We start from the raw sequence: 49,437 nt of genomic DNA, 5'->3' as shown, positions 1-49,437 counted from the left end.
TGGCAAAGAGGTCACACCCGTTCCCATACCGAACACGGAAGTTAAGCTCTTTAGCGCCGATGGTAGTTGGGGGCTTCCCCCTGTGAGAGTAGGACGTCGCTAGGCGAAAATAAACCGCTGAGTATTCAGCGGTTTTTTTATTTACTTTAAAAATATAATAATCCACGCAGATAAGAAGAAATAAAAACGATCGAACATACTCGAGAAGTGGGAGGACCAAGGAAAACAAGGAATCAAGGAGAACGAAGCGCAGTGTACTTTGTACACGAGCATCGGCTCGGCGCACATGATGCAGTTAGTTGACGTGTATCACCCTTCGGCGATTAGCACCAAATAGTTATTGGGGTAGCCCCTATGAGAGTAGGACGTCGCTAGACAAAAAAACCATTGAGTAATCAGTGGTTTTTTATTTTGGAAATGAATGAACGGTTAATACTTTAAATAGAATACAAATAAATCATTTATTAAGATGAGGAAGTAATAAACATTTTATAGCAATAGATTGCAAAATAGGTGGTGAGTGAAAGAAAGTTTTACAGAAAACACCATTTAAGAAAGGGATGCTAAGGCAGCCCTCTTATTTTGCAAATTACTCTATAAGATAATAGGATTTGTGAAATTAGTCTGTTTCTAATTAAAGTACATATAAGTTGGAAAATGTAATTATTAAAGGAAATTATTATTTAATCCAGTTGAATTCGTTTACATATATTAAACATTTAGATATTTCTAATTCAACTTAAATAAATATCTTTTAGAAGTAAATACTAAATAAAGTTGCTCATCGAAACTATACAGTTATTCATTAAATGAAAAGTTAAGGCGGAGATTTAATAGAATTATTAGAATAATCTTTCTTTTAAAGTGTCCTTGACACTTAGATACCATGTTGTTAATCTTACTATTAATATTCTTTAAGAAAATGGAGGCATTTACGAAATGTGGGAAACGAAATTTGCCAAAGAAGGCTTAACATTTGATGATGTTTTATTAGTACCAGCGCATTCAGAAGTATTACCAAAATCGGTTGACTTATCTTCACAATTAACTCCAAAGATTAAACTGAATATCCCGATTATAAGTGCAGGTATGGATACTGTAACTGAATCCAAAATGGCGATCGCTATGGCTCGTCAAGGTGGTATTGGGGTTATCCATAAAAATATGAGTATTGAAGAACAAGCTGAAGAAGTTGAAAAAGTTAAGCGATCTGAAAATGGTGTCATTACAAATCCATTTTTCTTAACACCAACACATCAAGTATTTGACGCAGAGCATTTAATGGGTAAATATCGCATTTCTGGTGTCCCAATCGTAAATAATGAAGATGATCTAACATTAGTGGGGATTATTACAAACCGCGACTTACGTTTTATTTCAGACTATTCACTAAAAATTGAAGATGTTATGACAAAAGAAGCATTGATTACAGCTCCTGTAGGAACAACTTTAGAGGAAGCTGAAAAAATCCTTCAACAATATAAAATCGAAAAACTCCCAATCGTTGATGAAAACGGTAAGCTAACTGGGTTGATTACAATCAAAGATATCGAAAAAGTAATTGAATTCCCAAATGCTGCAAAAGACGGTCTAGGTCGTTTATTAGTAGGAGCGGCAGTCGGTGTTTCAAGTGATACAATGCAACGTGTATCCAAGCTTGTAGAGGCGCAAGTAGATATCATCGTGATTGATACAGCTCATGGCCATTCACAAGGTGTAATTGAAACAGTAAAACAAATTCGTGAAGCCTTCCCTGAATTGGAAATTATCGCTGGTAATGTTGCAACCGGTGAAGCTACTCGTGCTTTATATGAAGCAGGTGCAGATGTCGTAAAAGTTGGGATTGGTCCAGGATCGATTTGTACAACTCGAGTTGTTGCTGGTGTTGGTGTACCTCAAATCACTGCAGTTTATGATTGTGCAACAGTTGCAAGAGAAATGGGTAAAACAATCATTGCAGATGGTGGTATTAAATATTCTGGAGATATCGTAAAAGCTTTAGCCGCAGGTGGCCATGTTGTCATGCTTGGTTCTTTACTAGCAGGAACTTCAGAATCACCAGGTGAAACAGAAATCTTCCAAGGACGACGTTTTAAAGTTTACCGTGGCATGGGTTCATTAGCTGCAATGGAAAAAGGTTCAAAAGATCGTTACTTCCAAGAAGATGCGAAAAAACTTGTACCGGAAGGTATTGAAGGTCGTTTACCATATAAAGGACCTCTTACAGATACAATTCATCAATTAATTGGTGGTATTCGGTCAGGTATGGGGTATTGTGGAGCACAAAGCTTAGAGAGTTTGCGTGAGAATTCACAATTTATTCGTATGACAGGTGCAGGTCTTCGTGAATCTCATCCACACGATGTTCAAATTACAAAAGAAGCACCTAACTATTCGCTATAATAGTTGGAAACCTCGAGCATACTTCTAACGTCATATTTTGATGTTAGAAGTGTGCTTTTTTCTCTTTTCGAGTAGATAGTCCCTCTATAAATTTAAGAGTTTAATAGGGAAATAGTAGTTTAGTGAATAGTAATTTGTAAATAAAAACTTAATTTTATTAAATTTAACGAGTAACCATGTTTTTCTATTCTAAACGTAATATTTTTCTTGCACGTTCTATGATAAAATGACGAAAGTAAAGTAAATCAAATATTGGAGGTATTTTTTGTGAGAACAGCTAAGAAAGCATCATGGTTTAGCCTTTTGATGATTCCGATCCTGTTAATCAGCACATTTGTAACTGCTACACCAAGTGCAAGTGCGGAAGAAGATTTAGGTATAAACGTTGATGCAGCAATTTTAATTGAAGCAGATACAGGGAAGATTTTATATGAACAGAACGCGGACACTTCATTAGGTATCGCGAGTATGTCAAAAATGATGTCTGAGTATATCCTGCTAGATGCCATTAAAGAAGGAACAATAACTTGGGATCAACAATACCATGTTACCGAGTATACATATAAAATGTCACAAGACCGTGCTTTAAGTAATGTACCATTACGTGAAGATGGCACATATTCCATTCAGGAGTTATATGAAGCAATGGCAATTTATTCAGCAAATGCAGCAACAGTAGGGATTGCCGAAACAATTGCGGGTTCTGAAAAAGAATTCGTGAAACTTATGAATGAAAAAGCTGAAGAGATAGGTCTCGAAGGATATAAATTTGTAAATTCAACGGGTCTAAATAATGCAGATCTTTTTGGTATGCATCCAGAAGGTACAGGTCCTGAAGATGAAAATGTCATGCCGGCAAAATCAGTTGCAAAACTAGCTTATCATCTTTTAAAGGATCATCCGGAAGTTTTAGAGACTTCTAGTATTCCAAAGAAAACTTTCCGTGAAGGAACAGAAGACCAAATTGAAATGGCCAACTGGAACTGGATGTTACCGGGCTTAGTAAGTGAATATCAGGGTGTAGATGGTTTGAAAACAGGTTCAACACTTTTAGCAGGTCAATGTTTTACTGGGACTGTTGAACGTAATGGGACACGCTTAATCGCAGTTGTAATGAATGCAAAAGATTCAAATGGAAATAGTGTACGTACTGCCCGTTTTGATGCAGCTAAAAAACTATTCGATTATGGTTTTGGACAATTTACAAAACAAGAAATTGTACCAAGTAACTTTGTTTTTGAAGGCAATGAAACACTTGCTGTTACAAAAGGAAAAGAAGATAATGTTGAAATTGCAGTAAAAGAGCCGATTTCTCTAGTAGTAAAAACAAGTGAAAAAGATCTATATGCTCCTAAATTGGAACTGGATAAGAAATCCCTCGAAGCAGGAGTTGAAAAAGGGGCAGTTGTTGGTAAAGTCATCATCGAAAAAACAGAAGGTGAAGACTATGGATTTATCGATGGCAAAAGTTTTTCAACAGATGTCGTGACAACAAGTAGTGTTGAACGTGCCGGGTTTGTATCTCTATTCTTCCAAGGAGTAGGTAGCTTCTTCGGAAATGTTTGGGATGGGATTACAGGATTCGTTGGTGGATTATTCTAATTTTAAGCTGTTCTATGACGGAAAATCATAGAACAGTTTTTTGTTTTGCAAGAAAATCGCGTGTACTAGTAGCTATTGAAATGGTCACACACTTTTTTTTCTTGGACAAAACAACCTCGCCCAACTCTTTCATAAGCTAGTAGGTGAAGGAGCGTGATAAAAGTGTGTGGCATTACAGGTTGGGTGGATTATACACAATCTTTAAAGAATCAAGAAGATATTGCTAAAGCTATGACAGCAACTTTGAATAAGAGAGGGCCGGATGATGGCAATGTTTGGTCCAGCACACATGCGCTATTAGGGCATCGCCGATTAGCTGTGATTGATTTAATTGGTGGAAAGCAGCCAATGGGCAAATCACATCAAAACAAATCCTATTGCATGGTGTACAATGGAGAACTTTATAATACAGAAGAAATTCGCCAAGAGCTTTTAAAACGCGGATATAGCTTTTCTACAACATCGGATACGGAAGTGTTGCTAGCTTCATTCATTGAGTGGAGAGAGCAATGCGTCGAGTATTTGAATGGGATTTATGCATTTGCAGTTTGGGATGAACAAGAGGAGACCTTATATGCCTTTCGAGATCGTTTAGGAGTTAAGCCTTTCTTTTACGCATTAAAAGAGGGTTCTCTCTTATTTGGCTCTGAAATTAAAGCCATTCTAGCCAATCCTCAAATGACTCCTCAGATTGACCGCAGTGGGCTTGCAGCATTATTAAGTATTGGACCATCAAGAGTGCCAGGAAACGGTGTTTATAAAGGGATAGAAGAGCTGGAGCCAGGGAATGCAATGAAATTTTCTAAAGAGGGTTTGAAAAAGTGGCGTTACTGGAACGTAAAAAGTGAAAAGCATGAACATTCCTTTGAAGAGACCGTAGAGCAAGTCCGCTATTTGGTAACAGATGCGATTAAACGTCAGCTTGTTTCCGATGTACCTCTATGTACATTTTTGTCAGGGGGTCTAGATTCAAGTATTATTACGGCCATCGCTGCAAATTCATACAATCAAGAAGGACGTACATTGAAAACCTACTCTATAGACTATGAGGGCAATGAAGAATTCTTTGAAAAGAATGATTTCCAGACATCCCAGGATAGCTACTGGATTAACAAAATGACGGAAGAATTCAAAACCAATCATTTTGAAATAATTCTTTCTCAAAAGGATATTGTGGATTATTTAGAAGAAGCCATGCTGGTTCGTGACTTACCCGGTATGGTGGATATCGATAGTTCCCTGCTGGTTGCTTGTCGTGTTATTAAAAAAGGCTATACAGTGGCTTTATCAGGCGAATGTGCAGACGAAGTATTTGGGGGGTATCCATGGTTTCACCGTGATTATGAACTTTTCCCATGGATTCGTTCAGCCGATGAACGCGAAGGCTTCTTAAGAAAAGAATGGCAGTCAAAACTCCAATTAAAGGACTTTATGAGTCATGCATTTGAGGAAGCTGTCAAAGATTCACCTAAGCTAGAAGGGGAAGATCCAAAAGCAGCAAAACAACGAGAGCTCTTTTATCTAAATATGCGCTATTTTATGCAAACATTATTGGAACGGAAAGACCGTATAAGTATGGGAGCTAGCCTGGAAGTTCGAGTGCCATTTGCAGATCACCGAATCGTAGAGTATGCATGGAATATTCCGTGGGAAATGAAGAACGTGGGAAATATGGAGAAGGGGCTTTTACGCAAAGCAGTAGAAGGTCTTTTACCAGAAGAAGTGTTATATCGAAAAAAGAATCCATATCCAAAAACATATCATCCCGCATACACAAATGGTGTGAAAGAATTATTGAGCAATACACTTCGAAGAAAAGAATCGATACTGCATGAGCTATTTGAAAAAGATCAACTAGAGCAACTTGTTTCATCAGGCGGATCATCCTTTAAAGTGCCATGGTTCGGTCAATTGATGGCAGGTCCTCAGCTGCTCGCATACTTAGTACAAATCGATCGCTGGTTTGAGAATTACAATATTCAATTACTTGATCAATAAGGGAAAGGGAGGTCTCATAATTCATGAGGTTTCCCTTTTTTATGGCTTCTTTTAATCCCCCAACAATTCATCAGTTTATGAATAGCTGGCTCAATTTCATCAAGTGCCACACCACCAAAACCAATTAAAAAAGTTGGCTGCTCATATTCAATTGGCTTTAATAAATAATCAGATACCGGATAAACGCCAATACCGTTTTCATTTGCAAGTTTCTTTAAGTCATATTCTGACTTATCCAAGGGCACTGAGATTAAAATGTGCATCCCTGCATGATCACCCGTAATGGATGTAGTCGGATAAAAGCTTGTTATCGTATTGGTTAGCTTATCATGCTTTTTGCGGTAGATTTTCCGCATTCGATTTAGGTGTTTTGAGAAGTGCCCGTCCTTCATAAAGTTCGCCAAGATGTGTTGGTCGAACCTTGGTACTGTCGCGGAATAATAGCTAAAAATCTCCTGATAGGATTGCAAAAGTGAAGGGGGCAAAACAAAATAAGCTACACGCAGTGAAGGCATTAAAGACTTCGTAAAAGTACTTAAATAGATAACCTTTTCATTCTGATCCATCCCTTGTAATGCTGGAATTGGCTTTCCAATATAACGAAATTCACTATCATAATCATCTTCAATGATATACCGATTCGCGGCTTTGGATGCCCAATTCAATAGTTGTGTTCTTCTCGCAGCTGATAGTACAGCTCCTGTTGGGAATTGATGGGAAGGGGTAATATAGACGATATTCGCGTCCGTTTTTTCTAGTTCATCAACGAGTAGTCCGTCTTCATCGACAGCAATGGGAACTGCTTTGTTTGCTAAATGAATTCTAGGGATTGCGGAATAACCGGGATTTTCTAGAGCAATTTTTGAATTTGCCTCGATTAAACGTAAAATCATAGGCAGTAGATGTTCAGTCCCCGACCCAATTACAATCTGCTCCGGGTTACATATAATGCCTCTTGATTGATACAAATAATTAGCAATTTCTAAACGAAGTTCATACTCTCCTTGAGGCTCGCCTACTTGGAGATATTCCTTCGATGGATAATCAAATAAATCCTTTGCATACTTCCTCCAAATAGCAAAAGGAAAGGATTCTGCATCAATTTTTCCGGGATGAAAATTATATTTATATGGATCGATTCCCTTTAAATGGGTTTCAACAGTTATTTTCGCCTGCTTATTTTCAATAAAGGGTAATTCATCAATTTCCTCAACAAAGAAGCCTATACGCGGTTTAGAAGCAATATAGCCCTCTGCAAGTAATTGTCCATATGCAATCTCAACTGTTGTTTGGCTAATATTTAAAAAGTCGGCTAATTTCCTTTTAGAGGGTAATTTTGTTCCGACTTCAATTTGTTTTGTAATAATCGCATCTTTCATTCCGATATAAAGTTGTTCATATAATGGCCTTTTACTATTTTTTTCTAGTTTGAAGATTAGCATATCCATGGGCGTTCCTCCTGGGTGACCATAAGACTTTTTAGAAAATTGACTCTTTTTATATGGTCAACTTTTATTATACTTGATTACATCAAAGTATTGGAGGGGAAAATTACATGAGACAAGTTGGAACAGAGAGAGTAAAACGTGGAATGGCAGAAATGCAAAAAGGTGGCGTCATTATGGACGTGATTAATGCCGAACAAGCTAAAATTGCGGAAGCAGCAGGGGCAGTCGCAGTCATGGCTTTGGAACGTGTACCTTCAGATATTCGAAAAGCTGGCGGCGTGGCACGAATGGCCGACCCTCGCATTGTAGAAGAGGTCATGAATGCTGTATCCATTCCAGTAATGGCAAAGGCTCGAATTGGACATATTGTAGAAGCTCGTGTATTAGAAGCAATGGGTGTTGATTATATTGATGAAAGTGAAGTATTAACACCGGCAGATGAAGAATTTCATTTATTAAAAAGTCACTATACGGTACCTTTTGTATGCGGATGCCGTGATCTTGGGGAAGCTGCTCGGCGTATTGGGGAAGGAGCTTCGATGCTTCGTACAAAAGGTGAGCCAGGCACTGGCAATATCGTTGAAGCTGTACGCCATATACGGAAAGTAAATGCGCAGGTTCGACGTGTGGTTGGCATAAATGAAGATGAACTAATGACTGAAGCTAAAGATTTAGGTGCACCATATGAATTGCTGGTTGAAATTAAACGATTAGGACGTCTTCCAGTGGTCAATTTCGCTGCTGGAGGGGTAGCAACACCTGCTGATGCTGCGTTAATGATGGAATTAGGAGCAGATGGTGTATTTGTTGGTTCTGGTATTTTTAAATCCGAAAATCCTGAAAAATTTGCCCGTGCCATTGTGGAAGCGACAACTCATTACCAGGATTATCAATTAATTGCTGAGGTTTCAAAAGAGTTAGGAAGTCCAATGAAGGGCATTGAAATTGCAACACTCCTGGATAGTGAACGTATGCAGGAACGAGGTTGGTAGGATGAAAATAGGGGTTCTTGCTTTACAAGGAGCAGTGAGGGAGCATATTCATCAGATTCAATCACTCGGGTGTGAAGCTAACGAAGTCAAATCTTTGAATGACCTCTCGGGATTAAATGGACTTGTGTTACCTGGAGGGGAAAGTACAACGATGCGTAGATTATTGGAACGCCATCAATTGCTGAACCCAATCCGTTCCTTAGCTCAGCTGGGAATACCGATGTTTGGAACATGTGCAGGACTTATTTTATTGGCTAAAGAAATTGTCGGAGATGATGAAGCACATCTAAAATTAATGGACGTTGTGATAGAACGCAATTCCTTCGGCAGACAGGCCGACAGTTTTGAAGTGGAAATAGCGGTTGATCAGATTGGCGACGACATTTCAGCGGTATTTATACGGGCACCACATATTGTTTCGGTTGGTCCCAATGTTGAAATTTTAGCAGAATTTGATGGGCGAATAGTTTTAGCAAAAGAAGGGCAATATTTAGGATGTTCGTTTCATCCAGAACTAACTGAAGATACTCGTCTAATGCACTATTTTATTGAAATGGTGAGAGATTTTAATAAGTCTCCTCTTGCAAAATCGAACAGCATATAGTACATTATGGTTAATTTGATTCGCAAATGGCGAAGAACATATTGATAACATCGATGATAGGAAGTAGTAGCAAGCACGTTTTTTTAAGAGAGTCAGCGGGTGGTGGAAGCTGATAAAGGCACTTGTGAATCCGTCCTTGAGTTGCTTAAGCTGAATTCGCAGTAGGCTTTTGCCGGTTGAAAAGCCGTTATGAGATAAGCGGATTAGAAATTTTTCTAATCAATTAGGGTGGCAACGCGGGTAGCTCTCGTCCCTTTATGGGGATGAGGGCTTTTTGTGTTCTCTTTCTCTAATACGGTGAAGTGGAGTAGTAACGTAATCATAAAATATTATAAATGGAGGAATCAACATGTTAGATATTAAACGTGTCCGTGATAATTATACAGAAGTGAAAAAAGTTCTTCTAACTCGTAATGAAGATTTAGGGAATATTGATGAGTTTGAAGTGTTGGATGCAAAACGTCGTGAATTAATTGCAAAAACAGAAGTATTAAAAGCAGAACGCAATAAAGTGTCAGACCAAATTTCAGTGATGAAACGCAACAAAGAGAATGCCGATGAAGTCATTGCCCGCATGCGTGAAGTGGGAGACGAAATTAAGCAATTAGATAACGAGCTTCGTGAAGTGGAAGAAAAGTTCGATTATATGATGATGCGTTTACCAAACATCCCTCATGAATCTGTTCCTGTTGGTGAAACAGAAGACGATAATGTTGAGGTTCTTACATGGGGTGAGCAACCAAACTTTGACTTTGAAGCGAAACCACACTGGGATCTTGCAACAGACTTACAAATTGTTGACTTTGAACGTGCCGGTAAAGTGACGGGTAGCCGTTTTGTATTCTATCGCGGCTTGGGAGCTCGTTTAGAACGTGCTTTAATGAGCTTTATGATGGATTTGCATGCTGAGGAACATGGCTATGAAGAAATGCTGCCACCAGTAATCGTTAACCGTGACAGCTTAACTGGTACAGGTCAATTACCGAAGTTTGAGGAAGATGTCTTCAAATTAGTAGATACAGACTACTTTATGATTCCTACTGCTGAAGTGCCTGTAACAAACTTCTATCGAGATGAAATTATCGACGCTGAAATATTGCCTAAAGGATTTGCTGCCTATAGCTCTTGTTTCCGTTCTGAAGCAGGTTCTGCAGGTCGTGATACGCGCGGTTTAATTCGCCAACATCAATTTAACAAAGTGGAGTTGGTTCGCTTTGTAAAACCAGAAGATTCTTATGATGAATTAGAAAAATTAACAGGCCATGCAGAAAAAGTCCTTCAATTATTAGGTCTACCATACCGTAAATTATTAATGAATACATCTGATCTTGGATTCACGGCAGCGAAAAAGTATGATTTAGAAGTATGGATGCCAACACAAAACATGTACCGTGAAATTTCTTCTTGTTCAAACTTTGAAGACTTCCAAGCGCGCCGTGCAAACATTCGTTTCCGCCGCGAACAAGGGGCAAAACCAGAATACGTACACACTTTAAACGGTTCAGGCCTTGCAATTGGCCGTACGGTGGCCGCACTTTTAGAAAACTATCAGCAAGCCGACGGGTCAGTAGTAATACCTGAAATATTAAGACCATACATGGGCGGTAAGGAAGTTATCGCTCCAAAATAAAACCAAGTCGGCTCTGCACCGAAAGCTTGCGACAGGTGCAAGTAAGTGGAAGCGTAGTAATTCCTGAAGTATTAAGACCATAATGGGTAGTAAGAATGTTATTGCGCCGAAGTAAAATATATATAAAAATAGCCAAGACATGTTCTTGGCTATTTTCTATTTCCATAGGGAATACACATTGGTGTTCCGTAAATTGGGTCATCTATAATTTCGCAATTTAATTGAAAAACATCTTGTACGAGCTTTACTGTGACGATATCTTTTGGTTTTCCTTGTGCATACACTCCCTTATTGACGAGTGCAATAATATTCGTTGCATAGCGGGAAGCCAAATTGAGGTCATGCAGTACCATCACAATTGTTCGATTTTCTTCATGGTTTAACTTGTACAATAAATCTAATACTTCAATTTGATGCGTGACATCTAAATAGGTTGTTGGTTCATCGAGTAAAATAATGTCTGTTTGTTGGGCCAAAGTCATTGCAATCCAAGCACGCTGTCTTTGTCCACCTGAGAGGTTTTCAATTTCGTAATCTTTAAACTCCGTTAGGCCGGTTGCAGCAATTGCTTGTTCAACAATTTGTTGATCCTCATTAGACCATTGTTTGCGCCAATTTTGATAAGGGTAGCGTCCTTGCTTTACTAATTGGAGAACGGTTAAGCCTTCTGGCGCCGTTGGTTGTTGTGGTAGAATAGCTAATCTTTTAGCAGTTTCTTTTGCCGAAAAGCTCGTAATATCTTCTGCATTTAAAAGGATTGCTCCACTTTTTGGCTTTAATAATCGAGCAATTGATCTGAGTAATGTAGATTTCCCGCAACCATTTGCACCGATGAGTACCGTGATTTCTCCTTTAGGCAAAACTAAATCTAAAGGCTCGATAATGATTTTTTCACCATAATTTAATTGTAGCTGCTTTGTTTCAATCATTCCTATCAGCCTACCTTTTTTGCATTTTGATTAACAGATAAATAAAATAAGGTGCTCCTATAGCTGCTGTAAATACCCCTGCTGGAACTTCTAAAGAACCAAACAAGCTACGTCCAATTGTATCGGCAAGAACTACCAATATTCCGCCAATACAAGCTGATACAGGAATAAGAGAACCAAAGGAAGATCCTACTAACCTACGGGCAATATGTGGGGCCATTAATCCAACAAACCCAATTGTACCGGCAAATGCGACTGCGCTTCCCACAAGAGCAGTACATAAAAGCAGCAAGGCCAATCTTGTTTTCTGAACACGTTGTCCTAAGCTGGTTGCTACATCATTACCGAATTGCTGTAAATTTAAATGGCGAGTAACTAGTAAGGTTATGATGAATAAGCAAGCTATTACTGGAATAATAATATTCACTTGTTGCCATGTCGCACTATTTACACTTCCTGTAATCCATACATTTGCTTTACTCGCTTGATAAATTGGACCAACAAGCATTAGCACGGTTGAGGCTGCTTGCATAAAAGCAGCAATCCCTACGCCGATCATTACTAATCGTGTAGCTGTTACACCATTCGTCCAAGATAAAGTGTAGACGACTAGAGCCGTAATCGCGGCACCAACAAATGCAGCAACAGGCATCCATTCCATGCTTACAGTTAACGAATAATTGGCATCACTAAATATTGCTAAGAAGGCAACAACGGCTACGCCTGCACCTGCTGAAATACCAATTACATCTGGTGAAGCCAGGGGATTTCTTATAATGCCTTGTAAAATTGCACCTGATACGGCCAAACCCATCCCAGCAAATAAAGCGACAATAATGCGCGGCATTCGAAATTCTTGAACAATTAAAGTGTCGAATGAAGAACCATTTCCAAGCATAATCGATATAACTTTAAGCGGGGAAATGAAGGAATCACCTACCGACAAACTCATAATAAACGTTAAAGCAACTACTAATATTAATATTCCAAGTCTTTTCATAGCGCTTAAATCTATTAATTGTGAAAAGAACTTAGTTTGTAAGTTCAACAGCTTTTTCATCCTTTTTTAAACCCCTTTCTTGCAATATATACAAAAATAGGAGTACCAATAAAGGCAGTCATTACACCAACTGGGACTTCTTGTGGCATGATAATATAACGTGCCCCTATATCCGCAAACAGCAATAAAATTGCTCCAAGTAGAGCTGCTAAAGGAATATACCATTGATGCTCAGTGCCAATCAATTTGCGTGCAATATGAGGAATAATCAGTCCGATAAAACTAATAGGTCCAGCAATCGCGACTGAGCCTCCAGCTAGTAGAACCACAATGAGTACAATTAAAAATTTAGTCCTTAAAATATTCAATCCTAGCCCCTTTGCAACATCCTCACCTAGAGACAGCAAATTGAGTTGTTTCGTCATGATAGCAGTGATTAACCATCCAACAAATAAAAACGGCAGTACAACCCATAGCAGGTGTAAATCTCTTCCCTGTACAGATCCTGCAAGCCAAAATAACACTTGATCCAGCTGAGCTTCATTAATAGCCAATAAACCCTGTGTTAACGAATAAAACATCGCTCCTAAAGCAGTCCCTGCTAAAGTCAAATTGATAGGCGTCATCCCGCCATCCCCTATAGAGCTAATAGCTAAAATACTAAGTGCAGATACAGTCGCACCTAAAAATGCGACTAATGTAAAGCTAAAGAGACTTGTCATTTGTAAAATACTCATGGCAAGTACAATAAATAAGCCGGCACCGGCATTGATTCCTAAAATTCCTGGTGAAGCTAAAGGATTTCTTGTCATTGTTTGAAGTAACGCACCTGCAACTGCGAGGGATGCTCCAACAAAAGTGGCAATAAGTGCCCGAGGCAATCGATGTTCAAGAATGATAAGATGTTCATTACTTTCATTGTAATGAAAAAATGCCTCCCAAGTGGTATGTAAATTTGTATTAGCATAGCCATATGTAATACTTAGCACTATACCAATTAGCATAGTGATGGAACTTAAAAATAATAGGGTTACTTTTAGAAAATTACTTGTCATCATATAGATATCCTTTTAATAGAATGAAAATTTAACAAATATTGTATTGACATAAGGTGGTTTGAAGAATATGATTTAGCTTGTCAGAGAATGATAATCATTATCAATTATTTTCCCATAATAATACACTACCACACATATTGGAGGAAAAAAAGATGAAAAGTTCATTTAATAAGATCTTAGGTATATTCTTACTACTAACGGTTTGTATCCTAGCAGCTTGTAGCGACTCAAAATCAAATGAAGAATCGAAAAGTGCTGCCCCAGCAGAGGAAAAGTCTAAAGCATACACAGTGGAGCATGCTATGGGTTCTACGGATATTCCTGCAACACCAGAAAAAATTGTCGTGTTAACAAATGAAGGAACAGAGGCATTACTTGCTTTGGGCATAAAACCGGTTGGTGCGGTATCTTCATGGTCAGGTGAACCTTGGTACGAACATATTACTGACCAAATGGATGGCGTAGAAGTTGTAGGACAAGAAACAGCAATCGATTTAGAAGCGATTGCTAAGTTAAAGCCAGATTTAATTATTGGTAACAAAGTTCGTCAAGAAGCTGATTATGAAAACTTAAGTAAAATTGCTCCAACTGTTTTTGCTGAAACTTTAACAGGTCAATGGAAAGATAATTTTTCATTATATGCAAAAGCGGTAAACGCTGCAGATAAAGGAGAAGAGGTATTAGCAAACTATGATGCTAAGGTTGAAGAGGCTAAAGAGACTTTGGGTGATGTAACAAATCAATCTGTATCAGTTGTTCGTTTCCTATCAGGTACTTCTCGAATTTATTACACGGATTCATTCTCAGGCGTTATTTTAGAGGAGTTAGGCTTTAATCGTGTGGAAGAGCAAGCTGAGTTATTCACTGAAGATAATCAAATGGCAGTAGAAGTTGGGAAAGAACTAATTCCACAAATGGATGGGGAATTATTATTCTACTTTACTTACCTGCCAACAGGAGACGATTCAGCATCTGCAACAGAAGTAGAATGGACAACTGATCCATTATGGGAAAATCTATCCGCTGTTAAGAATGGCAAGGCATATAGCGTGAGCGATGCTGTTTGGAATACAGCAGGTGGAGTCTTAGCGGCTCAGAAAATGCTAGAAGAGATTCAAGAATTATTGGCTCCTTAATTTCATAGTTTAAATTTGAACAGGACTTGTAATAAGTGACAAGCCCTGTTCTTTTCAATTTATTAGTTTAAAAGAATAAAAATCCGATACTGATAATTACGCCAGTAAAGAGTAGCACGAATAAACAGAAGCCCATAATATCCTTTGCTTTAAGTCCGGCTATAGCTAAAGCTGGTAATGCCCAAAATGGTTGAATCATATTGGTCCAGGCATCTCCCCATGCAATGGCCATTGCCGTTTTCGCATAGTCTGCCCCTAAAGATTGTGCGGCATCTAACATAATCGGTGCTTGCACTGCCCATTGACCACCACCGGAAGGAACAAAGAAGTTCACTAATCCGGCGGAATAAAAAGTAAATAAATAGAAAGTGAAATCATTAGAAATACTAATAAAGAATTCTGAAAAAACGCCAGCTAATCCAGATACCGTCATCATCCCCATAATCCCTGCATAGAACGGGAATTGGAACACGATACCGGCTGTCGTTTTAATGGCTGCTTGAGCCGCTGCTAAGAAGCGCTGAGGTGTACCGTGCAAAATAATACCAAGAATGATAAAAATCGTATTGACGATATTTAAATCTAGTAAAAATCCTTTCGTCACAAAGTGATGAATTAAATAGGAAAGACCAATAAGTCCAATTAAAATTGTTAATAAAGAACTTCTCTCAGTCCATGAAGCAAATGTCTTTTCAGCAAGAGGAAACTTTTGCTCCTCTTCTACTAATAATGCCGGATCCACCTCGACTACATCTTCGTCTTTTGGCATCATCCAACGGTTAAAGAAAGGCAATGTAAACCCAATCACTATCACGATGAACAAGTTATACGGTGTGAAAATCGTATCGGAAGTTGGGACGACACCCATGATTCCTGCAAATGGATGCCCCTCTGTTGCAACTGAAAGAGGAATGGAACCGGCTAGACCACCATGCCAAATAATAAAACCAGAGTAAGCGCTGGCGATTAATAATCGATAATCAACTTTCTTTACATGACGTGCAATTTCTTTTGCAAATAAAGCACCAATGACTAAGCCAAAGCCCCAGTTAATCCAACAAGCTAATAACGAAATGAATGATACGATTATGATGGCACTCGAAGGCTTCTTAATCTTACTTGCAATGGAAGATAGGAATTTCTTAAAGATAGGGCTGTTAGCTAATACATGTCCGGCTGCTAAGACGATGACCATTTGCATTGTAAAAGAGAGTAGTCCCCAGAACCCATCACCCCAGTAAACAACCATGTCTAGTGGTGAGCTAGGTGTCAGAATAACCCCTAATAGGAAAACAAGTACCGTTAAAATTACAACGAAAATATAGGGATCTGGCAGGTACTTTTCCATAATGGCGTTTGATATTCTTGTTAATGTTTTCATCTAACGTCTTCTCCTTTCATACTAATTTTGAAAAATACGGGAAAAGTATTTTTCGATGCATAATATGTCATCAAGAAGATTATTATTTCGATAATAATAAAAAATATAGCCTGGAAAATAAGTAGAAAAGAAATAAAAGTAGTAGGATTTTATTGTAGTAAAGTGTGAAAATATTTCTTCAAATATTGTAAGATGAAAATAATGATTATTTGAAATGTAAAAAAGCTTACTAGAAGGGGATAAAAGAATGGAACATTTAATTTATAAAAACTTAAAGAAAATAGAGCTCTCTGGGATTCGGAAGTTTACGAACATGCTAGTAGACTATCCTAATGCAATTAACTTAACAATTGGCCAACCGGATTTTCCAACACCAACTCAAATCAAAGAAAAGGCAAAACTAGCGATTGATCAAAACTTTACATCCTATACGCCTAATGCGGGGATTATTGAATTACGTAAAGCTATTGGGGCATTTTATGATACTCATTACGGACTTTCTTATAATCCGCAAGATGAAATTATTGTGACACATGGTGCTTCAGGTGCACTCACAATTGCATTAAGAACCATTTTAGAAGAAGGGTGCGAGGTGATTCTATCAGCTCCTGCTTACCCTGGCTATATCCCACTTATTGAGCTTTGCGGGGCAGTTCCAGTTTGTGTGGATACAGAAGCTACAGACTTTGTCTTAACGGCCGAATTAATTGAAAAACATATTACAGAGAAAACAAGATGCGTTATTCTTCCTTCACCATGTAATCCAGTCGGGACAATTATTGAAGATGCTGAATTGAAAAAAATTGCTTCACTATTAAAAGAGAAAGAGATTTTTATTATTTCTGATGAAATTTATAGTGAGTTAACTTATGAAAAAACACATAAATCGATTGCCTCTTATGAAGGTATGCGTAATAAAACAATCGTTATCAACGGTGTATCAAAGTCTCACTCCATGACAGGCTGGCGAATTGGGTATACGTTAGCGCCGGGCTATTTAACAAAAGAGATGACGAAGCTAAATGGCTATTATATTAGCTGTGCATCAAGCATTAGTCAGCATGCGGCACTCGCAGCTTTAACAGATGGAGTAAATGATCCAATTGAAATGAAGAAAGAATATAAAGTACGTCGCGATTATGTATATGAACGATTAGTTGCGATGGGCTTTGATGTTGTAAAACCAGCAGGAGCATTTTATATCTTCCCGTCCATTAAGAAAACGGGCATGACCTCTTTTGATTTCTGTATAAGTCTACTAAAAGAACAGGAGCTAGCGACGGTTCCAGGCAGTGCATTCTCACAATTTGGTGAGGGCTACATTAGATTGTCTTTCGCACAGCCTCTAGAAGTATTACAAAAGGGTATGGATCGCTTAGAAAAATTTATGACGAAGTTTAACTAGAAGTTATTGGGAAGGGACTGACCTTAGCGGGTTGGTCCTTTTTCATTTGAATCTTCCAATATGTTATAGCTAGGGAGTAATAAGTCAATTTGAATAAAATCCCTCTGTTTTAACCAATAACTAAGGTTAAAACAGAGGGGCTAGTGATTTGACACAATAGAGTGGTTAAATGGACAGAGGAAGAAATCAAGTCCCTGATTTGTAGGATAGAAAGTAGCAACAAGTGTTTTGTGTTTAAAATGAATTTCAACTAGTTTCCCTTTTCAGTCCTTCAACCTCGCAACGAATTTTAAAAAACAGCTCCTCTATGAGATGTTCAACCTTCTGAATTTTTAAAAGACGACGTTTCCCAACTCGGCGGTCAAATAACGCAAAGGCTCGAATCGAGGGGTCTTCCGAAGTCAAAGCTTGTTCAATTGATAGATGAGGATAACTCAATAAAGCAGTATAGAGATGCCAGCTCCCCAATACACCAGCTTCGACTAGCTCTTCTTCGGCTTGATTGGATGCTGCCATTAATGCTTTTCTTTCTGGTGAGTTAAACATTACTTCCCAATCCTTATTATATGGAATGGGATTTAATGCATACTGTTCTTTCAATTCTTGCTCTCGATAATAGTGCTGTACTGAAAATGAAAAATCGGCGGCACTGAAGATTTGCTCTTTATCAAACGTTAGCCATACTCGCGCTTGATCGTCATGAGAATGGCGATATACAGCTGCATGTAATTCAATTCGACCCTTTAAGGAATCACACAAAAATCCTTCCATGGTCTTTTTTAATTTACTAAATTTCATGCTCCTTCACCTTTTGTTCCAAACGTTTTCGCTCTAATTTTTCAGCTTTTTTCCTTTCTCGAATGGCACGGAAAAAACTAGTTAACATATCACCGCACTCGTCTGCTAAAACGCCTTCGGTTACTTCGCATTCATGGTTAAAGCGGGAATCATTAAGCAAGCGGTATAAAGAATCAACACAGCCGGCCTTCATATCTCTAGCCCCGTAGACTACACGGGGTACACGGGATTGAAGAATCGCCCCGGCACACATCGGACAAGGCTCTAAAGTAACATACAAAGTTGTTTCTTCTAATCGCCAACTTCCAATCGCTTCACAGGCTTGTTGAATTGCCATTAACTCGGCATGTGTGACAGCATTTTGTGAGGTTTCTCGTAAATTATGTGCACGTCCAATAATTTGATCTTTATAGACAATCACAGCTCCAATCGGTACCTCACCCAGGGCTTGTGCTTTTTTTGCTTCTTCCATTGCTTCAAGCATAAATTTCCGGTCTCTTTCAAAAAGTTCCACGTTCATCTCTCCTTGCTTGATAGTTTAACATGGCAGTATGGAAAAAAGAACGTATGAAACATTGTCGGTAGTTAGAAGAGATAAAAATAATGGTCTATCTTGACATTGTATAACCTTTATAATAATTCCTTATTTTGTTCATTCACTGTCTCTGTTTTTCGACAAGCTCATATGATAAAATGAATAGCATTGACGAATTTAGACTTGAAGGAGGGACTTCTCATGGCTGTTCCATTTATTACAGTAGAGGGTCCAATTGGTGTGGGGAAAACGTCGTTATCCAAAGCGATTTCTAACGCCTTTGAATACCATCTATTAAAAGAAATCGTGGATGAAAATCCGTTTCTAGGAAAGTTCTATGAAGATATTGATGAGTGGAGCTTTCAAACGGAGATGTTCTTCCTTTGTAATCGATATAAACAACTGAGCGATATTAAAAAACATATTATAGAAACAGGGACACCTGTCGTTGCGGATTATCATATATTCAAAAATCTAATATTTGCTAAACGTACTTTAAAGCCCTCAGAATTTGAAAAGTATGAATCCATCTACAATATATTAACTGCAGATATGCCACGACCGAATATGGTTGTGTATTTACATGCAAGTAACGATACATTAATGAATCGGATTGCGATGCGTGGAAGAGAATTCGAAAAAATGATTACGCGGGATTACATAGAGCAATTAGCGGCGGATTATCATGAATTCATTCAACATTTTGAAGTGATGCATCCTGATATTCCCGTCATTCAATTAAATGGCGACCAAATAGACTTTGTAAAAAATCCTGAAGATCTAGAGCAGGTATTAAAATTAGTAGAAGAAAAGCTACAACAAAGGAGTTCACACATAGAATGAATTTACGAGAAAAATATAATATTCCCTCCAATACGGTGATTACCATTGCTGGAACAGTAGGGGTCGGAAAGTCAACGATGACGAAAGCACTTGCAGAAGCTTTAAACTTCCGTACTTCATTTGAAAAAGTAGATACAAACCCATATTTGGACAAGTTCTATGATGATTTTGAAAAGTGGAGCTTCCATTTGCAAGTTTACTTCCTTGCTGAACGCTTTAAGGAACAGAAACGTATTTTTGAGTACGGTGGCGGCTTTATTCAAGATCGTTCCATTTACGAAGATACAGGCATCTTCGCAAAAATGCATTTTGACAAAGGCACAATGAACCCAACTGATTACGAAACATATACAAATCTATTTGATGCCATGGTGATGACGCCTTATTTCCCGCATCCAAATCTACTTGTCTATCTAGAAGGGCCAATTGACAATATTATTGGACGCATCCAAGAACGTGGTCGCGAAATGGAGCAGCAAACACCTAACGATTATTGGATTGAAATGCATGAACGCTATGAAAACTGGATTAACAGCTTCAATTCTTGTCCAGTATTACGTTTAGACATTAACGATTACGACTTAATGAGAAACCCTGAACAAATCGAAAGCATTGTGGAACGCATTGCATACATGCTGGAACAGACTAGTCATTTACGTAAGTAATAACAAGCATCATAATAAAAGAAAGATTATTTCAAAAGAGCATAACCATAAAACTGCACCGAAAGCCTGCGACAGGTGCAAACTAGCCATTTACGTAAGTAAAATAAAAGGCATTATAATAAAAGAAAGATTATTCAAAAGAGCATAACCTTAAAAACTGCACCGAAAGCTTGCGACAGGTGCAGACTAGTCATTTTTGTAAATAGTGAATGAAGGCATCATAAACAAAAGAAGTATAGTTCAAAAAAGCAGTACCTCCTTATTGAAAGAGGAGGTACTTTTTTTAGTTACCAACATTGAAAAATACAGGTGCTGACTCTATATTTTTTATCCATAGACGTTCCCGGCCGTTTATACGATCTATTACCCAGACGTCGCCTATACCTTGTTTTTCAACTTTTCGCAGCCAAGTAATCGTATCTCCAACTACTTGAGGTGAAGAATCCAATTCATTGTCTTTTGGAAACGTAAGCTGCTTTTGTTCACCAGTTTTAAGGTCTATGGTATATAGAGAGGTATACATTATTGGAATGGGTCCTTCGTTCCAATCCTTATGATCCTTAGAACGAGCCACTATGATTTTATCCGGGGAGAGCCATTCTAAATCCAGATCGACATACCCTTTAGGTGTGTATTCCTTTGGTAAAGCTGCAGATGGAATATCGGTAATAGCTGTGTTTTTATTTTCAACAAAAAATCTACCTTCACCAGAAATAAAGGCTAGTTGATTTTTTGATGGCGCCCATTTAATCCAATCTTCAAAGCCAAGCATCTTGCCTATCACTTGAAAGTTATCACCTGCTGATGAGATGACACACAATGTATTGCTGTCATTTGACCAAGAGGCAGTAGGAACTGCCAAGAAACTAACCCAATTTCCATCTGCACTCCATTTAAAATAAGCGGTATCAATCGCAAATAAGTCCTCTAAATTCGTTTGAATCGTATAAAATGGTTCAATCTTTTTTGTATCTAAGTGGGTGTCCAAGGGGACTTTAAAAAGAGGGACTGGTCCCCATCCAGTTGGCACCAAATCTGTTTGAGAAGAAACGATGAATGCTTCGCCATCTGGGAACCACTCAAAATTGCTAACACCTAGAGCTACATTCTCAAAAGCTTGTGGTCTTCCATTTTTTGTTTGCGTAACGTTTAATATTCCTTCATCTAAATAGGCTAACTGGTTTGTAGTGGGTGACCATTTATAGCTTGCGGTTTCAACATTTTGATAAGGCTGGTAACTTTCATTATTCTTTGAATCATAGATAGTTAAATACTGTTTTTCTCCATCCTTATTTCCAGCCAAATAGGCAATAAAGCGACCATCATAGGACCATTGTGGAGATGAAACATGCTGATTTTCTGTGAGCTGTATTTCATTCTCTCCTTCTTTTAGCCAAAGCTGATGATCTCTTATGAATGTTGCCTTAAGTGGAAATTCAGCAGACACATCTAGTGAAAAGCCTATAAGGAATAGAATGACTAATAAAATGCGGCTTGCCACTATCCATACCACCTCCTTATAATAGGTTGTCCTGATAAATAACAAAAATTCTAACATAATATATACCGAATGCTTTATTACACCAGCATTATAAAGCTCTAATCTCATTAACTTGTTATTGACATTTGATTTAGAAAAGAGAATAATTTTGGTTAATAGTTTAATTGAGAACGGTTCTTATTTAATAGAAGGGATACAGGAGTTGAATTATATAAATGCGAATGAACGTAAGTAATGTCGAAGTTGGTTACGATAAAAAAATAATCGTCAATGACTTAACAATTGGAATACCTGATAGTCAAATCACGACAATCATTGGGTCAAATGGTTGTGGTAAATCAACGTTATTAAAGGCTATGACCAGAATTATCCCGCATCAGAAAGGGCAGATTATGCTGGATGGTGCCGAGATTCAGAAGAAAAATACAAAGGAATTGGCAAAAGAATTAGCCATTTTACCTCAAACACAAGATAGTGCGGTCGGTCTGTTAGTAGAAGAATTGGTCTCTTATGGCCGTTTTCCTTACCAATCAGGCTTTGGGAGTTTAACGAGGGAAGATAGAGAAATTATCGATTGGGCGTTGAAATCGACGAATACTTATGAACTGAAAAATAGCTATGTGGACGAGCTTTCAGGTGGGCAGAAGCAACGTGTTTGGATTGCAATGGCTCTTGCGCAAAATACAGATATCATTTTTTTAGATGAACCCACTACATATTTAGACATGGCCCACCAGCTGGAGGTATTAGAGCTGCTTCAGAATTTGAATGAAAAAGAAAAGCGTACGATTGTGATGGTTTTACATGATTTAAATCATGCAGCAAGATTCTCGGATTATATGATTGCCCTTGAAAAAGGGAATTTAGTTAAAGCAGGGACGCCAGAGGAAGTAATGACATCCGAAGTGTTAAAAAAGGTATTCAATATTGATGCGGTTATTAGTAAGGATCCTCGTTCCAATAAACCAATTTGTATTACGTATGATTTAATCAAAGAAGAAGACCAGTTCTAATGAAAACTCCCATAAAATGAAAAATAGCACTGGTTTTAGCGACAGTGCTATTTTTTCATCTTAAAGCAATTCAAGAACCTCGTGCTTTTTCACAAGTTGTATATTGGCTTGTTTTATTTCTTCTTTATAATCTTCTACATTATCGTTATAATGCATGGCATAAATCTTTCCATGAAGCCGAGCTGGGTAATAATCCAGCACTTCTTTCAGGGTTGCATGGACACCATTAAAGGTGAAACTTACATCCTGGAAAATTCCAACGGTATTTTCATCAATTTGCTCTATCAGTTTTGTAGGCTCTAAGTGTTTAATGTCTCCCGAAAAAACGATGTTTGCTTTCTTCGATGATAATTTAAAGCCTGCACTAATTAAACCGTCTGCATGAAAATTTGTAGTATCAATCACCGAAAAAGTGTAGTTTCCAATGGTTAAGGCTTCGCCATTCTTTAAGAGGATAAAATCACAAAAATCTTCCACAGTACGTTCCTGATTTTCTAGGCTATTTTTTAGATAGTTCTTCAAAAGCGATGCAAGCTTTTCGTGGACGATTATGGTTGTTTTTATAGGTGAGTGCTGTCCATTTTCAAATTGCCAAAAACGAGTCATAACTAATTCTTCTAAACCACCGACATGATCATAATGAAGGTGTGAAATAAAGACAAAATCGATTGCTAAATAATCATATCCAGCCGCTGGCAGACTGTTTCTTAAAGTCGTTCCTGCATCAATCAATAGGAATTTTTCGTCTACTTCAATGATATAGTTATTATGATAGTTGCTTTTTGTGAAAGCACCACCTACACCTAAAGGACAAATTTTCATAGAACGTTCTCCTTTTTAACAAAGTATTAATAATTACGCAGTATACTTGTATTATACCAAATTGATCTATGGGGGAATAAAAATGAACGTTGCGATCTACTGTGGCTCACAAACAGGAAAGAAAGCTGTTTATATAGAAAAGGCAAAAGAGCTAGGTGAGACATTAGCGAAATCTAAAATTGGAATTGTCTATGGTGGTTCGAATATTGGGTTAATGGGCGCAGTTGCTGATGCGGCGTTAGAACACAATGGTAGGGTTATAGGGATTATGCCCGAACATTTACAAAAACGCGAGATTGCCCATTTACACTTAACAGAAATTCATTTTGTTGAATCGATGCACGTTCGAAAAAAGAAAATGGTCGATCTATCGGATGCATATATTGCTTTGCCAGGTGGCTGTGGCACGCTGGATGAGTATTTTGAGGTCTTTACTTGGGCTCAAATTGGCTTACATCATAACCCTGTTATTCTATATAATATCGATGGGTTTTACGATGCCCTTATTCAGCATTTTGATAAGATGATTGAAGAAGGCTTTATTCGCGAAGAGCAACGTGAGATTTTAAAGGTTGCCACAACAGCTGAAGAGATTTTAACTATTTTAATGAGTCATCAAGATGTTTTACTGAAAAAAGGGAGCTAATTGCTGTTCAAATATAATAAAGGGATACAGAAGCTAGTGGTAATGTTACTTATTACTGGCTTTTTTATTTATTCGCTGAGTTTGTTCATATTAGTAATTATAGTATGAAGAGTAAGAAAATTCATAAAACATAGTTGACTTATCGGAAAACTGATATTAAGATTATGTTAGTTTCATATAAAGCTGATTGGAAAACCAAAGGCTGCAATCGTACCTAGTATTTAATTAGGGGCGAGTTGCTGCCTTTTTTATTTAGGAGGAAAAGATGATGACAAAATTTAGTTATATCTCCCATTTAGAATGCCCGAAATGTGGCGAAACATATGAGGAAAATAAAATTCAACAATTATGTAAGTGTGGATCACCATTATTAGTACGCTATGACTTAGAAAAAGTAAAAGCAAATGTATCACGTGAAGAAATCACAAATCGTCCAAATACTTTATGGAAATACCATGAAGTACTACCGGTTCATAATCAAGCTGATGTTATTTCGTTGGGGGAAGGGATGACCCCATTTGAAAAGCTCCCGACTTTGGGTGCTGAATACGGGCTAAATAATCTTTATATAAAAGACGAAGGTGTCATCCCAACGGGTTCCTTTAAAACAAGAGGTGCAAGTGTTGGTATTTCGAAAGCAAAAGAACTAGGCGTTAAGCAATTGGCAATGCCGACAAACGGAAATGCTGGAGCTGCTTGGGCATTATATGCAGCTAAAGCAAATATTAAAGCCACAATTGTTATGCCGCTAGACGCACCTGAAATTACAAGAAAAGAAGTTTATATTTCAGGCGGTGATCTACATTTAATTAATGGTTTAATCAGTGATGCAGGGAAGGTTGTAGCAAACCTAGTCCAAAATCAAGGAGTCTATGATGCTTCTACATTAAAAGAGCCTTATCGTATTGAAGGTAAAAAGACAATGGGATATGAGATTGTTGAGCAATTCGGCTGGAAAGTGCCAGATGTGATTTTATATCCAACTGGCGGTGGCGTAGGCATTATCGGAATTTACAAAGCGATTCTGGAGATGCAGGAATTAGGGTGGATTGAAAATGGAAAGTTCCCACGTTTAGTAGCTGTTCAAGCAGAAGGATGTGCACCTATTGTTGACGCTTGGAAAAAGGGAGAAAAAGAATCTATCTTCTTCGAGAATTCAACTACATGTGCATTTGGTATCAACGTGCCAAAAGCGTTGGGTGATTTCTTGGTATTAGAGGGGATTTATGCAACTGATGGATGTGCTATCGCGATTTCTGAGGAAGCATTATTAGAGGCCCAAAAACAAGTGGCATCATTAGAAGGAAACTTTATTTGCCCAGAAGGTGCAGCAACATTTGCAGCAGCTAAAACATTGCGTGAACAAGGCTGGATTCAAGAGGATGAGCATGTTGTCTGCTTAAATACTGGATTGGGACTGAAATATCCTGAAACTGTTGAAGTTGAAGGTGTCGAAACACTTCAGCCTGGTCAGCAGATTTTAGTAAATAATTAATTGTTAGATGGTGGAAAATTTGACATTCGATTGGCAATATATGGTTGATGTACTCCCTCATTATAAAACAGCACTATGGTTAACGCTAAAACTTGCTTTTATAGGGATAGTTTTTGCAATTATAGTTGGATTGATTTGCAGTATAATTCAGTATTTCAAAATAAAAGCATTAAGCAACATTGTTCAATTCTATCTAGAAATAGCACGAAATACGCCGCTATTAATTCAATTATTCTTTTTGTACTATGGACTGCCAAAGGTAGGAATCACTCTAAGTGGGGAAGTTTGCGGCATTATCGGGTTGACGTTTTTAGGAGGAAGCTATATGGCTGAGGTATTCCGATCAGGGATGGAAGCTGTTACTAAATCCCAAGTCGAAACGGGTAAAGCAATCGGACTTAGTAATCTACAATTAATGCGTTATGTAATTATCCCACAAGCATTTTCCTATAGTGTTCCAGGTTTTAGTGCGAATTGTATTTTTCTTTTAAAGGAAACGTCGGTATTTAGTGGAATTGCCATTTTAGAGCTGACGAACACTACAAAAAATTTGATGGGTATTTTTTATAAAACAAACGAAGCTTTACTCATGTTGGTTATTGGATACTTAATCATTTTACTGCCTTTAACATTGTTCTTAACTTGGCTGGAAAGGAGAGTTCGACATGCTGAATTCGGGAATTAGTGTCCTTTTTGAAGGTATAAATTTGCAACGATTACTTTTGGGACTTCTCGTAACTTTGCGTGTCGCGCTCATAGCGGTTGTGATTTCAATCGCATTAGGAATTATTATAGGCGTAATAAGAACATCCAAAAATAAACTTGTCCAGATTCCGTTCCGAATTTATTTGGAACTGTTTCGAATCATACCGATTCTAGTTTGGTTATTTGTCATTTATTATATTGTTCCTGCCAATTTCGACATAAATCTAAGTTCTGAAGTGGTTGCGCTTATTGTCTTTAGTTTATGGGGGACAGCCGAAATGAGCGATATAGTGCGTGGAGCAATCATTTCACTGCCAAAACATCAGGTTGAATCGAGTAAAGCTCTCGGGCTAAGTCCGGTTCAAATGTATCGTTATGTGCTCATCCCACAAGCAACGAAACGATCGATTCCACCAATGATCAATTTAATTACACGGATGATTAAAACAACTTCTTTATTAACGATGATTGGCGTAATTGAAGTAATCAAAGTAGGACAGCAAATTATAGAAGTAAATAACCTAGAATATCCATCAGCCTCGTTTTGGATATACGGTATTATATTTTTTATGTATTTTTGTATTTGCTTCCCATTATCACGCTTTTCAAGAAAGCTCGAACAAAAATGGGCGGCTTAAGGAGTTGTTAGAATAATGAGTGAACAAGTTCCGATTCTGCAAGTGAAGGGACTTATTAAAGAATATGGTGAAAAGACTGTCCTAAATGGGGTCGATTTACAGGTTGAAAAAGGAAAAGTAATCGCAATTTTAGGGCCTTCGGGATGTGGAAAGAGTACCTTCTTGCGATGTCTTAATGGGTTGGAAGAAGTACAAGGTGGAGATATATTACTAGAAAGCGAGAGCCTGATTGATAAATCCACGAACTGGCGAAATGTACGTCAACGTATTGGCATGGTTTTTCAAAGTTATGATTTATTTCCCAATTTAACCGTTATGGAGAATATTCTATTATCTCCATTGAAAGTACAAAAACGACCGCGCCATGAAGTAGAGACCCAAGCAAAAGAACTTTTGGAGCGTGTTGGCTTAGCAGATAGAGCAAATGATTATCCTAGACAATTATCTGGAGGTCAAAAGCAGCGTATCGCAATTGTTAGAGCCTTATGTATTAATCCAGATATCATGTTATTTGATGAAGTAACCGCATCACTTGATCCAGAGATGGTCCGTGAAGTATTGGATGTAATTGCACAGTTAGCAGAACAAGGAATGACTATGCTGATCGTAACCCATGAGATGAACTTTGCAAGACTCGTTGCAGATGAAGTTATTTTTATGGATAAAGGGAAGATACACGAGCGAGCAGAAGCAGAAAAATTCTTTTCCGATCCACAAACCGAGCGTGCTCAACAATTTCTAAATATATTACAATTTTAGGGGGATAAAGGGATGAAAAATAGATTATTAGTGCTATTATTTGCTGCGTTGACAATGATTATTTTAGCAGCATGCGGAAACAGTGATACAGATTCTGGAACTGCTGATAACGAATCAGGCACTACTGAAGAAACAGCATCGGCGATTGATGAAATTAAGGAACGCGGCACATTGCGTGTTGCCGTGTTTAGTGATAAACCACCATTCGGTTATGTTGATGCAAATGGGGAGAATCAAGGCTATGATGTGGTACTTGCTAAACGTCTTGCAAAGGATTTACTAGGTGATGAATCAAAAGTAGAGTATGTGTTAACAGAAGCACAAGCACGCGTGGATTTATTAAAATCCGACAAAGTAGATGTAGTGTTAGCGAACTTTACAGTAACACCTGAACGTCAAGAACAGGTGGATTTTGCTAACCCATACATGAAAGTAGCGATTGGTGTTGTTTCTCCAAATTCAGCTGCAATTGAGTCTGTAGAGCAATTGGAAGGAAAGAAAGTGATTGTCACAAAAGGAACTACAGCAGAAACGTATTTCATGAAGAATCACCCAGAAATTGAACTTGTAAAATATGATCAAAACACAGAAGCTTTTGAGGCATTAAAAGATGGACGTGGAGATGCTATGGCTCAGGATAATGCATTATTATTTGGCTGGGCAAATGAAAACCCAGACTTTTCTGTAGCACTATCCTCATTAGGAGATTTAGATTATATTGCTCCCGCTGTTCAAAAAGGGAATACTGAACTACTTGAATGGTTAAATACTGAACTGGAAGCTCTTGGAGAAGAGCAATTCTTCCACAAAGCATATGATGAAACATTAAAGCCCGCTTTTGGTGAAAATATTAGTGCGGATGATGTAGTGGTAGAAGGAAAAATAGAAGAATAAATAGAATAACCCCCCTGTAGATGCTGCTTATACAGGGGGTTTTCAGTTATCGCAGTATGATTGCTACTAATAATGGAATTGTCATTAAAAGCAACACACCGAAGCTCCACAAGATTTGTTTTGGAGTTGACATATTTTTAGGCCTAATACTAATCGTATCATATAAATTATTAAGTGCCTGTTGCTCTTTTTTATATAACATGGTTTGAAATTGTCCGTAATCATCGATAAAGGTAAAAGGTGAGTCTACCCCAAACCTGAGGGAACGAATGTCATCTGTGACATCCTGATTATCGTGAAAATATAAAATGGTAGGAGCAAGTCCTCCAGTCGATTTTGCGATGACATCAATTTCAAATGTTGTCATCTTGTAACCTGCTTCGCCGTTATCCCTTTGATATTGTGTTACTAATCGATTCGATTTCATACATGTCACTCCTTATTGTCATTATGTATGTTCAATAAAACTTATAAGAAGAGCATCCTCAATCACATTTTATCCAGTCTGCGCTATTTTAATGGGGCTACCGATATCTAAATTAATTAAAAAATTTTATTTAACTTAATCTAATATTCCTATATTATTTGAATTATTACAATATTTAGCCAATTAGGAGGCGGTAGAATTGGAAACAACTATTATTCAACAAAGGTTATTCGGTTTACCTACGACGGCTATTTCAGATGCAATAGGCGGGTATACAAATGTTGCTAGTAGCATTAAACCGCTTAGTGATCACTTCAAAATAGCTGGACGGGCTCTTACAGTAAGGTTGCCCGATGGAGAGAATGGGGCTGTTTTAGAAGCTATAAGTAAAGCACAAAAGGGCGATGTAATCGTGATTGATGCAAAAGGAAATACAAACCGGGCAGTAGCCGGGGATTTTGTTATGTCATTAGCAAAGGGTGTAGGGGTACAAGGATTCGTTGTAGAGGGGGTTATACGTGATCTTGCAGCAGTTCGGGAATCAAATTTTCCTGTATTCTCTTTAGGTACAACGGTTGCGGCAGGTTTTAAGAATGGGGGAGGTGCTGTAGGTGTACCGGTTGCAATTGGTGGTGTAACCGTCCATCCAGGTGACTATATAGTTGGCGACTTGGATGGTGTTGTAATCGTTCCCAATAAAGAGGTTGAAAGAATAGCAAGTAAAGCAGAAGATAAAATGCGAAAAGATGAACTGCGTGAATCTGTTGCCTTATCTGGTGGTGAGTCATCCATTCGTGCTTACTTAGATAAGGTTTTGTCAAAATAAAAAGTTGAATATGCAAAGAGCTGAACTTAATATTTCGAGTTTGCTTACATTCAAAAGTCGCGAAAGAAAATCGCGGCTTATTTTGTTTTTTCTGTATGATAATACCATATTATCTCCATCTAACGTTATTCTTATTTCTACATAACGATTACAGCTAAAGTGTTACCTGCAACATAACCTGCAATTTACAACCGTATCAAGGAGACAATCAAGAACCGCATGAATACTTGGCCGCTCTTGTTTCTTTTAGATCTGCGTATTAAGATGGAAATAATCTAGTATTTACTTTTAAAGTATATTAATGATAGTATTTAATTAGCTATATTTCGCTTAATCTTATTTTAAGAGCGGGGGACCCAAATGATTTATACGGATGTCTCCGTTATAGGTGAATTCTGAAAAGAAAGGGCTTACTGTTTCCGAAGTCCTAACCCGAAAGCTAACCTCGTAAGCGTTTAAAGGAAGCGATATGAAGAGATTTAGTTAGTCGATGGTACAAGCTTTTTTGTGTTAATTATATTAATAAGTTTCATTCATATACTTGTTTCCCTTACCAGAGTAATTAATTAAATTAAAAATCATCAAGAAGGTGGGGTAATTAATGAAGTTCAAATTAAGTTTAGCTACGCAAATCTTTATCGGTCTTATTTTAGGGATTGTTGTCGGTGGAATCTTCTATGGAAGCGAAACGGCACAAAGTGTTTTACAGCCATTCGGGGATCTTTTCCTCCGATTGATCAAATTGATTGTTGTACCAATTGTACTTTCTAGTATTATTGTTGCAATTGCTGGTGTTGGTGATTTGAAATCCGTTGGTAAACTGGGTGGTAAATCATTGGCCTATTTCATCGGGATGACATTGATTGCAATTGCAATTGGTCTAGTTTCCGCTAATATATTCCAGCCTGGTTCTGGTATAGATATGAATAATCTAAACCAAACAGATATTTCTAGTTATGTTGATACTTCACATGAACAAGAAGGGAAATCTATTGTAGATACACTTCTTCACATAGTTCCTACAAATCCTATTCAGGCAATGGTTGAAGGCGATATGCTAGCGATTATCTTCTTTGCATTGGTATTGGGTCTTGGTATCGCAGCGATAGGCGAAAGAGGGAAAACGGCATTAAGCTTCTTTGAAGGTATATCACATGCTATGTTCTATGTAACAAACTTATTTATGAAGTACGCTCCTATTGGCGTTTTCGCTTTAATCGGAGTAACAATTTCCAAATATGGTTTTGCATCGTTAATCCCGCTTGCTAAATTAGCGTTAACTGTATATGGAACAATGATTTTCTTTGTAGTTGTTATATTAGGTATTATGGCTAAAATCATTGGGTACAGTATCTTTAAATTAATTAAAGTGATTAAAGAAGAACTAATTTTGGCATTCTCTACATCGAGTTCAGAAACGGTTCTTCCAAGAATTATGGACAAAATGGAACAAGTTGGTGCACCAAAGCATATCTCAACATTTGTTATTCCAACAGGTTATTCATTTAACTTAGATGGATCGGTATTATATCAAGCAATCGCTTCACTATTTGTTGCTCAAATGTACGGTATTCACTTAAGTATTGGTCAACAAATCATGTTAATGCTAGTCTTGATGGTTACATCAAAAGGTATGGCTGGTGTACCAGGTGTATCATTCGTTGTATTATTGGCAACGTTCGGCACAATGGGATTACCACCAGAGGGTCTAATGTTTATCGTAGGTATTGACCGTATTCTAGATATGGGACGTACTGCGGTTAACGTAGTAGGAAACTCATTGGCAGCGCTTGTTGTTGCTAAATGGGAAGGTCAATTTGACCCTAATACTGAAGTTGAAAACACTCAAAAAGCTTAATAAAGCGATATTGTATAAAAATATTCATTCGAGACTATCGGCGTTTAGCGCTGATAGTCTTTTTTCATTGTTTTAGGCTTGGATGATGATTTGATAATGAAAGTCGGCTATAGGATTAGAGTAAAACGGTGAGGTACCCAATCTGAGATGGAAGGTTTGCGATTTTAATGGGGAATTATCCTTGCAAGCGATGTAAACCTAGGTATACTTGTTTTGACTGCGACGAAAACTTGCGACAGTCGTAAATTATCAAGGTACAAAAAAACGACTTAAAAGGTAAAAAACCTCTTAAGTCGTTTAATAAAATAAAAAACCGTATACACAAGAAACGGTTAAGTAGTTGAATGTTTATAAAAAAATGGCGGAGGCAGTAGGATTCGAACCCACGCGCGGTGTAACCCGCCTGTCGGTTTTCAAGACCGATCCCTTCAGCCAGACTTGGGTATGCCTCCGTATAATGTCGAACTGTATCGACAAGAAATAATATATCATGTATTATAACCTTGGTCAATAGTTTTATACGATTTTTTATTGGAGATTGGCAAAAACTTTCTGCTATCATCAAATATATTGAAAAGAGTGTTCAATAAAAACTAAAGTATTTTGTTGAAAGATTGTTTTCCTCAAAAAAGATAATATAAAGATATGAAAATAACTCAAAATAAATGTGCTTTAATAGAAAAACATAACATTTCCAAAATAACCAGAACAAAACATTGCATTTACCCCTTGGTATAAAGTATACTAATTTATGCCGTGCTAGGTGGGGAGGTAGCGGTGCCCTGTAACTCGCAATCCGCTCTAGCGAGACTGAATTCCTTTTCTGAGGCTGTCCGTATGTTTGGTCTGCCTCTTGCACGTAGCGTTGAAGGTTGGGTCCTGCGCAATGGATACCCACGAACCATGTCAGGTCCGGAAGGAAGCAGCATTAAGTGGCTTCATCCATGTGCCGCGGGGTAGCCTAACCTGAGCTGGCGACAAGAGTAACGCTTATGTACGGCTGTCGAAGAAAGGTGCACGGCTTTAATATACATATTAAGCCATGCCATGCAGGCACATATTAAGACAAAATCAACTTAACTGTTGGTTTTGTCTTTTTTTGTTGTGGAAAAAATTTTCGCCAACAGATAATACTCCTCATAAATTTAGTATTCAGAAAACTATCCTATCCATAGTCCCCATTCTCCTATGTAAGCTGCGCACTTTATACGAAAGATTTAGAAGCTACAACTTTTTTGTGCTTAGCACGCCTACCTAAACAAATATTATAAAAGATTCTAATCTAGTCAAACAAATAATAATTGTTGCTGATTTAGAACTTTTCTTATAAACAAATTTTAAGTAATGAAATTTATTACTAACGATTATAGTATTACGAACAATGCGAACAAAATCTAAAAAATAATTAATTATTTGGTAATAATGGAACTTAATTGTAAAATTAACGTACCAATTAAAGAAGGAAAAAGGGGGTTAAGTTTTGTTAAAACGATTAATACCAGTTGTACTGCTATTTTTATTTTTTATTAGTTTCCTACATATAGATAGTGCGAGTGCAGCACCTCAACTAGATGTTCATGCTGAGGCGGGAATATCCAATAAAGTGAAATACCACACACCATTACCGGTCAAATTAACCATCACTAATAACGGCTCAGCGTTTTCGGGTGATTTAGTCATTGATGCGGCCGAGTCATACTCTGTTGGATCGGGATTGGTCTATCCATTAGATCTTGCAGAAGGAGAAACAAAAACCATTCAGCTCTATTTAAATGGATTGTCCGATGATTATTTGTACAGTGGAAATCAACAAGCCAATCTATTTTACTTTTATGAAGGTGGCATTGAAAAGGGAAAACCTGTGGAATATACAGGTACGAAAGTGGTGCGTCCACAATTTCATGAAAAAGAAGCTTCATTTATCTATACGTTGACTGAAAACAGTGACCGATTATCTGCTTTACAACGGTTAAGACAATTTTCAACTTATAATGTGGAAGTTTTCCATGTTAATCAGTTGAAAGGTTTTGAATTGCCATCAGATACAAAAGGATTAGAGATGGCAGATGTTATCGCGGTGGATGAAGTAAGTCTTGCTGATTATTCAGAGAAGCAGCAAGAAGCACTATACAATTGGGTAGAAAATGGCGGAACGCTTCTAATCGGTGCTTCCGATCAAGTGGAGGCATCCGCAGGGCTGTTTAAAGACCATTTGCCCTTAATCCTTTCAAATGAAAGGGTCAGTGTTTCAAAAGAAAGTTTAACTGCACTATCAAAGCAGGGAATCTTTACAGAAGATATTGAAGTTTATCAGGCTCAGCAAAAAGAGGGAAGTGTTCGCTTGCTTGCAGATGGAGATACAACCCTCGCATCAAGCAGGTTGTTAGGTAGTGGACGTGTTATTCAAACAACTTTCTCTTTAGGCGACCAACCACTTTCGGGAATGGATGGTTATGCAAAATTAATTGCTCCAATGTTGAATTTGCAAAACTCAAGACAAAATAATTCGTTTGGAATGTATTACGGTGGCATAAATGAGTACCTTCCTTCTGAAGTCGGGAGTGTGAATGAACTATTCCCTTCTTTTGAAGTATCGACAACATTGCTTGTGATCACAATAATCGTTTATATCTTATTAGTTGGACCGTTACTTTACTTCGTATTAAAAAGAATGGATAAACGGGAACATGCTTGGTGGATTATCCCGGTCCTATCGATTGGACTTTCACTATGTATGTTCATATTCGGGGCAAAGGATCGTTTGCTGCAATCGCAAATTCAACAGTCCGCCTTTTATAAAGTGGAAGGCGAAAATCTTGTTGGGCATTACGTGGAGTCAATCTTAACAAATCGCGGAGGAGACTTTACCTTTACTACAGATGAAAATACGACAGCCGTAGCTTCAAGAAATTCAGCTTTCTATTCAAATCCATCCGAGAGTGTACTGCATGAAAAATCCTATGTAAAAGAGCATGCAAATGGTTCTACTATTAATTTGAAAAACTTAAATTACTGGTCTGTTCAATCCGTTGTGGGGCAGACGAAGATAGAGAATGCAGGGAATATGGATATCCAGTTAACGCTAAAGGACGGAAAAGTCGAAGGAAGCATTACAAACCACTTCCCATTCAAATTAAATGATGTGGCGATATGGTCTGGAACTCGGGAGATTGAGTTAGGGGATATAGAAGCGAACGAAACGCTTGAAGTATCGAAAGAAGTAAAAAACTCTGTTTTACTTGCACCTTCCTTTTCAAATTATAATTACACACAAGCACAATCCAAGGATGATCTAATGCCAGTTCGCCTAGAAAAGTTGAAGTATGGGGTTGGTGCACTGATAGAGGGAGAACGATTACCGGCTATAACTGCCTGGACAAAAGAGGCGTTAGTAGGAATCGAACTTGATGGGAATGCAAAAATGTCGCCGGTAGCCTACATTGCTCAGTCCTTTGAGCCGGCAATCGAATTATCAGGCGAATTTACTCTGGATAAAGAATCTTTGGAAGAAAACCTAGAACCAACAAATGGATCCGGCTATATGGAATTGATGAATGATGCAACAAATGAGTGGTATTTGGATAAAGGGGATTATAATTTCAATATTTCGGCCCCTGAGGAACTTTTGGATGGCACATCTTGGACAGAAGTTTCAATCTCCAATAAAGCCTCCGATCGCACATCACTTGCCGTCTGGAATTGGAGTACATCCCAATTTGAAGATATTCAAGATGCAAGTGCAAGTTACACAAAAAATTTAGACCAATATATATCATCAGAGGGTCAATTGAAAATCCTTGTTCGATTAACGGATGATATGGGGTCACCTGTTAAAATGCCTGATGTTGAAATTAAAGGGGTGGCACAATAATGATGGTGGATATTCAAGGATTAACGAAAAAATATGGCTCCTTTACGGCATTAGATAATTTAACTTTATCATTGGATGAAGGTGTTGTATTCGGCTTTGTAGGAGCGAATGGTGCAGGAAAGTCCACTACATTTTCTATACTTTCCACGCTCCTTTCACCAACTGCCGGGGATGCATTTATCAATGGAAAAAGTGTTGTACGCGAACCGAAAGAGGTACGCAAACAAATTGGCTATATGCCTGACTTTTTCGGTGTTTATGACCAGTTGAAGGCAGATGAATATTTAGATTTTTACGGGGCGAGCTATGGACTGCCTGCAGCAGAACGAAAAGTACTCATTCCGCAATTACTAGAGCTCGTGAATCTAACACAGAAACGCTATGAATATGTTGACTTACTATCGCGTGGTATGAAGCAACGCCTTTGTTTGGCTCGCTCACTTATTCATGATCCGAAGGTATTAATATTAGATGAACCTGCTTCCGGTTTAGATCCCCGTGCCCGAGTAGAAATGAGAGATATTTTAAAGCACTTAAAATCAATGGGGAAAACAATCTTAATTTCATCGCATATTTTGCCGGAACTTGCGGAAATGTGTGATGAAATAGGTGTAATCGATAATGGAAAACTAATCGCCCATGGCAATGTTGCTCAAATTCAAGACCAATTGCAAGGGGATAAACGCATCATTGTAAAGGTAATGGATAATATCGAAAAGGCCCGCGCCTTTTTTGAAGAGGACCCATTAATTAGTTCAATAGAAGTAACACATGGAAAAAACGAAATCGCCTTTACTTATCGCGGAAAAACTAAGGAGCAAGTAAATCTTTTACGAAAAGCATTACTCGCGGATATTTCGATCTTCTCATTAACAGAAGAGGAAAAGGATCTAGAAGATGTCTTTATGGCGATAACGAAGGGGGCGGATGAACAATGATGGAACGCTTTTCAAATCCAGTTTTGTTAAAGGAATTAAAATTACGATTCCGCTCCTTTAAAAGCTTCTCAGGATTAATGTTTTACTTAGCGGTTTTATGTATTTTTGTTACGGGGTTCTTACTAATTTACACACAGTTTTCGGGTACTGCCTTTTTTAGACCGAGTGATAGCTTTACGATGTTTGCTGTTCTAAGTGTGATTCAAATGGGGCTTGTGATGTTCATTACCCCTGGCTTAACTGCAGGAGCAATTAGTACTGAACGTGAAAAACAAACATTGAATATTTTACTGACAACAACTCAAAGCTCCACACAAATTATTGTAGGAAAGCTTTTATCGTCAGTGGCATTTTTAGTATTAATGCTGTTGGCAGGCTTGCCTTTATATAGTCTTGTATTTTTGTTTGGTGGAGTCGCACCTTCACAGTTAATTACAATCTTCCTATTTTATTTGGTGACACTGATTGCAATCGGAAGTATTGGGATTATGTTTTCAACCATCACGAAAAGAACGATTGTATCAATGATCGCTACTTATGGAGCAATGATTTTCTTAGGGGGGATTACGGCTTTCCTATTTTTTGTGGGTATGTCCATGGAGCAAATGTTCATGTATTCGGGAACACCCCAGCCGAATGCAACGCCATTTTCCCCTATTTCATATTTTTGGGCAAGTATTAATCCGGGAGCATTGATGATAACAATTCTTTATCCTGAAATGGCAACAAGCCTGGAGACGGTAGTTGGAATTTCTATCCCAGTTTGGGTGAGCTATTTAATCTTCTATGTGCTATTGACAGTTTTTTGTTTATTAATTGCCATTCGTAAATTACGTGCGAATATGAAAACAAACAGATAAGGAGGAAAAGGAGATGAATCGCCGTCAATCATTAGAGCAATTTATCCATCGGGCAAAAAAAAGTTTAAATTTAGAGCATTCACTTCCTAAATTGCAATATGGAATACTTTTGGCTTTCTCTCTAAGCGCGGCGATTCTACTAGTTTCCCGTTTATTTGTTTTTCCTTATTACCGGGATGCCACAATCTATGTGGGAATCGGAATTTTCATGGCAGCCTTTATTTATATTTGGTGGAAGAGAGTTCGAGAAAAAGAGGCATTGCATCGTTTAGATAGTTTCTATCCTCATAATGAGCTAGTGACGGCTCTTTCCTTAGAGGATGAGTCGAATCCATTAGTAGGTTCCATCATTCAAAAAGCGATAAAAGAATCACCAGTTGCTTTTGAACAATTTATGAAACGTGAAAAAACTCTTTGGAAGCCTAAGGTGTTGGTGGGAATTGTCGTAGTTTTAATCGCGATGGGAGCTCTATCTATTTTCCCTTCCGCAACACAGCAGCAAGCCCTTGTGATAGAAAAAGAGCAGGATGTTATCAATGACCTGGAAAAAGAGGTAGCAGAACTTGAGAAAAAATCTGAAATAAAAGAAACAAAAAAACAGTTGCAAGAATTGCAAAACAAACTAAATGAAATTGAAACCTCTGAGGAAGCCTTGCGGGAAGTAGTGAAGAAACAAAAGGAATTAAAGCTTCAGGAGCAAAAATTAAAGGAAAAGCAAGAGTTGGCAAAGCAGGATAGTAGTGAAGGAACGGACGGCATAAGTGCAAAAGAGCAAAAGCAGCTAGAAGAGCTTATGGAACTGCAAAAAGAAATAGCTAATACTGCCAATAGTACTCAAACGGCCTTAAGTAAGCTTGGAAAACCAATTAGCTTTGATCTGCAAAATGCCATAGCTAGTGAACTTGGCTCGGAGTCAACGGAAAATAGTTCGGAAAATGAACAGAGTGATTCTTCAAGTAAAGGTGATGGACAACAAAGTGGAAACCAAGAAGAGTCACAAGGAGATACGGGAAATAATGCGAACTCTGGTCAACAAAGCCAAGGAAACAATAGCGCTTCTGGTCAAAATGGGCAAGGTCAGGGTCAAGGAAATGGCTCCGGCAACGGTTCCGGCGCTGGTTCTGGGCAAGGAAGTGGAAATGGCGGAATAGGAAGCGGCAAGGGTGGAATTGGAGCTGGAGTAGGTCAGGGTGACCGCGATTTACTTTCCATTCCAGATCGAGTGGGTGGTAGCAGTGAAACAACCGTTGATGGTGGTTCACTAGGTGAAGGAACAGCGGTTGGGGAACAGAAAGGACCTGTTCCGGTTAAAAAAGGAACGGTTCGACCTTATGAAGAAGTCATAGGGGACTATAAGGACAGCTACTTAGAAAGCTCAGAGAGAATGCAGCTACCAAAGGATTTGCAAGACATTGTACAATCATATTTTTCTTCCATAGAGTCGGAATAAGGAGGTTCTACGAAATGCCTTTTAGTGAACAGCAATATAACGAAATAAGTCAGGAATTACAGCTGGTAAAACAAGAGATAGGGAAATTCATAGTTGGGCAAGAAGAAGCCATAGAATTTACACTGTACTCCGTATTAGCCGATGGTCATGCCTTGTTAGAGGGCTTGCCAGGTCTCGGGAAAACAATGTTAATACGAACAATTTCAGAAGTATTGGATCTATCCTTTTCCCGTATTCAATTCACTCCGGATTTAATGCCTACTGACATTACGGGGACGAATATTATTGAGCGAACAGAGAACGGAAAACAGCAATTTGTCTTTCAGCCGGGACCGCTCTTTAGCCAGATGGTCTTAGCGGATGAAATAAATCGGGCAACACCCAAAACGCAAAGTGCCTTGCTTGAAGCAATGGGGGAGAAAACCGTTACGATTTTAGGAGATACAAAGAAAATGGCAAAACCTTTCTTTGTTTTAGCGACGCAAAACCCGATTGAGATGGAAGGAACCTATCCATTGCCGGAAGCACAGATGGACCGCTTTTTATGCAAAATAGTAGTCCCTTATCCATCTAAAAAAGAATTAATGGAAATTATGAAACGTACAACGGGTGCGATAGAAGTGGAATTAGATAAAGTGATGAACAGTGACGGTCTGATTTTAGCACAGCAGATGGTAAAAGAAGTATTGGTTGCAGATGAAATGATGGAATATGCAGTGAATCTAGTTGTCGCTACAAATCCACAAGGAGAAATGGCTCTGCCGGATGTTCAGCAATATGCGATGTATGGAAGTGGTCCTCGTGGCTTGCAAAGTATCATTAAATTGGCAAAAGCACGTGCAGTTATGCAAGGGCGCTTCCATGTATCGATTGCAGACATTAAATCAGTTGCTAAACCAGCTCTTCGTCACCGAATGATGATGAATTATGAAGGAGAAGCAGAGGGAAAAACGTCAGATGATTTAATCGAAAGTATTTTGAATTCAATCCAACAAGGCGTGGGGCTATGAATAATCAAAAATTAATATTACCTGATGAATGGGTTTCGAAAATTAGTCGCTTATCCATAGCAACTTCCTCTAAATTACGGGGGCAGCATAAAGGTGGCAATCGTTCTCAACGATTCGGTTCGTCCCTTGATTTTTCTGATTTTCGCGAATACACATTGGGGGATGATGTGAGGCAGGTCGACTGGAATGTGTATGCAAGGACGGAAAAATACTTTATTAAACGGTTTCTAGATGAGCAAGAGATGCGGGTACATATCTTATTGGATGCTACGCGGTCAATGAATGAAGAAAAGAAGTGGGTGTTTGCAAGACAAATTGCTTCGGCTATTGGACTAATGGTGCTTAATCGGGATGATCGGCTGTCCTTTTCTTATGTAGGAGAAATGAGTGCTCTTCCCTTCAGACGCAAAGGCGCAACCTACAGAAAACACTTTTTGCAAATTGTTTCCGGTTTGGAAAAAGCAAACGGTACAAGCAGTTTTGCGCGGGAAGGGTTCAAAGTATTGCCTAAGGATAGTACTGTTCTATTTGTTATTACAGATGGGCTTGAACCAATAGCCCAATGGGAGGAATTTTTCAAGCGATTACCGCGATTTGCAGGGGATATTCGCTGCATTCAAATTTTGACGGAGAATGAATTGAATCCCTCCTATAAAGGAGATGTCCGTTTAATTGATGCTGAAACCGCACGGGATGTGAATGTGTCTGTTTCAAATCGTGTGTTGGCTGCCTATGAAAAATCAAGAGAAGCGCACGAAAAAGAATTTGATGCTTTATCCAATCGTTTTGGAATTCGTAAAATACAACTTGTAGTGGAGGATGGGTTACAAAATGCCATTTTCCATAAATTACTCAAATCGCATTGGGTACAGTGAGGTGAAGCTATTTGGGATTTACTAATCTACTGTTTTTATGGACCGCATTCATACCGGTTATCGTCCTGCTTTATTATTTCTTCCGTAAAAAATATACGGACCAGCCTGTCTCTTCAACTCTCTTTTGGGATGAAGTTATGCAGGAAACAAAAGTTTCGCCTTATTTAAAGCACTTACAAAAAAATGCCCTTCTTTATTTGCAACTATTAGCCCTTATTTTGTTTGTACTCGCTCTCATGAATCCATTTGTTAAAACAACAGAAATTGCAGGGGAACAGTCAATTTGGATTGTGGATACGTCAGCTAGTATGCTTGCTAAGGATGGAGAAAGTACAACTTTTGATCACCATAAAAAAGAAATGAAGACTTTGGCTTCGGCTTTAAACGGTCGGCCAGTAACGATTATAACCACTGGAGATGAACCGAAAACAATCGTTCGTCAAGAAACACGAAGATCCGTCATACATAATGCGATTGAAGATATAGAAGTAACATATGAAGAAGAACAACTATCTAAAGCATTTGATATGGCAACAGCATTTATAGGTGAATCGGCAACCTCTATTTACTTATTTACGGATTCGGTTGAACGTGAAGAGCTTCCAATCGAAAGTGAAAAAGTAACGTGGGTCGTAAAAGGCGCAAGTAAAGAGCTTGAAAATGTATCGATTACCCGATTAGCAGCAACAGCATTAGAAGATACGGTTTTAGCTCTTGTCCGGCTAAAAAATGAGGCGGAAAGTACAAAAGTAGTTCAGCTTTCTATATTGGATGGAGAGGATAACCGAGTCATTCAAGAGGAGGTTACGCTGCAAGTCGGAGAAGAATGGTCCAAAACCTTTGAGGGCCTTCCTTTGACGAATTTATTAATTGCAACGATCCAAGTAGAAGATGATTATGAAATGGACAATACGATGGTCACTTTGATAGGAAGTGGAACGTCGGAAATTGTAATTGACCAACAAATGCATCAGCTTGTTCAAAAGGGGTTTCAAGCTTTGAATACAGATGTGAAAATTGTCCCTTCAGATCAGTTATTGGGTATGGAGGATGTAATGATCGTGACAAATCAAAAAGAACTTCTTGAAAAATCCTCCTCACCAATCGTGTTGATTGGACGGGATGATGTAGATGCTCAAGAGGTAAACGCCCTTGTGGATGTTTCACAGGACTCGTTATTTGCTTTTAGTTCATTAGAAGATGTCTATGTTAGTTCGCTCTATCCGGCTTTTGATGACTTTACAACGATTGCAACAATTGATGGAAAACCTTTTGTTCAACGGTCATCAAGAGGAGATATAGTGATTTTAGCCGATATCGGGCAGACAGATTGGCCGCTTCATCCTTCATTCCCGCTTCTATTATGGGGGATTCAAAATGAGTTAATGGAAGGAACACAAAACCTAGGTACATTTTCTCCGAATGAAAGTCGAGCTGTTTCACTATCAATGGGGGAATGGTCGATTTATTCCAGCGAGGATGAGTATATCTCCTCTGTAGAAGGGGGAAGTGAGTTTAGAGCTCCGACCATTCCGGGAGCTTACACCATCAATTCAAAGGAAGAAGAAAAACAATTTATTGTTCAGCTCTCAAGTGGAGAACGTTCAATACAAGAAGGAACTAGCTTCGAATTAGGAACGATTCAAAACGGTGGAGAAGAAGAAACAACCAAGAAATCATTTGTACAATGGTTACTAATACCGATTCTTTTATTACTTGTACTAGAGTGGGAGGTGCAAAGAAGACGTGGATTTGCGAATTGATCACCCACTGGCACTATTGCTGCTCATTCCTCTTATTGGTTATTTCATTTGGACATGGTGGCAACATCGAAAGCAATTAAAGAAGAATCAACAAATCGTCTTTGGTATACGAATTCTTGCAGCTATCCTATTAGTATTTGCGATTTGCTCTCCATACCTTTTGCTGCCGGTTAAAGAAGAACAGGTTGTATTTTTAATTGACCGTTCTGCGTCATTGGAGGGGATAGAAGATCAAGCAATTTCCTTTATAGAAGAAAGCTTGCAATCGAAGGAAGAAAAGCATCGTGTAGGTGTGTATTCCTTTGCATCCAATCTCCAAACAGAGTCGATGTTAACGGAAACATTAGAGCATGTTCCGGAACTAGGTGATATGGTAAATAAAGGAGAAACAAATATTGCGCGGGCAATACAACTGGCTACTGGAGTTGTAGACCTAAAAAAGGCAACGCGTATTGTCTTGTTGACAGATGGTTTAGAAACTAAGGGTGATGCAGTAGGGCAATTAACAAAGTTAACGGATTCAAATGTTTCAATTGATGTTGTTCAGTTAAGCCAAAATGTAGCGGCGGACGTTTCGATTCAAAGCTTTACAACACCTCAAGTAGCATATGCTGGGGAACAACAACAACTAGTAACAGAAATTGAATCAACAACAGCCACACAAGGGGAACTTTATTTATACGAAAATGATCAACTCATCTATCAGGAACCAGTTCAACTAGAAGAAGGAGCAAATGTATTTACCTACCGTCATGTCGGACAGGCAGAAGGGTTGGTGAAGTATGAAGCCCTTGTCCAAGTGGATGAGGATGCCATTTTAGAAAATAATAAATTAACCAGTGTCACAATGGTGCAAAGTACGCCGAGAATCTTGATTGTTAGTGACCGAGAAGAAGGTTCATCCATTGCTTCTGCGATTGGGACGAATTCAGTCAATTATGATGTAATCTCCTCCAGTGAATTACCGAATTCTCTATCAAGCTTTTTACACTATAATGCGATTATTTTTGATAACATCCCTGGACACCTTGTTGGTGAAGGGAAAATGAGTATTATCGAGCAAGCCGTGAAAAATTTCGGCGTCGGTTTTATGATGGTCGGCGGTGAAAACAGCTTTGGTCTTGGAGGATATTTTAAAACTCCGATAGAAGCACTTTTACCTGTTGAAATGGAAGTGAAGGGGAAACAGCAATTACCTTCCCTTGGACTGGCGATTGTCCTTGACCGCTCTGGAAGTATGATGGGACCTAAGATTGAGTTAGCAAAAGAAGCAGCAGCTCGGTCCGTGGAATTGCTTCGGGATGGAGATACTCTAGGTTTTATCGCTTTCGATGACCGACCATGGGAAGTTATAGAAACAGCACCTCTCACGGATAAAGAAAAGGCGGTAAATACGATTTTATCAATCGCTCCAGGTGGCGGGACAGAAATCTATTCCTCATTGGAGTTAGCTTATGAAAATTTAACAGACCTCCAATTGCAACGGAAGCACATTATCTTGCTAACGGATGGCCAGTCTTATACAGCTAGCAGTTATGAAGACTTAATCGCAGCTGGAAAAGAAAATAATATTACGTTATCCACTGTTGCCATTGGGGCCGATGCGGATGCCGCTTTATTGGAAAGTTTAAGCGAGTGGGGAAGTGGACGTTTCTATAGTGTCCTCGATGAAACGACCATACCTTCCATTCTGTCACGGGAAACGGCAATGATATCAAGAACATATATCGAAGACAATCCTTTCTATCCTATTATTTATAGTGCAGAAGGATGGGATGCGCTGTTTGAAGCAGGTGTTCCACAAATGAATGCTTACATTGGTACAACTGCAAAGCAAACAGCCATGGTAATAGCAGAAAGTGAGAAAGAAGATCCTGTATTGGCAGAATGGCAATATGGGTTAGGTCGGACAATTGCCTTTACATCGGATTCAACGGGAGTATGGACTGGCGACTGGGCACGTTGGGAGGAATGGCCAAACTTCTGGCAAACAGCAGTTTCAAGAATGCTGCCAACCTATAATGAAATTGCCTATGATATCCGCCTGGATGCACAAGGGTCATTTGTCATCACCGATCCAACCAACCAGGCGGCACTTTTGGATATAGCCGTTGTCAATGAGTTTGGTGAAGAACTTGAGGTTCAAATGGAACCTATGTCTGCGAGTAAAGTGCGCGCTACAGTTGAAGCGAATCCGGGACTAGTTTTCTTCCGAATTACAAGTGGAGACGGCACAATTTATCAAGCCGGTCGAACAATTCCTTATAGTAAGGAATATCAACTACATCCACCAAACGAAACGTTATTAGCGCAAATGACAGAGAGAACTGGCGGGGAAATGTTAGATGATCCAACCGAGACCTTCCGTGAATTTACAATGAAGAGTGCAGAAAAACAAAGTATTACATTGTGGCTTGTCTTAGCGAGTATGCTATTGTTCTTTATTGATATTACGATTCGGAGAATTGGATGGAGCTTCCTACAAACTTCCGGACGAGTGAAGAAAACCTCGACGGTAGCCGAAATGCCTGCCGAAGAAACAAATGTCGCTCAGCTGCTGAAGGAAATGAAGAAGAAATAAATTTTAAAAAAAGTAACATTTGAACATATTGCATTGGAATTTATATAAATGAGGAGCTGCTATTTGAACTTAGTGGCTCCTTATTTTTTCGGTGACTAATTTTATAAAAACTGAATGGCAATTTTACCGTTGGAAGGGAAAAGAGCCGCACACCTATGATATAATATAGCTACTAGACTAAAGGGAAAAGAGAAGGGGTGACAATAGTTGACATATCAAGCGTTTTACCGTGTTTATAGGCCGCAAAGCTTTCGGGAAATGTCCGGTCAAACACACGTAAAAAGAACCCTTCAAAATGCGCTGCTAGCAAATAAAACAACACATGCTTACCTTTTTTCAGGTCCTCGTGGAACAGGGAAAACAAGTACAGCGAAAATATTTGCAAAAGCATTAAACTGTGAAAAAGCTCCGTCCGGTGAGCCTTGTAACGAATGTCCAACATGCTTGAGCATTACAGAAGGTTCGCATCCAGATGTGATTGAATTTGATGCTGCTTCCAACTCACGTGTTGAAGAAATGCGTGACATCATTGAAAAGGTAAGGTTTGCTCCGGCGAATGCACGTTTTAAAGTGTACATTATTGATGAAGTGCATATGCTTTCAACAAGTGCTTTTAATGCACTATTAAAAACACTGGAAGAACCACCTCCTCATGCGGTATTTATTTTGGCGACAACAGAGCCTCATAAATTGCCCGCAACAATTATTTCACGCTGTCAACGGTTTGATTTCAAGCGATTATCCTCAAATGATATTTTAGAGCGAATGAAAGTGGTATTAGAGGATATTAATTTGCCTTATGAGGAACAGGCGTTAAAAGTAATTGCACAAGCTGCAGCTGGTGGGATGCGTGATGCCTTAAGCTTATTGGACCAAGTTGTCTCATTTAGCGGCGAAACGTTGACACTAGAAAATGCTTTACTTGTAAGTGGCTCCATTAGCCAAGATATCTTTTATGAGGTTATACAGTCATTAAAGGCAAAAGAAATAGCCAAAGTATTAACTGCTATAGAAGAGCTAATTGCGGATGGAAAAGATCCGCTGCGCTTAGCGGAGGATTTAATTACGTTCTTCCGAGATTTGTTGTTATTACAAACAAGCAGCGAGCTAACAGAGTTGCTGGAACTTGTATCTCCTGAGGACAAGTTTATCCAACTGGCACATGAATTTAGTGCCGATACACTTTACGGATATATCGATATACTATCTAAAACACAACAAGAAATGCGCTTCTCTCATCATACAAAAATCTATTTGGAGACTGCTCTTTTGAAGATGGCGCAAATCCCGAATAGCGGTGCAGTAAGTGCTCAAGCCCAAGTAGGCAGTGTGGTAATAGATTCTGCCATTAATGAAAAGGTAGCGAATCTTGAAAAAATGGTGCAACAGTTAACAATGCAGCTCCAAAATGGTGTTCAGGTACAAGTGAATAGCGGTGTTCAGCAGAAAGAGGCAGCTCGCCCTCGTGCTAAATCGAATAACTTCAATGCACCCATTGGCCGTATTCGCGAAGTGTTAAAAGGTGCTACAAAGCAAGATATTCATAACATAAAAAATGCATGGGCACAGTCTTTGAATCAGCTGCAAAAATCGCAAGCGGCACTATTGGCAGAAGCAGAGCCTGTTGCTGCTTCAAGTAGTGCATTTGTGATAAAATTCAAGTATGATATACATTGTCGAATGGTTGCCGAAAACAGAGAGTTTACTAGCCTTTTCGCTCAAAGTTTATCTCAATTGACAGGAACTATGTATGAGATTCTATGCATACCTGAAAACGATTGGATGACCCTGCGTCAAAATTTTATTAAAGAAAACGGTCTGAATCAGAAAACAGGAACTTCAGAAGATGGGTCAAATGTAGATAGAGACAATGACGAGGAACCATTTATTGATGATGCACAAGAAATTGCTTCAGAGGACCCTTTGATTGTAGAAGCAGAGAAGATGTTTGGTAAGGATTTTGTTGAGGTAGTCGAAGATTAACTTAAAATCCTGGTGCACTGCTTTCAAGAGTATAAATTTTATCTGATCCAAATTAAAAAATTAAATAATATTAGGAGGAATTTTATTATGCGCGGTATGGGAAATATGCAAGGTATGATGAAGAAAATGCAAAAAATGCAAAAGGAAATGATGCAAGCTCAAGAAGAGCTAAATGCAAAGGAATTTGAAGGTACTGCTGGTGGCGGTATGGTAACAATTACGTTAAACGGTCAACGTGAAGTACTTGGCGTGAAATTAGATCCATCTGTAGTTGATCCAGAAGATGTAGAAATGTTAGAAGACTTAATCGTTGTTGCTACAAATGAAGCATTAAAGAAAGTAGAAGAAACGACTTCATCAACAATGGGTAAATTCACTCAAGGATTAAACCTTCCATTCTAGGAGGAAACATAAATGTATTACCCTGAACCAATATCAAAGCTCATTGATAGCTTTATGAAATTGCCAGGTATCGGTCCGAAAACTGCGGCTCGACTGGCATTTTTCGTTTTAACCATGAAAGAAGATACGGTATCAACCTTTGCTAAAGCTTTAATCGATGCAAAAAGAAATTTAATGTATTGCTCTGTTTGTGGGCATATTACAGATGTAGACCCATGTCACATTTGTTCTGATAAACAGCGTGACATATCGACAATTTGTGTTGTTCAAGACCCAAAAGATGTGATTGCAATGGAAAAAATGCGTGATTATCAAGGACTTTATCATGTTTTGCACGGTGCTATCTCACCAATGGATGGAGTAGGGCCGGAAGATATCAATGTACCTTCTTTAATCACACGCTTACAAGATGAACGGGTAAAAGAGCTTATTTTGGCAACAAACCCGACAATTGAAGGGGAAGCAACAGCTATGTATATCTCTCGTCTTGTAAAACCATCCGGAATTCGTACAACACGCATTGCACACGGTTTACCGGTAGGCGGCGATTTAGAGTATGCGGATGAAGTTACTTTATCAAAAGCATTGGAAGGCCGCCGCGAATTATAGGGAATTTTCATCACCTTTTAAAAGCGTTAACAGTGAGATTTGTTGCAATTGTTTACCCACTCTTTTTGTATTAGTTTTAATAACATGTTTTCGCACATAGTTTGTTCTGGATACAACTCCAACAAAAAAATGATTTAGGCGTTGTTGTCCCATGATATTAGTAGTATAAGGTGAGTGGAGTAGTGTGATATTTAGTCGTAAAGGGAAATTAAAGAGAGAATTTGATGAAAAGCTAGTCAATCTTATAAAAGAGACAAAAGATGACTGGAGTAGTGCCAAAGTGATTGAAGATCTTGTAGATGATTATAATTTAGAGGTCATCGCAAATCGGAAAATTGCGGAAAGTATTCATTTCTATTTATTTAAAGAAGCACGAATTCGAAAAATATTAATTAAATAATCATACTAAGGGTAGCCACTAAAGCATATGCTCCTATGAATAGATATTCGTAAAGGGGAGACATATTTGACAACATACATAGCAATTGGTGTTGTTTGTGCGCTACTTTTTTTAGGTATATTAATAGGAAGAAAAGTAGGATTCGGTGTTGTTTTTGAAAAATTGGCGATTCTTTGGTTTAAACTTGCTTGTTCTTTTGCTTTATTGTACATAGCTCATATTATAGTAGATGGGTATGATATAGTTGTCCCTGTCAATTTGTTTTCAGCACTGACAATAACGATTTTAGGGATACCAGGCGTTCTTTGTATTGGAGTATTAACAGTACTCCAATAATTTTTTTGTCTAAATCTATTGCAATTGCATTATAATGGTGATATATTAATACAAGTCACTAAAACACATCAAAAATTTACTATAAAGCGAAGAAAATTATTTATTGACTTTAGCTCCAATAGTTGATATGATATGGAAGTTGTCTATCAATGAAGTGTTGAAAAACTTTTTGTAAAAAATGTTTGACACCGATATGGATAAGGTGATACAATTTAAAAGTTGTCGCGAAGATAATGCGATAGCGATGAACCTTGAAAACTGAACAACAAAACGTTAATGAAACATAGTTTCTTCTATTAATTTAGAGAAACAAAATTTTGGACATCAAAATTGATGCCAGCAGATGTT

The 49,437-nt window shown here is 38.3% G+C and carries 42 protein-coding genes, 1 tRNA gene, 1 rRNA gene, 1 other RNA gene, 1 riboswitch and 1 other annotated feature; of the genes, 34 read left to right on the top strand and 11 right to left on the bottom strand.

Annotated features, from left to right (window positions below; translation table 11 throughout):
- The 4 genes from rrf to asnB form a co-directional block, all read left to right on the top strand.
- Positions 1-105: ribosomal RNA gene (gene rrf, locus ACFQU5_RS16775) — 5S ribosomal RNA — on the top strand; the annotation flags it as partial.
- A gap of 834 nt (positions 106-939) precedes the next feature.
- Positions 940-2,403: an IMP dehydrogenase gene (gene guaB, locus ACFQU5_RS16770; RefSeq protein ID WP_390290360.1), complete on the top strand. Its 1,464-nt coding sequence runs from the start codon at positions 940-942 to the stop codon at positions 2,401-2,403.
- Between the two features lie 306 nt (positions 2,404-2,709).
- Complete coding sequence (locus tag ACFQU5_RS16765) at positions 2,710-4,005, top strand: D-alanyl-D-alanine carboxypeptidase family protein (RefSeq protein WP_390290369.1); 1,296 nt, start codon at positions 2,710-2,712, stop codon at positions 4,003-4,005.
- 162 nt (positions 4,006-4,167) lie between these two features.
- Entirely contained in the window at positions 4,168-6,003 is a 1,836-nt protein-coding gene (gene asnB / locus ACFQU5_RS16760; RefSeq protein WP_390290366.1) for an asparagine synthase (glutamine-hydrolyzing), read from the top strand.
- Between the two features lie 14 nt (positions 6,004-6,017).
- Here asnB and pdxR read toward each other — a convergent pair whose 3' ends face one another.
- On the bottom strand, positions 6,018-7,451 hold the full coding sequence (pdxR, locus tag ACFQU5_RS16755; RefSeq protein ID WP_390290357.1) for a MocR-like pyridoxine biosynthesis transcription factor PdxR: 1,434 nt from the start codon (positions 7,449-7,451) through the stop codon (positions 6,018-6,020).
- Between the two features lie 107 nt (positions 7,452-7,558).
- Here pdxR and pdxS point away from each other — a divergent pair, with 107 nt between their 5' ends.
- The 3 genes from pdxS to serS all read left to right on the top strand — a co-directional run bounded on the left by pdxS (position 7,559) and on the right by serS (position 10,677).
- On the top strand, positions 7,559-8,443 hold the full coding sequence (gene pdxS / locus ACFQU5_RS16750) for a pyridoxal 5'-phosphate synthase lyase subunit PdxS (RefSeq protein WP_390290354.1): 885 nt from the start codon (positions 7,559-7,561) through the stop codon (positions 8,441-8,443).
- Between the two features lies 1 nt (position 8,444).
- Positions 8,445-9,047: a pyridoxal 5'-phosphate synthase glutaminase subunit PdxT gene (pdxT, locus tag ACFQU5_RS16745; protein ID WP_390290351.1), complete on the top strand. Its 603-nt coding sequence runs from the start codon at positions 8,445-8,447 to the stop codon at positions 9,045-9,047.
- Positions 9,048-9,091: 44 nt separating this feature from the next.
- Positions 9,092-9,305: a binding site (T-box leader), on the top strand.
- A 91-nt stretch (positions 9,306-9,396) separates the two neighbouring features.
- Complete coding sequence (serS, locus tag ACFQU5_RS16740) at positions 9,397-10,677, top strand: serine--tRNA ligase (protein WP_390290348.1); 1,281 nt, start codon at positions 9,397-9,399, stop codon at positions 10,675-10,677.
- Positions 10,678-10,826: 149 nt separating this feature from the next.
- On the opposite strand, the gene ACFQU5_RS16735 is transcribed toward serS, so the two are convergent.
- The 3 genes from ACFQU5_RS16735 to ACFQU5_RS16725 are packed head-to-tail and all read right to left on the bottom strand — an operon-like array spanning position 10,827 to position 13,664.
- Entirely contained in the window at positions 10,827-11,606 is a 780-nt protein-coding gene (locus ACFQU5_RS16735) for an ABC transporter ATP-binding protein (RefSeq protein ID WP_390290345.1), read from the bottom strand.
- A 10-nt stretch (positions 11,607-11,616) separates the two neighbouring features.
- Entirely contained in the window at positions 11,617-12,666 is a 1,050-nt protein-coding gene (locus ACFQU5_RS16730) for a FecCD family ABC transporter permease (protein ID WP_390290342.1), read from the bottom strand.
- Positions 12,663-13,664: a FecCD family ABC transporter permease gene (locus ACFQU5_RS16725; protein WP_390290339.1), complete on the bottom strand. Its 1,002-nt coding sequence runs from the start codon at positions 13,662-13,664 to the stop codon at positions 12,663-12,665. Before ACFQU5_RS16725 ends, ACFQU5_RS16730 begins: the two co-directional genes overlap by 4 nt.
- 152 nt (positions 13,665-13,816) lie before the next feature.
- Here ACFQU5_RS16725 and ACFQU5_RS16720 point away from each other — a divergent pair, with 152 nt between their 5' ends.
- Positions 13,817-14,800, top strand: a complete 984-nt coding sequence (locus ACFQU5_RS16720) for an ABC transporter substrate-binding protein (protein ID WP_390290336.1) — start codon at positions 13,817-13,819, stop codon at positions 14,798-14,800.
- A 67-nt stretch (positions 14,801-14,867) separates the two neighbouring features.
- On the opposite strand, the gene ACFQU5_RS16715 is transcribed toward ACFQU5_RS16720, so the two are convergent.
- The gene (locus ACFQU5_RS16715) at positions 14,868-16,181 is read right to left on the bottom strand and encodes a short-chain fatty acid transporter (RefSeq protein ID WP_390290333.1); all 1,314 of its coding nucleotides are present in this window, start codon (positions 16,179-16,181) and stop codon (positions 14,868-14,870) included.
- A gap of 247 nt (positions 16,182-16,428) precedes the next feature.
- Between ACFQU5_RS16715 and ACFQU5_RS16710 the strand changes: the two genes are divergently transcribed.
- Positions 16,429-17,586: an aminotransferase A gene (locus tag ACFQU5_RS16710; RefSeq protein WP_390290330.1), complete on the top strand. Its 1,158-nt coding sequence runs from the start codon at positions 16,429-16,431 to the stop codon at positions 17,584-17,586.
- A 246-nt stretch (positions 17,587-17,832) separates the two neighbouring features.
- On the opposite strand, the gene ACFQU5_RS16705 is transcribed toward ACFQU5_RS16710, so the two are convergent.
- A complete protein-coding gene (locus ACFQU5_RS16705; protein WP_390290327.1) occupies positions 17,833-18,384 on the bottom strand; it encodes an SF0329 family protein in 552 nt (183 codons plus the stop codon).
- A complete protein-coding gene (gene tadA / locus ACFQU5_RS16700; protein WP_390290324.1) occupies positions 18,374-18,898 on the bottom strand; it encodes a tRNA adenosine(34) deaminase TadA in 525 nt (174 codons plus the stop codon). Before tadA ends, ACFQU5_RS16705 begins: the two co-directional genes overlap by 11 nt.
- A 222-nt stretch (positions 18,899-19,120) precedes the next feature.
- Here tadA and ACFQU5_RS16695 point away from each other — a divergent pair, with 222 nt between their 5' ends.
- Together ACFQU5_RS16695 and ACFQU5_RS16690 are read left to right on the top strand one after the other, a co-directional pair.
- Positions 19,121-19,762: a deoxynucleoside kinase gene (locus ACFQU5_RS16695; RefSeq protein WP_390290321.1), complete on the top strand. Its 642-nt coding sequence runs from the start codon at positions 19,121-19,123 to the stop codon at positions 19,760-19,762.
- The gene (locus ACFQU5_RS16690) at positions 19,759-20,427 is read left to right on the top strand and encodes a deoxynucleoside kinase (RefSeq protein WP_390290318.1); all 669 of its coding nucleotides are present in this window, start codon (positions 19,759-19,761) and stop codon (positions 20,425-20,427) included. The genes ACFQU5_RS16695 and ACFQU5_RS16690 overlap by 4 nt, the downstream gene beginning before the upstream one ends.
- Before the next feature lie 283 nt (positions 20,428-20,710).
- Here the strand turns inward: ACFQU5_RS16690 and ACFQU5_RS16685 are convergent, their stop codons facing one another.
- Positions 20,711-21,928, bottom strand: a complete 1,218-nt coding sequence (locus tag ACFQU5_RS16685; RefSeq protein WP_390290316.1) for a translocation protein TolB — start codon at positions 21,926-21,928, stop codon at positions 20,711-20,713.
- 215 nt (positions 21,929-22,143) lie between these two features.
- On the opposite strand from ACFQU5_RS16685, the gene ACFQU5_RS16680 reads away from it, so the two are divergent.
- Positions 22,144-22,941: an ABC transporter ATP-binding protein gene (locus ACFQU5_RS16680; protein WP_390290313.1), complete on the top strand. Its 798-nt coding sequence runs from the start codon at positions 22,144-22,146 to the stop codon at positions 22,939-22,941.
- Positions 22,942-23,001: 60 nt separating this feature from the next.
- Here the strand turns inward: ACFQU5_RS16680 and ACFQU5_RS16675 are convergent, their stop codons facing one another.
- Positions 23,002-23,763 carry an MBL fold metallo-hydrolase gene (locus ACFQU5_RS16675; protein WP_390290310.1) on the bottom strand — a complete coding sequence of 254 codons (762 nt, stop codon included), beginning with the start codon at positions 23,761-23,763 and terminating at the stop codon, positions 23,002-23,004.
- An 82-nt stretch (positions 23,764-23,845) separates the two neighbouring features.
- Here ACFQU5_RS16675 and ACFQU5_RS16670 point away from each other — a divergent pair, with 82 nt between their 5' ends.
- The 6 genes from ACFQU5_RS16670 to ACFQU5_RS16645 all read left to right on the top strand — a co-directional run bounded on the left by ACFQU5_RS16670 (position 23,846) and on the right by ACFQU5_RS16645 (position 28,900).
- Entirely contained in the window at positions 23,846-24,409 is a 564-nt protein-coding gene (locus ACFQU5_RS16670; protein WP_390290307.1) for an LOG family protein, read from the top strand.
- 268 nt (positions 24,410-24,677) lie between these two features.
- Positions 24,678-25,904, top strand: coding sequence for a threonine synthase (locus tag ACFQU5_RS16665; protein WP_390290305.1), 1,227 nt, complete (start codon positions 24,678-24,680; stop codon positions 25,902-25,904).
- Between the two features lie 19 nt (positions 25,905-25,923).
- Positions 25,924-26,589, top strand: a complete 666-nt coding sequence (locus ACFQU5_RS16660; protein WP_390290302.1) for an amino acid ABC transporter permease — start codon at positions 25,924-25,926, stop codon at positions 26,587-26,589.
- Positions 26,570-27,247 (top strand): amino acid ABC transporter permease, encoded by a 678-nt coding sequence (locus ACFQU5_RS16655; RefSeq protein WP_390290299.1) that lies wholly within the window; start codon positions 26,570-26,572, stop codon positions 27,245-27,247. The genes ACFQU5_RS16660 and ACFQU5_RS16655 overlap by 20 nt, the downstream gene beginning before the upstream one ends.
- 15 nt (positions 27,248-27,262) lie before the next feature.
- Positions 27,263-28,006: an amino acid ABC transporter ATP-binding protein gene (locus ACFQU5_RS16650; RefSeq protein WP_390290296.1), complete on the top strand. Its 744-nt coding sequence runs from the start codon at positions 27,263-27,265 to the stop codon at positions 28,004-28,006.
- A gap of 12 nt (positions 28,007-28,018) precedes the next feature.
- Positions 28,019-28,900, top strand: a complete 882-nt coding sequence (locus ACFQU5_RS16645) for a transporter substrate-binding domain-containing protein (protein WP_390290293.1) — start codon at positions 28,019-28,021, stop codon at positions 28,898-28,900.
- 46 nt (positions 28,901-28,946) lie between these two features.
- On the opposite strand, the gene ACFQU5_RS16640 is transcribed toward ACFQU5_RS16645, so the two are convergent.
- A complete protein-coding gene (locus ACFQU5_RS16640) occupies positions 28,947-29,327 on the bottom strand; it encodes a sodium:proton antiporter (protein ID WP_390290290.1) in 381 nt (126 codons plus the stop codon).
- A gap of 199 nt (positions 29,328-29,526) precedes the next feature.
- Here ACFQU5_RS16640 and ACFQU5_RS16635 point away from each other — a divergent pair, with 199 nt between their 5' ends.
- Both ACFQU5_RS16635 and ACFQU5_RS16630 read left to right on the top strand, forming a co-directional pair.
- Positions 29,527-30,153 carry an RraA family protein gene (locus ACFQU5_RS16635; protein ID WP_390290287.1) on the top strand — a complete coding sequence of 209 codons (627 nt, stop codon included), beginning with the start codon at positions 29,527-29,529 and terminating at the stop codon, positions 30,151-30,153.
- Between the two features lie 317 nt (positions 30,154-30,470).
- A riboswitch (cyclic di-AMP (ydaO/yuaA leader) is annotated at positions 30,471-30,622 on the top strand.
- Positions 30,623-30,754: 132 nt separating this feature from the next.
- The gene (locus ACFQU5_RS16630; protein WP_390290284.1) at positions 30,755-32,011 is read left to right on the top strand and encodes a cation:dicarboxylate symporter family transporter; all 1,257 of its coding nucleotides are present in this window, start codon (positions 30,755-30,757) and stop codon (positions 32,009-32,011) included.
- Between the two features lie 359 nt (positions 32,012-32,370).
- On the opposite strand, the gene ACFQU5_RS16625 is transcribed toward ACFQU5_RS16630, so the two are convergent.
- Positions 32,371-32,463 (bottom strand) — tRNA-Ser (locus ACFQU5_RS16625).
- 302 nt (positions 32,464-32,765) lie between these two features.
- On the opposite strand from ACFQU5_RS16625, the gene ffs reads away from it, so the two are divergent.
- The 14 genes from ffs to ACFQU5_RS16555 all read left to right on the top strand — a co-directional run bounded on the left by ffs (position 32,766) and on the right by ACFQU5_RS16555 (position 49,089).
- An RNA gene (gene ffs / locus ACFQU5_RS16620) (signal recognition particle sRNA large type) lies at positions 32,766-33,032 on the top strand.
- 459 nt (positions 33,033-33,491) lie between these two features.
- Positions 33,492-35,882 (top strand): hypothetical protein, encoded by a 2,391-nt coding sequence (locus ACFQU5_RS16615; RefSeq protein WP_390290281.1) that lies wholly within the window; start codon positions 33,492-33,494, stop codon positions 35,880-35,882.
- A 2-nt stretch (positions 35,883-35,884) separates the two neighbouring features.
- Positions 35,885-36,820, top strand: a complete 936-nt coding sequence (locus ACFQU5_RS16610; RefSeq protein ID WP_390290363.1) for an ABC transporter ATP-binding protein — start codon at positions 35,885-35,887, stop codon at positions 36,818-36,820.
- A complete protein-coding gene (locus ACFQU5_RS16605) occupies positions 36,817-37,680 on the top strand; it encodes an ABC transporter permease (protein WP_390290278.1) in 864 nt (287 codons plus the stop codon). Before ACFQU5_RS16610 ends, ACFQU5_RS16605 begins: the two co-directional genes overlap by 4 nt.
- A 13-nt stretch (positions 37,681-37,693) precedes the next feature.
- Positions 37,694-39,130 carry an AAA family ATPase gene (locus ACFQU5_RS16600; protein ID WP_390290275.1) on the top strand — a complete coding sequence of 479 codons (1,437 nt, stop codon included), beginning with the start codon at positions 37,694-37,696 and terminating at the stop codon, positions 39,128-39,130.
- A gap of 14 nt (positions 39,131-39,144) precedes the next feature.
- On the top strand, positions 39,145-40,140 hold the full coding sequence (locus tag ACFQU5_RS16595; RefSeq protein WP_390290272.1) for an AAA family ATPase: 996 nt from the start codon (positions 39,145-39,147) through the stop codon (positions 40,138-40,140).
- The gene (locus ACFQU5_RS16590; RefSeq protein ID WP_390290269.1) at positions 40,137-41,015 is read left to right on the top strand and encodes a DUF58 domain-containing protein; all 879 of its coding nucleotides are present in this window, start codon (positions 40,137-40,139) and stop codon (positions 41,013-41,015) included. The genes ACFQU5_RS16595 and ACFQU5_RS16590 overlap by 4 nt, the downstream gene beginning before the upstream one ends.
- Before the next feature lie 11 nt (positions 41,016-41,026).
- Positions 41,027-42,778 (top strand): vWA domain-containing protein, encoded by a 1,752-nt coding sequence (locus ACFQU5_RS16585; RefSeq protein WP_390290266.1) that lies wholly within the window; start codon positions 41,027-41,029, stop codon positions 42,776-42,778.
- Positions 42,762-45,359, top strand: a complete 2,598-nt coding sequence (locus tag ACFQU5_RS16580) for a VWA domain-containing protein (protein WP_390290263.1) — start codon at positions 42,762-42,764, stop codon at positions 45,357-45,359. Before ACFQU5_RS16585 ends, ACFQU5_RS16580 begins: the two co-directional genes overlap by 17 nt.
- 207 nt (positions 45,360-45,566) lie before the next feature.
- Positions 45,567-47,342: a DNA polymerase III subunit gamma/tau gene (dnaX, locus tag ACFQU5_RS16575; protein ID WP_390290260.1), complete on the top strand. Its 1,776-nt coding sequence runs from the start codon at positions 45,567-45,569 to the stop codon at positions 47,340-47,342.
- Between the two features lie 87 nt (positions 47,343-47,429).
- Positions 47,430-47,744 carry a YbaB/EbfC family nucleoid-associated protein gene (locus ACFQU5_RS16570; RefSeq protein WP_301139749.1) on the top strand — a complete coding sequence of 105 codons (315 nt, stop codon included), beginning with the start codon at positions 47,430-47,432 and terminating at the stop codon, positions 47,742-47,744.
- A gap of 12 nt (positions 47,745-47,756) precedes the next feature.
- On the top strand, positions 47,757-48,353 hold the full coding sequence (recR, locus tag ACFQU5_RS16565) for a recombination mediator RecR (RefSeq protein ID WP_390290256.1): 597 nt from the start codon (positions 47,757-47,759) through the stop codon (positions 48,351-48,353).
- A 184-nt stretch (positions 48,354-48,537) separates the two neighbouring features.
- Entirely contained in the window at positions 48,538-48,753 is a 216-nt protein-coding gene (locus ACFQU5_RS16560; protein WP_390290254.1) for a YaaL family protein, read from the top strand.
- A gap of 66 nt (positions 48,754-48,819) precedes the next feature.
- The gene (locus tag ACFQU5_RS16555; RefSeq protein ID WP_390290251.1) at positions 48,820-49,089 is read left to right on the top strand and encodes a pro-sigmaK processing inhibitor BofA family protein; all 270 of its coding nucleotides are present in this window, start codon (positions 48,820-48,822) and stop codon (positions 49,087-49,089) included.
- Positions 49,090-49,437: the final 348 nt, after the last annotated feature.

This window comes from Ureibacillus sp. GCM10028918, assembly GCF_042666115.1.
GTDB lineage: Bacteria > Bacillota > Bacilli > Bacillales_A > Planococcaceae > Ureibacillus.
This window is presented reverse-complemented; position numbering and strand designations above follow the sequence as displayed.

Coding starts and splice junctions, on each gene's coding strand:
- ACFQU5_RS16590 (WP_390290269.1), top strand. CDS start 40,137: ATGAATAATCAAAAATTAATATTACCTGATGAATGGGTTTCGAAAATT.
- ACFQU5_RS16730 (WP_390290342.1), bottom strand. CDS start 12,666: ATGAAAAAGCTGTTGAACTTACAAACTAAGTTCTTTTCACAATTAATA.
- recR (WP_390290256.1), top strand. CDS start 47,757: ATGTATTACCCTGAACCAATATCAAAGCTCATTGATAGCTTTATGAAA.
- ACFQU5_RS16765 (WP_390290369.1), top strand. CDS start 2,710: ATGATTCCGATCCTGTTAATCAGCACATTTGTAACTGCTACACCAAGT.
- serS (WP_390290348.1), top strand. CDS start 9,397: ATGTTAGATATTAAACGTGTCCGTGATAATTATACAGAAGTGAAAAAA.
- ACFQU5_RS16595 (WP_390290272.1), top strand. CDS start 39,145: ATGCCTTTTAGTGAACAGCAATATAACGAAATAAGTCAGGAATTACAG.
- ACFQU5_RS16680 (WP_390290313.1), top strand. CDS start 22,144: ATGCGAATGAACGTAAGTAATGTCGAAGTTGGTTACGATAAAAAAATA.
- pdxT (WP_390290351.1), top strand. CDS start 8,445: ATGAAAATAGGGGTTCTTGCTTTACAAGGAGCAGTGAGGGAGCATATT.
- ACFQU5_RS16650 (WP_390290296.1), top strand. CDS start 27,263: ATGAGTGAACAAGTTCCGATTCTGCAAGTGAAGGGACTTATTAAAGAA.
- ACFQU5_RS16715 (WP_390290333.1), bottom strand. CDS start 16,181: ATGAAAACATTAACAAGAATATCAAACGCCATTATGGAAAAGTACCTG.
- ACFQU5_RS16610 (WP_390290363.1), top strand. CDS start 35,885: ATGGTGGATATTCAAGGATTAACGAAAAAATATGGCTCCTTTACGGCA.
- guaB (WP_390290360.1), top strand. CDS start 940: ATGTGGGAAACGAAATTTGCCAAAGAAGGCTTAACATTTGATGATGTT.
- ACFQU5_RS16670 (WP_390290307.1), top strand. CDS start 23,846: ATGAACGTTGCGATCTACTGTGGCTCACAAACAGGAAAGAAAGCTGTT.
- ACFQU5_RS16640 (WP_390290290.1), bottom strand. CDS start 29,327: ATGAAATCGAATCGATTAGTAACACAATATCAAAGGGATAACGGCGAA.
- ACFQU5_RS16690 (WP_390290318.1), top strand. CDS start 19,759: ATGAATTTACGAGAAAAATATAATATTCCCTCCAATACGGTGATTACC.
- ACFQU5_RS16665 (WP_390290305.1), top strand. CDS start 24,678: ATGACAAAATTTAGTTATATCTCCCATTTAGAATGCCCGAAATGTGGC.
- ACFQU5_RS16630 (WP_390290284.1), top strand. CDS start 30,755: ATGAAGTTCAAATTAAGTTTAGCTACGCAAATCTTTATCGGTCTTATT.
- ACFQU5_RS16725 (WP_390290339.1), bottom strand. CDS start 13,664: ATGATGACAAGTAATTTTCTAAAAGTAACCCTATTATTTTTAAGTTCC.
- ACFQU5_RS16570 (WP_301139749.1), top strand. CDS start 47,430: ATGCGCGGTATGGGAAATATGCAAGGTATGATGAAGAAAATGCAAAAA.
- ACFQU5_RS16695 (WP_390290321.1), top strand. CDS start 19,121: ATGGCTGTTCCATTTATTACAGTAGAGGGTCCAATTGGTGTGGGGAAA.
- ACFQU5_RS16675 (WP_390290310.1), bottom strand. CDS start 23,763: ATGAAAATTTGTCCTTTAGGTGTAGGTGGTGCTTTCACAAAAAGCAAC.
- ACFQU5_RS16645 (WP_390290293.1), top strand. CDS start 28,019: ATGAAAAATAGATTATTAGTGCTATTATTTGCTGCGTTGACAATGATT.
- ACFQU5_RS16600 (WP_390290275.1), top strand. CDS start 37,694: ATGAATCGCCGTCAATCATTAGAGCAATTTATCCATCGGGCAAAAAAA.
- ACFQU5_RS16605 (WP_390290278.1), top strand. CDS start 36,817: ATGATGGAACGCTTTTCAAATCCAGTTTTGTTAAAGGAATTAAAATTA.
- pdxR (WP_390290357.1), bottom strand. CDS start 7,451: ATGGATATGCTAATCTTCAAACTAGAAAAAAATAGTAAAAGGCCATTA.
- ACFQU5_RS16735 (WP_390290345.1), bottom strand. CDS start 11,606: ATGATTGAAACAAAGCAGCTACAATTAAATTATGGTGAAAAAATCATT.
- pdxS (WP_390290354.1), top strand. CDS start 7,559: ATGAGACAAGTTGGAACAGAGAGAGTAAAACGTGGAATGGCAGAAATG.
- ACFQU5_RS16710 (WP_390290330.1), top strand. CDS start 16,429: ATGGAACATTTAATTTATAAAAACTTAAAGAAAATAGAGCTCTCTGGG.
- ACFQU5_RS16705 (WP_390290327.1), bottom strand. CDS start 18,384: ATGAAATTTAGTAAATTAAAAAAGACCATGGAAGGATTTTTGTGTGAT.
- ACFQU5_RS16720 (WP_390290336.1), top strand. CDS start 13,817: ATGAAAAGTTCATTTAATAAGATCTTAGGTATATTCTTACTACTAACG.
- ACFQU5_RS16655 (WP_390290299.1), top strand. CDS start 26,570: ATGCTGAATTCGGGAATTAGTGTCCTTTTTGAAGGTATAAATTTGCAA.